Annotated in this window: 45 protein-coding genes and 1 pseudogene (1 of these 46 running past the window's edge); 31 read left to right on the top strand and 15 right to left on the bottom strand. The window is 61.5% G+C overall.

All coding sequences use genetic code 11. The features are described 5' to 3' along the window. Positions 1-1,065 carry the 5' portion of a (2,3-dihydroxybenzoyl)adenylate synthase gene (locus tag ACQZ40_RS12980; RefSeq protein WP_078053265.1) on the bottom strand. 561 nt of this gene lie to the left of the window's left edge, so 1,065 of the gene's 1,626 nt are visible here — the first part of the coding sequence; the start codon lies at positions 1,063-1,065; the stop codon falls past the left edge of the window. 18 nt (positions 1,066-1,083) lie between these two features. Then, positions 1,084-2,259: an isochorismate synthase gene (locus ACQZ40_RS12975; RefSeq protein ID WP_448748095.1), complete on the bottom strand. Its 1,176-nt coding sequence runs from the start codon at positions 2,257-2,259 to the stop codon at positions 1,084-1,086. 81 nt (positions 2,260-2,340) lie between these two features. Between ACQZ40_RS12975 and ACQZ40_RS12970 the strand changes: the two genes are divergently transcribed. After that, positions 2,341-6,789, top strand: coding sequence for an amino acid adenylation domain-containing protein (locus tag ACQZ40_RS12970; protein WP_448748094.1), 4,449 nt, complete (start codon positions 2,341-2,343; stop codon positions 6,787-6,789). 60 nt (positions 6,790-6,849) lie between these two features. Next, positions 6,850-8,196, top strand: coding sequence for a condensation domain-containing protein (locus tag ACQZ40_RS12965; RefSeq protein WP_448748093.1), 1,347 nt, complete (start codon positions 6,850-6,852; stop codon positions 8,194-8,196). Between the two features lie 297 nt (positions 8,197-8,493). Here ACQZ40_RS12965 and ACQZ40_RS12960 read toward each other — a convergent pair whose 3' ends face one another. The 7 genes from ACQZ40_RS12960 to ACQZ40_RS12930 form a co-directional block, all read right to left on the bottom strand. Further along, positions 8,494-11,331, bottom strand: coding sequence for a condensation domain-containing protein (locus tag ACQZ40_RS12960; protein ID WP_448748092.1), 2,838 nt, complete (start codon positions 11,329-11,331; stop codon positions 8,494-8,496). A 62-nt stretch (positions 11,332-11,393) separates the two neighbouring features. Further along, complete coding sequence (locus tag ACQZ40_RS12955) at positions 11,394-11,672, bottom strand: phosphopantetheine-binding protein (protein WP_448748091.1); 279 nt, start codon at positions 11,670-11,672, stop codon at positions 11,394-11,396. After that, entirely contained in the window at positions 11,665-12,504 is an 840-nt protein-coding gene (locus tag ACQZ40_RS12950; RefSeq protein ID WP_448748090.1) for a siderophore-interacting protein, read from the bottom strand. Before ACQZ40_RS12950 ends, ACQZ40_RS12955 begins: the two co-directional genes overlap by 8 nt. 235 nt (positions 12,505-12,739) lie before the next feature. Beyond that, the gene (locus ACQZ40_RS12945) at positions 12,740-13,693 is read right to left on the bottom strand and encodes an ABC transporter substrate-binding protein (RefSeq protein ID WP_065655268.1); all 954 of its coding nucleotides are present in this window, start codon (positions 13,691-13,693) and stop codon (positions 12,740-12,742) included. 23 nt (positions 13,694-13,716) lie between these two features. Continuing rightward, positions 13,717-14,781 (bottom strand): FecCD family ABC transporter permease, encoded by a 1,065-nt coding sequence (locus ACQZ40_RS12940; RefSeq protein WP_448748089.1) that lies wholly within the window; start codon positions 14,779-14,781, stop codon positions 13,717-13,719. An 11-nt stretch (positions 14,782-14,792) separates the two neighbouring features. Then, positions 14,793-15,806, bottom strand: coding sequence for a FecCD family ABC transporter permease (locus ACQZ40_RS12935; RefSeq protein ID WP_448748088.1), 1,014 nt, complete (start codon positions 15,804-15,806; stop codon positions 14,793-14,795). Next, positions 15,803-16,603: an ABC transporter ATP-binding protein gene (locus ACQZ40_RS12930; protein ID WP_448748087.1), complete on the bottom strand. Its 801-nt coding sequence runs from the start codon at positions 16,601-16,603 to the stop codon at positions 15,803-15,805. The genes ACQZ40_RS12935 and ACQZ40_RS12930 overlap by 4 nt, the downstream gene beginning before the upstream one ends. A 214-nt stretch (positions 16,604-16,817) precedes the next feature. Between ACQZ40_RS12930 and ACQZ40_RS12925 the strand changes: the two genes are divergently transcribed. After that, on the top strand, positions 16,818-18,119 hold the full coding sequence (locus tag ACQZ40_RS12925; protein ID WP_448748086.1) for an NtaA/DmoA family FMN-dependent monooxygenase: 1,302 nt from the start codon (positions 16,818-16,820) through the stop codon (positions 18,117-18,119). Positions 18,120-18,121: 2 nt separating this feature from the next. On the opposite strand, the gene ACQZ40_RS12920 is transcribed toward ACQZ40_RS12925, so the two are convergent. Then, positions 18,122-18,898, bottom strand: a complete 777-nt coding sequence (locus ACQZ40_RS12920; RefSeq protein ID WP_448748132.1) for an IclR family transcriptional regulator — start codon at positions 18,896-18,898, stop codon at positions 18,122-18,124. A gap of 298 nt (positions 18,899-19,196) precedes the next feature. Between ACQZ40_RS12920 and ACQZ40_RS12915 the strand changes: the two genes are divergently transcribed. Then, entirely contained in the window at positions 19,197-21,263 is a 2,067-nt protein-coding gene (locus tag ACQZ40_RS12915; protein WP_448748085.1) for a TonB-dependent receptor, read from the top strand. A 79-nt stretch (positions 21,264-21,342) separates the two neighbouring features. Here the strand turns inward: ACQZ40_RS12915 and ACQZ40_RS12910 are convergent, their stop codons facing one another. Then, complete coding sequence (locus ACQZ40_RS12910) at positions 21,343-22,530, bottom strand: acyl-CoA dehydrogenase (RefSeq protein ID WP_125146471.1); 1,188 nt, start codon at positions 22,528-22,530, stop codon at positions 21,343-21,345. Between the two features lie 96 nt (positions 22,531-22,626). On the opposite strand from ACQZ40_RS12910, the gene ACQZ40_RS12905 reads away from it, so the two are divergent. From ACQZ40_RS12905 to ACQZ40_RS12870, 8 genes are all read left to right on the top strand, one after another. After that, entirely contained in the window at positions 22,627-23,547 is a 921-nt protein-coding gene (locus ACQZ40_RS12905; RefSeq protein ID WP_125146472.1) for a LysR family transcriptional regulator, read from the top strand. Positions 23,548-23,680: 133 nt separating this feature from the next. Beyond that, positions 23,681-24,742: a LacI family DNA-binding transcriptional regulator gene (locus ACQZ40_RS12900; RefSeq protein ID WP_448748084.1), complete on the top strand. Its 1,062-nt coding sequence runs from the start codon at positions 23,681-23,683 to the stop codon at positions 24,740-24,742. Beyond that, entirely contained in the window at positions 24,739-25,761 is a 1,023-nt protein-coding gene (locus tag ACQZ40_RS12895) for an ABC transporter substrate-binding protein (RefSeq protein WP_078053249.1), read from the top strand. Before ACQZ40_RS12900 ends, ACQZ40_RS12895 begins: the two co-directional genes overlap by 4 nt. 167 nt (positions 25,762-25,928) lie before the next feature. Then, positions 25,929-26,756, top strand: a complete 828-nt coding sequence (locus ACQZ40_RS12890) for an ABC transporter permease (protein ID WP_448748083.1) — start codon at positions 25,929-25,931, stop codon at positions 26,754-26,756. Further along, positions 26,753-27,532, top strand: a complete 780-nt coding sequence (locus ACQZ40_RS12885) for an ABC transporter permease (RefSeq protein WP_065655279.1) — start codon at positions 26,753-26,755, stop codon at positions 27,530-27,532. Before ACQZ40_RS12890 ends, ACQZ40_RS12885 begins: the two co-directional genes overlap by 4 nt. Then, the gene (locus ACQZ40_RS12880; protein WP_448748082.1) at positions 27,525-28,550 is read left to right on the top strand and encodes an ABC transporter ATP-binding protein; all 1,026 of its coding nucleotides are present in this window, start codon (positions 27,525-27,527) and stop codon (positions 28,548-28,550) included. Before ACQZ40_RS12885 ends, ACQZ40_RS12880 begins: the two co-directional genes overlap by 8 nt. A gap of 2 nt (positions 28,551-28,552) precedes the next feature. Next, a complete protein-coding gene (locus tag ACQZ40_RS12875) occupies positions 28,553-29,473 on the top strand; it encodes a nucleoside hydrolase (RefSeq protein ID WP_142845241.1) in 921 nt (306 codons plus the stop codon). Further along, positions 29,470-31,263: an adenine deaminase gene (locus ACQZ40_RS12870; protein WP_448748081.1), complete on the top strand. Its 1,794-nt coding sequence runs from the start codon at positions 29,470-29,472 to the stop codon at positions 31,261-31,263. Before ACQZ40_RS12875 ends, ACQZ40_RS12870 begins: the two co-directional genes overlap by 4 nt. 55 nt (positions 31,264-31,318) lie before the next feature. Here ACQZ40_RS12870 and ACQZ40_RS12865 read toward each other — a convergent pair whose 3' ends face one another. Further along, positions 31,319-32,494: a M20 aminoacylase family protein gene (locus ACQZ40_RS12865; protein WP_448748080.1), complete on the bottom strand. Its 1,176-nt coding sequence runs from the start codon at positions 32,492-32,494 to the stop codon at positions 31,319-31,321. A gap of 312 nt (positions 32,495-32,806) precedes the next feature. On the opposite strand from ACQZ40_RS12865, the gene ACQZ40_RS12860 reads away from it, so the two are divergent. From ACQZ40_RS12860 to ACQZ40_RS12795, 14 genes are all read left to right on the top strand, one after another. Next, on the top strand, positions 32,807-33,514 hold the full coding sequence (locus ACQZ40_RS12860; RefSeq protein WP_448748079.1) for a phosphoribosyltransferase: 708 nt from the start codon (positions 32,807-32,809) through the stop codon (positions 33,512-33,514). A gap of 207 nt (positions 33,515-33,721) precedes the next feature. Continuing rightward, positions 33,722-34,777 carry a dipeptidase gene (locus tag ACQZ40_RS12855; RefSeq protein ID WP_448748078.1) on the top strand — a complete coding sequence of 352 codons (1,056 nt, stop codon included), beginning with the start codon at positions 33,722-33,724 and terminating at the stop codon, positions 34,775-34,777. A gap of 49 nt (positions 34,778-34,826) precedes the next feature. Next, entirely contained in the window at positions 34,827-36,467 is a 1,641-nt protein-coding gene (locus ACQZ40_RS12850) for an ABC transporter substrate-binding protein (RefSeq protein WP_142845236.1), read from the top strand. An 18-nt stretch (positions 36,468-36,485) separates the two neighbouring features. Further along, positions 36,486-37,553 carry an ABC transporter permease gene (locus ACQZ40_RS12845; protein WP_080820577.1) on the top strand — a complete coding sequence of 356 codons (1,068 nt, stop codon included), beginning with the start codon at positions 36,486-36,488 and terminating at the stop codon, positions 37,551-37,553. Next, a complete protein-coding gene (locus ACQZ40_RS12840) occupies positions 37,550-38,482 on the top strand; it encodes an ABC transporter permease (protein WP_080857872.1) in 933 nt (310 codons plus the stop codon). Before ACQZ40_RS12845 ends, ACQZ40_RS12840 begins: the two co-directional genes overlap by 4 nt. After that, complete coding sequence (locus tag ACQZ40_RS12835) at positions 38,479-39,315, top strand: ABC transporter ATP-binding protein (protein WP_080857873.1); 837 nt, start codon at positions 38,479-38,481, stop codon at positions 39,313-39,315. Before ACQZ40_RS12840 ends, ACQZ40_RS12835 begins: the two co-directional genes overlap by 4 nt. Beyond that, entirely contained in the window at positions 39,312-40,061 is a 750-nt protein-coding gene (locus ACQZ40_RS12830) for an ABC transporter ATP-binding protein (protein ID WP_065655289.1), read from the top strand. Before ACQZ40_RS12835 ends, ACQZ40_RS12830 begins: the two co-directional genes overlap by 4 nt. A gap of 177 nt (positions 40,062-40,238) precedes the next feature. Continuing rightward, positions 40,239-41,141 carry a LysR family transcriptional regulator gene (locus ACQZ40_RS12825; RefSeq protein WP_080857874.1) on the top strand — a complete coding sequence of 301 codons (903 nt, stop codon included), beginning with the start codon at positions 40,239-40,241 and terminating at the stop codon, positions 41,139-41,141. 183 nt (positions 41,142-41,324) lie between these two features. Continuing rightward, positions 41,325-42,860 (top strand): ABC transporter substrate-binding protein, encoded by a 1,536-nt coding sequence (locus tag ACQZ40_RS12820; RefSeq protein WP_448748077.1) that lies wholly within the window; start codon positions 41,325-41,327, stop codon positions 42,858-42,860. Between the two features lie 212 nt (positions 42,861-43,072). After that, positions 43,073-44,023, top strand: a complete 951-nt coding sequence (locus ACQZ40_RS12815) for an ABC transporter permease (protein WP_448748076.1) — start codon at positions 43,073-43,075, stop codon at positions 44,021-44,023. Continuing rightward, a complete protein-coding gene (locus tag ACQZ40_RS12810; protein WP_448748075.1) occupies positions 44,020-44,841 on the top strand; it encodes an ABC transporter permease in 822 nt (273 codons plus the stop codon). The genes ACQZ40_RS12815 and ACQZ40_RS12810 overlap by 4 nt, the downstream gene beginning before the upstream one ends. A 53-nt stretch (positions 44,842-44,894) precedes the next feature. Then, on the top strand, positions 44,895-46,292 hold the full coding sequence (locus ACQZ40_RS12805; protein WP_448748074.1) for an amidase: 1,398 nt from the start codon (positions 44,895-44,897) through the stop codon (positions 46,290-46,292). Between the two features lie 96 nt (positions 46,293-46,388). After that, the gene (locus ACQZ40_RS12800) at positions 46,389-46,955 is read left to right on the top strand and encodes a DJ-1/PfpI family protein (RefSeq protein WP_448748073.1); all 567 of its coding nucleotides are present in this window, start codon (positions 46,389-46,391) and stop codon (positions 46,953-46,955) included. A 70-nt stretch (positions 46,956-47,025) separates the two neighbouring features. Further along, positions 47,026-47,376, top strand: coding sequence for a ribbon-helix-helix domain-containing protein (locus ACQZ40_RS12795; RefSeq protein ID WP_448748072.1), 351 nt, complete (start codon positions 47,026-47,028; stop codon positions 47,374-47,376). A 167-nt stretch (positions 47,377-47,543) separates the two neighbouring features. Here ACQZ40_RS12795 and ACQZ40_RS12790 read toward each other — a convergent pair whose 3' ends face one another. The 3 genes from ACQZ40_RS12790 to ACQZ40_RS12780 form a co-directional block, all read right to left on the bottom strand. Further along, positions 47,544-48,464, bottom strand: coding sequence for an ABC transporter permease (locus ACQZ40_RS12790; RefSeq protein WP_078053234.1), 921 nt, complete (start codon positions 48,462-48,464; stop codon positions 47,544-47,546). Next, a complete protein-coding gene (locus tag ACQZ40_RS12785) occupies positions 48,457-49,467 on the bottom strand; it encodes an ABC transporter permease (RefSeq protein WP_142845231.1) in 1,011 nt (336 codons plus the stop codon). The genes ACQZ40_RS12790 and ACQZ40_RS12785 overlap by 8 nt, the downstream gene beginning before the upstream one ends. Positions 49,468-49,610: 143 nt before the next feature. Then, positions 49,611-51,320, bottom strand: a complete 1,710-nt coding sequence (locus ACQZ40_RS12780; protein ID WP_142845230.1) for a peptide ABC transporter substrate-binding protein — start codon at positions 51,318-51,320, stop codon at positions 49,611-49,613. A gap of 305 nt (positions 51,321-51,625) precedes the next feature. Between ACQZ40_RS12780 and ACQZ40_RS12775 the strand changes: the two genes are divergently transcribed. The 5 genes and pseudogenes from ACQZ40_RS12775 to ACQZ40_RS12755 form a co-directional block, all read left to right on the top strand. Beyond that, positions 51,626-52,789, top strand: coding sequence for a M20 aminoacylase family protein (locus ACQZ40_RS12775; RefSeq protein WP_125146488.1), 1,164 nt, complete (start codon positions 51,626-51,628; stop codon positions 52,787-52,789). 48 nt (positions 52,790-52,837) lie between these two features. Beyond that, positions 52,838-54,688, top strand: coding sequence for an ABC transporter ATP-binding protein (locus ACQZ40_RS12770; protein ID WP_065655299.1), 1,851 nt, complete (start codon positions 52,838-52,840; stop codon positions 54,686-54,688). A 298-nt stretch (positions 54,689-54,986) separates the two neighbouring features. Then, positions 54,987-55,940: a sugar-binding transcriptional regulator gene (locus tag ACQZ40_RS12765; protein ID WP_003524928.1), complete on the top strand. Its 954-nt coding sequence runs from the start codon at positions 54,987-54,989 to the stop codon at positions 55,938-55,940. A gap of 144 nt (positions 55,941-56,084) precedes the next feature. Beyond that, positions 56,085-57,398 (top strand): ABC transporter substrate-binding protein, encoded by a 1,314-nt coding sequence (locus tag ACQZ40_RS12760; protein WP_448748071.1) that lies wholly within the window; start codon positions 56,085-56,087, stop codon positions 57,396-57,398. A gap of 174 nt (positions 57,399-57,572) precedes the next feature. Continuing rightward, a pseudogene (locus ACQZ40_RS12755) lies at positions 57,573-57,671 on the top strand (sugar ABC transporter permease); the annotation flags it as partial.

Raw genomic sequence — 57,671 nt, 5'->3', positions numbered from 1 at the left:
GGTGAAGACGATATGGTCGGGGTCACCGAAGCGGGTGTAGTTCACCAGACCTTCCGCCATGCCGAACACCTGCTGCAGATCGCAGCCCAGCACCTCCGGCACCTGGCGGGCGAGCGCTTCGGCGAAGCTTGCGCCCCCAACTTGCAGGAGCTTGAGGGATTTCAGCCGTTCGCGATGGGCGGGAGCCGCCTGCAGCCACAGCGCCACCGCCGGCGGCACCAGCGGCACAATGTCAACGCGATGTTTTTCGATCAGATCGAAGCAGGCAAGCGGCTCCGGATTGGCGGCCATGACCACGGCACCGCCGGCGTGGAACACCCCAAGCGCGCCGGGTGAGCTCATCGGGTAATTATGCGCCACCGGAATGGCGCAGAGGAAGCGGGTCTGCGGCGACAGTTCGCAAATCTCCGCGCTGGCCCGGGCGCTGTAGTCGTAGTCGTTATGCGTCCGGGGGATCAGTTTCGGCGTTCCGGTGCTGCCGCCGGAAAGCTGGAACAATGCCACCTCATCGGCGGCGGAAGGGGCGTAAGCCGGTGGATTTTCGGCCGGGGCGGCCAGCTTCTGCTCCAGGCTGCGCTGCGGATCGGTTTCGCCGAGCAGCAGGGTCACGGCAAGCTTTGGAGAGACCGCCTTCAGCGCCTCCACAAATGTGTCATCGGCGAAAAGCTCGTGGCTGCGTGAGGCGATCACCAGCTTCGGCGCGATCTGCTCCGCATAGGAGGTCATTTCCAGTCGGCGATGGCTGAAAAGCGCATTGACGGGGGCGGCGCCGATTTTGATGAGCGCGAAAAAGACGAGATAGAACTCGGCTATGTTCGGCAATTGCACCAGCGCCGTATCACCCCTGCCGATGCCTGCGGCGGAGAGATGTCCGGCCAGATTGGAGGATTGCCGGTCGAGGTCGGCGTAGCTGAAACGACGGTCGCCGCAGATCAGCGCTGTGGCGTCCGGCCGGCGCTCCACCTGTTCGGCGAGAATGCCGCTCAGCGGCCGGTCGATCCAGTAGCCGCGTTCGCGGTATCGGCGAACGAAATCCTCGGGCCAGCGTTGGAATTCGATTGTCATGGTTTGTCCCTGGAAAAATTAGGCCGCAAGACCGCAGGCGTTCAGCATGGTCTTGAGCTTGGTCTGCACCTCGGCCCATTCGGATTCGGGCTCCGAGGCCTCCACGATGCCCGCGCCGGCGAAGAGCCGCACGGTTTCCCGCTGCACGGTGCCGCAACGGATCGTCACCACCCATTCGCCATTCCCTTGCGAATCCGTCCAGCCGACCATGCCGGTGAAGAGGCCGCGCTCGAAAGGCTCGACGAAGCGGATGAGGCGATGGGCGCGCTCGGTGGGGAAGCCGCAGACGGCTGGCGTCGGGTGCAGCAGGCAGGCAAGCTGCAGCGCATTGGTTTCCGGATCGGCGAGACGGCCTTCGATGCGGGTCGAAAGATGCCAGAGCGCCGCCGTATTGATGAGGGAGGGTTTTTCGGGAACATCGAGTTCCGCGCAGACCGGCGAAAGCAGCGAGCGGATATCCTCGATGACGAGGCTATGCTCGTAATGATCCTTTTCCGAGGCCGAGAGCCGATGCGCATTGGCCTTGTCCGCCGCCGGATCGACCATGCGTTTTGCCGATCCCGCCAGCGGGTTCGAGGTGATTTTCTCGCCCTGCTTGCGAATAAGAAGTTCCGGGCTGACGCCGATCAGGTCGCCGCCATCGGGCAGCGGAATGCGGAACTGGTAACCTTCGCGGTTCTGTTTGGCCAGACTCGCCAGCAATCTTTCGACATTGACCTCGGAGGCGAAAGTCAGTTCACGCATGACGGAAAGCACCGCCTTGCGGACTTCGGAATGGCGGAAATTGACGATGGCATGTTCGACGGCATGCTTGAAACCGCTCTCGTCCGGCAGGCTGTTCTGGCCGACAAGGGCGGGCATGGCCGAATCGGCGGCGATCGGCTCCGCATCCTTGGAATTCCATTCATAGTTGTATGGGATATATAGGCATGAGGGTTCGCTGACATCGAAGGGGATCGCGCCGATGGCGATTGGGTTCTCCTGTCCCTCCCGCTGCGCACGCTCGAACGCGCCGGCCAGTGCCTGCTGCAGCGGGCTGGCAATGACTTCGCCGCCCCGGGCAGGAATCGCTATCTTTTCGCGAATGCCCTTGGCGCGCAATTGCCCGCTGCCGGACGTAAACAGAAATTCTCTATTAAATTCAGTAATTTCGTCGGATTCGACGTCATTCGTCCTGAGTGCTCCCGTTTTCATGGGATGCCTCCTGTGCGAGTGGTTGACGATGGCTTATACTTGAGTATGCTAATCATGTTTTGTCAACCGGTACAAACTCACATGCTAAATTTAACCCCGATGCAGGTGGCCTATTGGGTCGGCCGCGAGGCGGATGGAATACTCGGGAAAGTTACGCCGCATCTTTACCTCGAATTCGACGGGCAGGCGGTGGATGCGAAAAAACTGGCCGTTGCCGTGGAAAGGCTCTGCCGGCGTCACCCCATGCTGAGCCTCAGGATCGATGCGGAAGGCCATCAGTCCGTCGATCCTGCCGGCCGGCCGCTCCGCCTCGATGTGGAGGACATGGCCGCGCTTGATTCGGAGGCGCTTGCACGCCGTCTTGAGGCGAAGCGCGAGGAATGGAGCCATCGCCGGGCCGATCTTCGCTTTGCCGCACCGGCGGCGATTTCGCTGAGCCTCTTGCCGGAGGGACGTTGCCGTCTGCATGTGGACACAGACATGCTGGCCGTCGATCCCGCCAGCGTGCGGATGGTGATGGAAGACCTTGCCCGTTTTTACGAGACGGCGTCAGGCGCAGCCGAAACCCGGACTTTCGAAGCAGTGACCCCGTCGTTTTTCGACTGGGCGGAACGTCTCATGTCCGATCCGGACTTGCGGGGCCTGCGCGAAAGGGACCGCCTGTGGTGGCGGCAACGGCTTGCCGATGTTCCGGACGCGCCGCCGTTGCCGTTTTTGTCCGATGAACCCTCGCGCGCCGTTCACACGGACCGGCTCGCCACGCTGCTTTCAGCGGCGGAGCGTAGCAGTCTGGAGCGGACAGCGCGGCGTTTTTCCGTGACGACATCGACCCTTCTGCTCGGTGTTTTCGCACTGGCGCTGTCTCAGGCGTCGGGGGCGGAAAAATTCCGGCTTTCAGTGCCGGGTTTCTGGCGCGCGCCGCTGGTGCAAGGGGTCGATGAGATCGTCGGCGAATTTTCCAACGCGCTCGTGCTCGGCGTCGATATCAGGCCTGAAGAAACGCTCGAGGCGCTGCTTGGTCGGCTGTTCGATGAGATGAACGGGCTTCTCGCACACCAGTCCTATCCGGGTGTCAGCGTGATGCGCGATCTCTCCCGCCAGCGCGGTGGTTTGCAGACCTCGCCGGTGGTTTTCACCGCAGGCGTCGATCTTCCGGGCGGGGAGCTGTTTTCGGAACGGGTCGGGCGGGTGTTCGGTCCGATGGTCCACACCGTCTCGCAGGGGTCGGGGGTGGCGCTGGATGCGCAGGTGGCGGCGCTGGATGGCGGTCTGCTGATCAACTGGGATGTGCGGCTCGATGCGCTGCCGGAACGCTGGCTGCGCGCCCTGTTCGAAACCTACGTCGCTCTTCTCCGCCGGATCGCGGAAAGCCCCGATCTCGCTTGCGAAAGCGTGGAGAGATTGGTCGCGCAGCGGTCGGAAACGGCAGCCGAGGCAAAAGGAAAATCCATGGAACGTCCCCTCTCACCCCTGCAACAGGCCTATCTGCTCGGGCGCGGCACCCATCTGCCGCTGAGCGGCGTGGCCATGCAGGAGTTCCGCGAATATCGGGGCGATATCGACCCGGAACTGCTGCGGTCGCGGCTTGCCGCGATGGTTGCGAGACATGAAAGCCTGCGCACCCGCATCGACGAGCGACGGCTGGTGCAGATGGTCTCCGATGAGCCGAAGATCAATCTCGATCTCGTCGATCTTTCGGCCCTGTCTCTTTCGCAAGCCGAGGCAAGGATCGACACGGTGCGACGGGATTTTTCCCATGCACATTTCGATCTCGCAGCCTCGCCATGGCAGGTCACGGTGTTTCTTATGCCGGATGCAGGGCCGACGGGGCCTAAGATCGTGGTCTTCCTGCGTTTCGATGCGCTTATCCTTGATGGGCGGGCCATTGCCAGCCTCGCGGCGGAACTCTTCGATGGCGTCGTGCCGCCGGAAGCCGCCGCAACGGTCGAAACGCCGAAGGAGGATATCTCAGCTGCCCGTGCCGGGGATGCCGCCTATTGGGCTGAAAAGTTGAAAGATGCCGAGGTGCCCTCGCAACTGCCGTGGAAAGCACCGCTCGAAACCATTCCAACCTCGCGTTACAGCCGCCGGAGCCTGACTGTCGAAAAGCCGCGTTTCACCGCCTTTTCACGCATCGGTGCGAAAGAGCGGCTGTTCAAGAATTCGGCGCTGACGGCCGTTATTCTCGATGTGCTCTCGCTCTGGCTCAACGAAGGCGCGCTCGTCGTCGGCATTCCCGTCGCGCCGCAGGTGGAAGGCGCCTTCGCAAACCGCTCCAGCTTCGTCGCCGTCCAATGGGATGCGGCCAAGAGTAGTTTTGCGGAGCGGGCGGCAGGTCTCCAGACGGATGTGCTGGAAGGGCTGAACCATCTCGCCTTTTCGGGTATCGATCTCAATCGTGTACTTCTCAATGCCAATCCGGGCGGGCTCGCCTTGCCGGTGGTGATCACCAACGGTCTGACCTGGCCGACGCTTTCATCCGAATCGACGATGCAATGGACCGGCGGGCTTACCCAGACGCCACAGGTGGCGCTGGATTTCCGCTTTTCGCAGAATCCGCAGGGCGATCTCGTGCTCGATATCGACTATGCCGAGCAGGCGATCGATGCGGCGATGGTGGCGGATATTCTCGCCGCCATCGAGCGTGCGATTGCCTGGATCGCCAATAACGGCGCTTTCTCCTTCAACGCACGCGATATTGTCGACCTGTCCCACTACCGGCTGAACGGCGACGAGAGAAACTTCGCCTGCCCGCCATTTCTGGAACGGATCGCCGGCCATCTTTTCGAGGGCGACCCGTCGCGCACGGCGCTCGTCAGCGGCAAGCGACGTATCTCCTATGGCGAACTCGGTCAGATGGTGGCAGGGGCGATGGCGGGCCTTAAGGCGCGCGGCATCGGCCGCGGTGATGTCGTGGCCGTGTGCCTGCCGCGCAGCCCGGAACATACGGCCATCACGCTCGCCGTAGCGCTGATGGGTGCGGTCTGGGTGCCGGTCGATGCCGGCTCGCCGGAAGATCGCCTGCGCTATCTGCTAACCAATTGCCGCCCGGCGATCATCGTCGCCCGCAGCGTTCCGCAGGGTTTCGACGCTGTCGATCCGGCGGCGCTTCTGTCCGCGCCCGCACCGGCTGGCGCACCCGTTACCATGGAGGAGGTGGCGGCGCTCTCCCAAAGCGAGGAGCCTGCCTATTATCTCTATACCTCCGGCACGACGGGCAAACCGAAATGCGTCGTGCTTTCCAACCGCGCCACGGCCAATGTCATCGGCAGCACGCTTGCGGAATGGGCGGTGACGGATAGCGATGTGTTCATCTCCGTCACGCCGCTGCATCACGACATGTCTGTCTTCGATGTTTTCGGCGCGCTCGTCGCAGGAGCGACCCTGGTGTTGCCGGAACCGGGCGAGGAAAAGGATGCGGTGCGCTGGAACGAGCTGGTGGCCGAACATGGCGTCACCCTCTGGTGCTCGGTGCCGGCCATTCTCGAAATGCTTCTCTCCTGCCGCCGTGGCGACCAGCTTGCTTCGCTGCGGCTCGTGGCGCAGGGCGGCGATTACATCAAGCCGATGATTATCGAAGAACTTCGCCGGCTGAAGCCCGGCCTGCGGCTGATATCGCTCGGCGGCCCGACGGAAACCACGATCTGGAGCATCTGGCACGAGATCGTTGCGGAAGATGTGGCGGCCGTGCCCTATGGCCACCCGCTGCCCGCCAATCGTTACTTCGTCCTCAACGATCAGGGTGGCCATTGCCCGGCCGGTGTCGTTGGCCGCATCCATACGGCCGGCGTGAATGTGGCAATCGGCTATCTCGAAGATGGCGCGATTACCCAGACGGATTTCGTGACGGTTGCCGATCCCGAAGGAAACCCCGTGCGGGCGTTCCGCACCGGAGACCGGGGCCGTTACCGGCCGGATGGCAAAATCATGTTTGCCAGCCGCGTCAATGGTTACGTCAAGGTGCGCGGCGTGCGCGTTTCGCTGCCGGATGTGGAAAACGAGCTTATCCGCCATCCTTCCATCCAGCGCGTTCTGGTGGTGGACTACGGCGTCGAACAAAAGGGCGAGGCGGCCATCGGCGTGCTTTACGTCGTTGCGCCGGGCCTTGAACTCCCCACCGCCGATCTGCGCAATTTTGCCCGCCAGCATCTGCCGGAATCGCATGTTCCCGGTCGGTTTCTCAAGGTCGACGATCTGCCGCTTTCGGCCAACGGCAAGCCGGATCGCCGTCGCGCCCGCGAATTGCTGACCGGTGCTGCGGAACCGGCAAAAATCTCCGCCCGTGCGGCTCCCGCCGTCGATCAGGGCGACCGCCGGGTGCTGGATATCTATCTCGGCGTGCTGGGTAAAAAACCGGCGAATGTGGATGCGAACAGCGACCTGCTGGCGCTCGGTCTTCTGCCTTCGCATCTGAAAACCGTCTCGGCTGAAATCCGCACTGCCTTCGGCGTGGAGCTCACACCGCAGCAGCTTTTGCGGTGCCGCAACGCCAGACAGGTGACTTCGCTCCTGGCCGCCCGGGCGGCGTGAACCCAATCATTTCGGGTGGCACTTCGCGCCCGATAACGGAAATTGTGCAAGGAAAAACAGATGGCGCATATCGATCCTGCCGGCGGCTGGCTTCCACTGACGCAGCCGCAACTCGATTTCTGGGAGGAGTTTTCCTTCCATCCCGACGAACCGGTTTCCACCGTCGCCCATTACATCGATCTTTCCGGTGCGGTGAATGAAAGCGCGCTCATCGAGGCGATCAAACGCACCGTGCGCGAATCCGAAGTCCTGTCGATCCGTTTCCGCATCGGCGACGATGGCGAGACACCGCAGCAATGCTGCGATCCAAGCCGTGCCCCTGTGGTGGAGCTTGTCGATCTTCGCGGCGATGCCGCTCCCCTGGAGGAGGCGCTGCGGCGCATGAACGCGGATGTGGAAGCAAGGCTCGATCTCAGAACCGACAGGCTTTCGGCGCAGCTGCTCTACCGTATCGCCGACGATCGTTATCTCTGGTACATCCGCGCCCATCATATCGTCGTTGATGGTTATGGCCTGACGCTGGTGGAGCAGCGTTGCGGCCAGCTTTACGGGCACTATTGCGGCAAAGGCGAAGCGGGTCCGGATTTCCACCCCTTCGGCGATTTCCTTGCCGAAGAGGATGCCTACAGGCAAAGCCGGCGTTTTGAAAAGGACCGCGATTTCTGGGCGGCCTATCTTGCCGCACCCGCCGATCTGCCGGTGCTGGACAAGGATTGCGAGGACTATGGCGGCGGTGGCCTGCATACGGACGCGGCCTTGCCGCAGGGTTTCAGCACGCGGTTGCAACAGGTGGCCGGCGCAACGGAGATAGGCTGGCCGGACCTTCTGGTGCTGCTATCCGGCCTTTATCTCCACCGTGTCCTGCCGCGGCCGGATCGCGATGTGCTGACCTTGTGGCTGCCCTTCATGAGCCGTTGGGGCAGCGTCGGCGCGCATATGCCGGCCATGCTCGTCAATATTTTGCCCTTCCATCTCACCATCGAGCCGGGAGAGAGCCTCGGCGCATTTCTCACGCGCAACGCCGCCAATCTGCGAAAGCAGCGCCTGCATGGCCGCTACCGCATCGAGCAGATCGCCGCCGACCGGGAAATCCCGAAGGGCCGGCGCTTCTTCTTCTCGCCGCTCATCAATGTCCTGCCTTTCAGCGCGCCGGTCTTTGCCGGGCTTACCGTTGTCAGGCACATCCTCGCCAACGGTCCCGGCGACGGTTTCAACCTGACCTTCCGTGGCGAAGATGACGGCAGCGAGCTGAACCTGCATATCGATGCGGATTCAGCACTGACGCAAGCGGAGGATTTCGCCCGTTACCGCGAGGAGTTGCCATTGTTCCTCGATGCCATGCTGCGCGAGGAGGCGCTGACGCTTGCGGCGGCGGAGGCGTCCACGGCGTTCCGTCTGGCGGTTTGAAGGGGGGGACGACTGTGGGTGAATGCCAGACCGGCTTCAGAGTGTGAGGATGGGCATATGTTGCCGATAAAGACGGATAGTCCCTTTTCCGTCATGCCGGACTAGATCCGGCATACAGCCACGGCGCGTCTGCGCCGTGAAAGGACTCTCTCGCGATCAAGGACTTGATCGCACTGGACCCCGGACCAAGCCCGGGGTGACGGCGCGGCCGCACCAATACATTCTCATCAGCGTTCACAGGCAAAAATAACCCGGCTCCGCTAAGGCGAAGCCGGGTTTTTCTTGCCCAATTCCAGCTCAGGCGAGTGTCGTCAGCGCGCGGCTCGAAGCGCCGGCTTCGGCAAAGCGGCTGAAGACGCCGCTGGTGGTGTTGCGCAGCCGTTCGACATCCTGCGGGCCGTAGCGGTCCGAACGGTAGCTCATCAGCACGCGAATGGAGCGCTCGCCGCCGATCATCTCTTCCATCACCTCGAATTGCAGTCCCAGCATGGATTCATGCTTGTCGGGGTCGATCTGGCGGAACTCCACCGGTTTGCCATCCGGCCCGGCAAGAGTGCCGTTCAGCTTGTTCTTGGCGTGGATCTGGATAAAGACCTCGAACAGATGGTCGCGGCCGGGCGTCATGCCCAGCGCTTCCTCGACGAGATCGATCGGGATTTCGCTATGTTCCAGCGATCCGTTGATGGTGTTCTTCACCGAAGAAATCAGGTCGCCGACGGTCATTGTCTCGCCGAAACGCACGCGATGGGCGACAACCGTGGTGAAATAGCCGATCGTATCGAAATAACCGCTATCGGTGCGGCCTGAAGCCGAGGTGCCGACCACGAGATCGCTTAACCCGCCGAGATGGCGCAGCGATGCGGCAATGGCGGCGTAAACCACGTTGAACAGCGAGGCGCTGTTCTGCTTGGCAATGGCGTAAAGCCCGTCGCTGACATGTTTTTCCAGCTTGAATTCGATCCAGCCGCCCGCCGGTGCTTCGTCCTGCGATGCCTCGTGCGGCGTGCTGTCCTGTCCGTTGAGGGTAAGGCCTTTCGGCGCATCCCGCAGCATATCGGTCCAGTAGGCGAGGTGGCCGGCATTGACGCCTGACGCGACCTGTTTTCTCGCAAATTCATGGAAGGGCGCCGGCTTGGTGGCAAAGACCGGGGCCTTGCCCGCCGCCCTTGCCCGGTAGGCCTCGGTCAGCTCGTCCATCATCAGGTTCACCGACCATTCGTCGAGTACGATGTGATGGAAAAGGAAGGAAAGCACCTGACGGCCGGTCTGCGCATCCTTAAGGAAGCGCAGCCGCATCGGCAGTTCACGCGCAAGATCGAACCTCCAGCTGGCCTCCGCGTGCCGGTCCACACCTTCGCTTTCTTCGCTGGTCCAGAACCATTTGTAACCGGGCAGATCGTGCATCGGCACGATCTTCTGCAGAACCGTATCGTCTTCGACGTAGAAATGGGTCCGCAGGCCGGGATGGCGCTCGATGATGTCGAGGAAGGCGCATTCGAAGGCATTCTCATCCACGGGATCAAGGAAATCGAGCGCGAAGGGAATGTTGAAGATTTCGCCGAAGCCGAAGGCGGCATAGGCCTTCCAGAGCGACATCTGCGCCAGCGAAAGCGGCGCTGTGAGCGAGCCGCTCGCGGTCGCCTCGGCCTGTGCGGGTGCTGCGGTTTCGAGCCGGGTCGCCTGTTTTGCGAGCGAGGCGGCGGTCGGGTAGCTGAACAGGTCGTTGAAGCGCAGCTCGATGCCGTGGTTGCTGAGAAGACGTCCGATGATGCGCGTCGCAATCAGCGAATGGCCGCCGAAATCGAAAAAATCGTCATCCGGCCCCATGTAGGGCGCAACGAGCGCTTCACGGAATTCCGCAAGGATCGTTGCGACGGTGTTGTCGTCGTTCTCACCGGAAGCAGCGGGCGAAAGGGCTGCCTGCTGCGGTGTCGCCACGGCGTTTTGGGGGACGATGTCGGAAAAATCAGCGCCGCCTTCGAGATGGCTGACGAAGCGCTCCAGCAGGAAGGCCGTCGCATGCGGCGATGTCTCCCTGCCGCCCGTCAGTTCGAGGCGGATATCGCCGGCGGCTGTCGGGCCGGCGGCAAGCGTCAGGCCGAGACCGGATTGCAGGGAGGGCAGGGGCAGGTGCTCAAACTGGAGCCCATGCTCCGATATGGCCTGAACGGGTGTCGCAAGCGCCTGCAGCGTGAAGGTGGCGGTTCCGCCCTCATTGTCGTTTCGCCGCTCCAGACCGGACAGCACGGCTTTTTCAGCCTGTTCGGGTGATTGGTCGCGGGAGATCGATACCTGTGCCGCAGCCTCGGCTGACATCGGCATTGAAGCGCCGACGCCGGGCTGCAGGCGCAGGGTTACTGTCTCGGGACCGCCGGTTTTCGCGAGGAAAAGGGCAAAACGCGATCCGGCGCGCGCCAGAAGCGCATTCGTCGCCGCGGAACTGTTGAGGCCGAGTAAGGTGGCGGGAAGATCGACGCCATGGCTGTGGCTCGCCGGCTTGTCGATCCCGTTTTGCCGCAGCGCCACGACGGTCGAGCCGGAGGCCGGACGTTGCAGCCAGCCGAGCGGAAGCGGATCGACACTGTTACTTTCGACCGCGCGCGGCGAAAGCGGTCTCGGTGTCTCACCGGCATAGGCCGCCGTAATGCCTTCCAGCAGGATTTGCGGCGAGAGGACTTCGCCGAGCAGGCCGTGGACCAGAAATGCCAGCAGGATTTCTCCCTCGCTCAAAAGCACGACGGCCTGAAACGGCGGGTCGGTCTCGGCATCGAAGGGCCTTGCCTGCAGGTCGTGCAGCAAAGTCAGGGCCTCGCCTGCCGATGGAACATGCATTAGCTGCACGATGGATGCGGACGGGGCCTCGATGCTCTTGGCAAGCGTGCCGTCCTCGCCGAAGGCAAAGCGTGCACGAAGTTCGGGCCAGACTTCGCAAAGCGTCTTCAGCGCCGAGGTCAGGCGCAGCAGATCGCACTCTTCACCGATGCGATAGGCGAGAAGGGCGCGGAAGACCTGATCGGGATCCTGAAACTGCTCGAACCAGACCCGTTCTTCGTATTGGCTCGGCGGGGCTGCATCCCCCCTGTCGAAAGTTTCTTCGATGCGACGTGCGAGCATACGCGTATTGTCTGCTGCCATGGTCCTCTCCTTGGAAATATTCGGGAATCGCGCTCCGGCGCGAAAAGTGCTGTGTCGTGGGATCAATGTCCCGCGCGCGACCGTTCGATGAGCGCCTGCCAGGCGGCAAGCGTGGGCTGCCGGGCCAGATCCTCATAATCGAGCCGCGTCCCGGCAAGCTGGGAAAGCGGTGGCATCAGCCGCATGAGGGCAAGCGAATGAAGCCCGCGACCGAACAGGTTGTCCCCCGGTTCGATGTCGCGCACTTCATCGTCGAGAACCCTGGCGATAAGGGCCTTGAGTTCCGTCATCGTCGTTTCCGCCTCCGGCATGGTGTCCGCCGCGATTGCCGGTTCACTCATCGAAATGATCGTGAACGCCGCTGGCGCCGCGCCGCCAGTAACCGGAAGCGCGAGTCCATTTGGGGTTGGCGCCGAATTCTTCGACCAGAAGGGCGCGAACCTCCTTCGCAGCCTTCGATTCGCAGGCGACCCAGCTGAAGAAATCGCCCTTCGGCAGGTCAAGCTTGCGCAGCGCACCCGCCAGCGCGTCGTGGTCGGTTCCGTTCTCCGTCTTCTGCGTCACCCAGACGATAGACGCATCCGCCTTCGTCGTGAGCTCCAGCCGGTCGGCATCCGTCTCGACCTCGATCAGCGCGACGACGCGGGTGCCCTCAGGCATTTCCTCCAGCCGCCGCGCCAGCGCGGGAAGGCCGGTATCGTCGGCAATCAGCAGATGCCAGTCGTAGGTGAAGGGAACGGTGAAGGAGCCGCGCGGACCGGCGATCCACGCTTTGTCACCCGCTTTGGCGGCCTTCGCCCAGTTGCTGGCGGGGCCGTCGTGATGGGTGGCGAAATCGATGGCGAGTTCGCCCTTTTCGGCGTTGAAGCTGCGCGGCGTGTAGTCGCGCGCTAGCGGGCGCGGCGCACCTTCCGGGAATTCAATGCCGTTCGGGCCGATCACCGGCAGGCTCGGTTCGGTTTCGCCGGGCTGGGCAAAGAACATCTTGACGTGGTCGTCGAAACCGAGGCTCGCAAAGCCCTCCAGTTCCGGCCCGGTCAGGACGATGCGGACCATGGACCGGCTGAGCTTTTCGACACGCGCGACGTTGAGCGCGCGCAGCGCGACGGGGTGGCGATGGCGTTTGGGAGTGCGGTCCGGAATGGGGGAATCTACGGTTTCTGGCATGCTCATGCTGTTGTCTTTCCTGGGATATCGCCGACGGGTTCGGCGGTTTCGCTGTCCCGGGTCGGCGTGCCGGACGATCGCGCATTGGGGGGGCTCGTCCGGCGCGATGTTCCGGCGTCGTTGCGTCAAGATGCGCGAACCATAACAGGCGGTTTCGGCCCCGGCAATATAACTTTCTCCAAAAACTCAAGTTTATACCCGGCACGTAAATCGTGCCGGGATTGGCTTTGGATAAAGCCGTTCAGCGGCGGCCTGCCCAGCTTTCCACCTCATCCAGTGTGTGCAGGGCGCTCGGGATTGAAGGCGTCGTGACCCTGGTGGAATCGAGGAAAACGATCCTTTTCTCGCGCGCCGGTTTTACGAAACGCTCCCAGCCGGGAATGATCTTTTCAAGGGCGGCGCGCGTTCCGGCCTCGCCGCGGGCGGGGCTGGTATAGCTGTTCATCACCACCAGCAGATCGGGATTGAGCTTGCCGAAGGCATCGGCGCTCAGCGGCATCATCAGGGTCGAGCCCATGCCGCCCGAAGAGGCAGCGTTGTCGATCTTCAGGCGGGTATAACCCAGATCCTCCAATGCCTGCACCGCGCCGGACATATCACCCACCGCATTGATCTGGTCGGTCAGCAGGATCGCGAGATAGGTCTTGCCCTTGATATCGTCGCCCAGCGTCTTTTTGACGGCGGCGAGCTTCGTGTCATAGGTCTTCCGGCGCTCGGCAAAGACATCGCTTCGCCCGACCAGGGCGGCAAGGTTTTCTTCGACGCTGAAACCGTAGGCATGGCCGGTGCTGACTTTTTGCAGATAGACGGGGGCGACGGTGGAGAGCTGTTCGGCCTTGCCGCCATCCATTTCCGTGGCGACGATCAGGTCCGGTTGCAGCGCCCGCAGTTTTTCAAGGTCGATCTGGCCGACCGCGCCGAAACCCTTCGGTTTCGTGCGGCCTTCACCGAGAACGGTGTCGACGAAATCGACCGCGGTGGCGAATTTGCCGTCGCTGTTGCGGCCATAGGCGCCGACCACATTGGCGTCGAGATCCATCAGCGGCACGCCGAGCAGCGGCTCGTGCATGACGACGATGCGCTGTGGTTTTTCCGGAACGGAGACGCTGCGGCCGGCGGCATCGGTCACGCTGCGCTCGGCGGCGAGGCTCGTTCCGGCGGCCAGAAGTGCGGCGATGAGCATGGCAATTCGCATGGCATTTCCTTTATTCGATGTCTTCAGTGGCTGTTGGTTCTGCGCAGCGCCTGAAGGCGCAGCGTGAGGATGAAAAGCGGCACGCCGATCAGCGTCAGCGCAAGGCCGATCGGCATCGGCGTATCGGCCACCAGTCCGCGGGACAGGGCATCGGCCGTGACGACCAGAATGCCGCCGGTAAGCCCCGACAGGAAAAGCCTGGCGCGCCCGACGGCGGGCGAAACGAAGGTGGCGAGATGCGGGGCGATAACGCCGAGAAAGGTCAGCGGGCCGACGGCCGTAACCGAGGAAGCGCTGAGGATGACCGCAAAAACAATGACGAGCGGCCGCGAATGTCTGACAGTTTCGCCGAGCGCCATGGCCATTTCATTGCCGAGATCGAAGACCGCGAGCGCCCGGCCGATGAGAAAAATGCCCACAAGGCTTGCGGCGAAAAGGGGCGCAAAAACGAAGATGGTCGACCAGCTTGCCTGAAACAGCGAACCCGCCATCCAGTCGGCCAGCGACAGCGAGGTTGCGGCCGGTGTGTAGAGTAGAAGCACGGAGGAGACGGAGGAAAGCGCCGATTCAATTGCGATGCCCATCAGCAATATGGCAAGGCCGCTCGAGCGTTCCCTTCCGACGAGGGCGATGAGAAGGAAGGCGACGGCCAGACCGCCGCCGACGGCAGCGAGCGCCACCAGCGTCTTGGGTGCGGCCGGCACCAGCACCAGAAGCAGCATGATGGTGGTCATCGCCCCCTGGCTCAGACCGAACAGGCCGGGATCGGCGAGCGGGTTGCGGGCGACGGATTGCAGTATGGCGCCTGCCAGCGCCACGCTCCAGCCGGCCATGAAACCGATGAGGATGCGCGGCAGCCGCACCGTCCACAGCGCATAGGCCTGATCGCCGCCGAGGTGCCCGCCCACCAAGCCGCGCAGGAGATCGGCGAGGCCCGTTTCGGTATTGCCGAGGCTGACGGACAGGGCGGCGAGCGCCAGCGCCAGCACAAGCAGCGCAAGGCCGGCCTTCAGATTTCCGATGCCGATCTGCAGGCCGCTCGGAAGCCGGAGGACGGCTTTGCCGTCGGTGGCGAAATGCCGTTTCATGAAAGCCCCCTTCATGACAGTCCCCTTGCCGAAGGCGACAGATAGAAGCGCTTGACGATGACGATGAAGACGAGGCCGCCGAGCAGGTCCATGAACAGCCCGGTATTGACCACATAGGGCGCAAACAGGGTTTGCGCGCCAAGATCGGCCAGCACGCAGAGGCCCGCGCCGACAAGCGCGGAGGCCGGCAGGGCAAGCGTGAAATTCACGCCAACCAGCGGCCGGGTCATATGCGGTACGATGAGGCCGACGAAACCGATGGGGCCGCAGATCGCTACCGCCGAACCCGAGGCCAGCATGGTGGCGAAGAGTGCGACCCGGGAAATACGCGTAACATTCACACCGGCGGAGGCGGCCTTTTCCGCGCCCAGCAGAACCAGCGTCAGCGGCCGGGCGACCGCCCACAACATGACGAGCGCAATTGCGCCGATCCACCAGAAATCGGTGAGGCGCTCGGCATAGACGTGGTTGATATTGCCGCCCACCCAGCTGAGGAACTCGGCGCGGCGTGTGGGGTTGGAGAGAAGCAGGGCGTTGGTCACGCCGATCAGCAGCATGGAAACCAGCGCGCCGGAAAGGATGAGCGACAGGCCGCGCGGATCGTTCGCCCGCCCGGCGAGACGCGCGACGACGAAGCAGGCGGCAAAACCGAAGCCGGCGCCCGCGAGTGCTGCAAGGCCCTGCATTTCCGGAGAGAAATCGAACACCAGCGCACCGGCAATCACAAAAAGCGTCGCGCCGGCATTCAGCCCCAGGGTGGAGGGCGAGGCGAGGGGATTGCGCGCAAGCCCCTGCAGCACACAACCGCTGACGGCCGTCGTCGCCCCCACATAGATGGCAATCAGCGAGCGTGGGATCTGCTGATAGAGAAGCACCGACTGCTCATAGCTGTCGGCCTCGCCGCGCCAGAGCGTCGCCAGCATTTCGGCAGGCGGCATGTCGCCGGACATTACCAGCAGATTGATGGCGAGGATGGCAGCCAGCAGCAGCGCGGCGGCGAAAATCAGCGTTATTTTCGGGGTCATGCCGGAATGGCCTGTTCCTGCCGCTCCAGCCGGGGCACGCAGATGAGCCGCCCCTGCCGGGAGAAGATATCGGCTTCGAGATCGAAGACCTCGGCGACATTTTCGGACGTTACCGTTGTTTTCACCGGCCCGGATGCCAGAACCCGCCCGGCTTTCAGCATGATGACATCATCGGCGAAGGTGGAGGCGAGGTTGAGATCGTGCAGCACGACGATGACACTCTTGCCATGCCTGTCCGTCAGTTCGCGCACGAGGCTGAGAACGGCATATTGATATTTCATGTCGAGATGATTGACCGGCTCGTCCATCAGGATCACGTCCGTATCCTGCGCCAGCACCATGGCGATGAAGGCGCGCTGGCGCTGGCCGCCGGAAAGCGTGTTGACCTGCGCTTTCGCCTTGTCTTCCAGCCCGACGGTCTTCAGCGCCTCGGCAAAAAGCGCCCGGTCGCGTTCAGTCGGGCCGCCCGCAAGACCGTAGCGGGCATAACCGGCAAGCTCGATCAGCTCACCGAGCGTCATATAGTCAGGGCAATGGCACTCCTGCGGCAGATAGGCGATGCGCCGCGCCAGTTCGCGGCGTCCGATCTCGCCGATCGAACGCTCGCCGAGCCTTATCGCGCCCGATGACAAGGGCACGAAACCCATGATGGTCTTCAACAGCGTCGACTTGCCGCAGCCATTGGGGCCGACCAGCGCGGTGACGCGGCCTGATCTGAAACGGGCGGAAAGCCCCCGCAGGACGGGAACATGTCCATAGCTGGCGTGAAGGTCCGTGGCGTCAAGCACCGGATACAACTCCTGTTATTCATGCGCCCATGCGTCGAGAAGCCGCACGGTCTTTATAAGTATTTGAATTTAAACGTCTAACCCGTCAAAAAAGCATTACTTTCCGGCAGGCGCGACGGTGTGGTCTTGAAGCGACACTAAACTATAGTAAAACTCTCCACAAATCGAAATTTGCCGATTCAACGTGCAGACTTCCTGCCGGTTATTTCAGTCGAGGTGCATCATGTCAGTCGCAGCCAAGCTTCATGTCGGCATGTCGCTGGCCCCAACCTGGCTCAGCGGCGAGGCATGGCGGCGCGCGGACAGCGATATAAACGGGGTGTTTTCCAGCGATTATTTCGTCGATCTGGCGCAGCGCGCGGAGGCGGCGCATGTGGATTTCGTGTTTCGGCCGGATACGCTTTTTCTGCGCACCGAGGGGCTGGAGACCGGCGGCGGATTTGCCAGCATGGATCCGACCATGCTTCTTGCGGCCATTGCGCGGGAAACCAGCCATGTCGGGCTGTTGTCCACCGTTTCGACCACATTTCTGCCGCCCTATGTGGTGGCCCGCCAGATCCAGTCGCTGAACTGGCTGAGCAACGGCAGGGCGGGGTGGAATATCGTCACGGCGCTTGAGGGGCACGAAAATTTCGGCCTGAAAGAGATGCCTTCGCCGCAGGAGCGTTACGAGCGCGCAGCGGAATTTACGCAGGTGGTGAAAGCGCTTTGGGCAAGCTTTCCGAACGAAGCTCTCAAACTCGACCGGGAAAGCGGGCGGTTTGCCGATTCCTCGTTGGTGCGGCCGGTGGCGCATGAGGGTAGGCATTTCAGCGTCAAAGGCCCGCTCAACCTGCCGTCCCATGCCAGCCGCATTCCGCTGGTGCAGGCGGGCGCTTCTCCCGAGGGCCGTGATTTCGCCTCGTCGGTGGCCGATGCTGTCTTTGCCTCGACGCCGGACATGCAGGCGGCCATCGAACTCAGGGCGGATTTGCGGCGGCGTGCCGAGGGCCACGGTCGCAACCCCGACGGCGTGAAGCTGATGCCGGGCCTCAGCCTCTATCTCGCGGAGACCGGCAGGGAGGCGCTGGAACTCTTCGCGGAGACCCATGCCCGCGCCAACCGCGCCCGCGCCTTTGCCTCCATCCGCGATATGACGGGCCTTGATCTCACGGACTGGCCGCTCACGCGGATCGTTACCGCCTCCGACCTGCCGCCGCCGCCGGAGACACCGAGAAGCCGCACCCATGCCGGCCTGCTGCGCCGGCTGATCGAACGGGAGACGCTGAGTGTTGCGGAATTATTGCGACGTCCGGAAGTGATGGGATCGGGCCATTGGCAGATCATCGGCACCGTTGAAGATGCCCTTGAGGCCATCCGCGAATGGGCGGCCGCCGGTGCTATCGACGGTTTCGTCGCAGTGCCCGGCGGTTCGGTGGCGTCCATGCGGCTGGTGCTGGAGCGGCTGTTGCCGAAGCTCGCCGATGCCGGGCTGTTCCGCACGGCCTATTCCGGCCGCACCTTTGCGGAGCATCTGGCCGAATAGGGTTACGCGCCGCCGGATTCGGCCGTCGCCTGTCTAGCTGCTTCGATAAGTCGGGAAAAATGCCGTTCGGTCTCGGCAGTGGCCACGAAGGATACGGTGGTGACGACACAACAGAGTTCGCCCTGGGCGTCGAAAACCGGCGCCGCCTTGCCCGTTAGGGCGGAGAACAGATGTTCATTGAGTTCCGCGCCACCCGCTTCGCGGATGGTTTCCAGAATGCCGGCATCGGGACGGGAGCCGCGAAAGGCGGCCGGTTGCAGCCTGCGCACGGCGGCTATCCTGTCCGGCGGCAGGTAGGCCTGAAAAACCAGCCCGCAGGCGCTGTTGTCCAGCGGCAGAACATCGCCGAGCGCCACGGTGCTGATGGAAAAGCTGGCGCTTCTCGCCCACCGCACCACGGTCGGGCCGCGTTCGGTCCAGATCGCCACGCCGCAGCTGGCGCCGATCTCGGAGGCAAGCGCATTCATCTGGCGGCCGGCGGTTTCGACCGGATTGATTCGTCTGAGCGCGCTGATGCCTATCCCAAGCGCGGCAGGTCCGAGATCGTAACTGCCGCTTGCGGGGTCCTGTATCACCAGCCCCTCCCGCACGAGGCTTTGCATGTAGCGATGCGCGGTGGAGCGGCCGGTGCCGGCGCGTTTGGCCAGTTCGCCAAGTGCCAGCGCCTTGTCCGATCTGGCGAGAAGATTGAGGAAACGCGCCGCTATCGACACCGACTGAATGAGGGCCGAGCGCTTTTCGCCCTCGTTTTCCGGCAGATTGTCCGAATCGTCATCCATGGCGTTCAAGCGCGTTCCCCCCGTTTTGTTGAGCATGCCTAACGCATCGGACCGGAAATCGGAATCGATTTCTGCGGACGGAACCATGCTGTTCCCTTTCGAAACGCTGCGGGTGCGCAAGCGGCGGTGGGTAAACTTTGTTGTAAATATGGCACATCCCGTTACGGAAGCCTTTTTGTCCGCAATACAGAACGCATTCTCTATTGCGAAACGGATAACGCTTCCGTTACTTGAATATGACTTTAATACTCATGTTTATTAGGGGTGCGTGATGGGGTTTAGCTCTAACGGTCGTTTGATGAGCGGGGTCAGCGCTCTGACGCTGGCGACATTGTTTGTGACGCCGGTTCTCGGTCAGGATCAGCAGGCTGATGCGGCGGGCACCACCGTCCTGAAGCCGATCGTCGTGACCGGTGAAAAAGTGGCGCGCGACATGAAGAACACGGCGTCGTCCGTTTCGGTCATATCCGGAGATAAAATCAAGAAGGAAAAAACCGGCGACCCGACCGTATCGGAAGCGATCAAGGATATTCCGAACGTCGTTTACACCGACAATGTCAGCGCCCCGATCATTCGCGGACAGGACACACAGGGACCGAATACCGGCTCCATCGCCTTCTTCACCGGCACGGTGCCGCGCGCGACGATCAATGTCGACGGCCATTATCTCGGTTATAACGAGTTCATCTATGGCGCGAGCTCCATCTGGGATGTCGAAAGCATCGAGGTGTTCCGTGGCCCACAGACCACCTCGCAGGGCGCCAACGCCATTGCCGGTGCGATCCTCGTCAACACCAAGGACCCGACCTTTACGCCGGAAGCCAGCTATCAGGCGGAAATCGGCAATTATCATCAGAAGCGCGGTTCCTTCGCCTTTTCCGGTCCGCTGATCGAGGATGAGCTGGCGGCACGCATGGCGATCGATTATTCCGGCCGCGACACCTTCATCGACTACATCAATTCCGCATTCGCCCATGAGGGGACGGACCAGAACTTCAAGGAATTCAACGGTCGCTTCAAGCTTCTGTGGGAGCCTTCGGAAATACCTGGTCTTTCGACAAAGCTAACCTATTCCTACAATGCCTCTAACCGGCCGAGCCAGGAAGCGGCTTCGCGCCCATTCGAGGACCTGAACCACGTCACCACAACCATGCCAAGTTTCGGCCAATACACCAATACTGGCATCCTCGACATCAATTACGATTTCGAAAACGGCGTGAAACTGTTCAACCAGACGCAGTTCTCCTCGTCCATTGCCAAGCGCCGGGTCGGCATTGCGAATACGGGTGATGCCGATATCGACCTGAAGAACACGTCCCACGAAACACGCGTGACCTTCGGTGATCAGGAAGACGTGCTGAGCGGTGTCGCGGGTATTTATTACGCACATACGAAAGCCGACGAGGTGCTTTATCTGCGTGGAACGTCGCGTTTCAACGATACCAAGGACAATCTCGGCCTCTTCAGTGAGTTGAGCTATCGCCTGACCGATCAATGGACCCTGACCGGCGGCCTGCGCTACCAGCAGGACCAGATTCAGCGCAACGGTTATCGCACATTGAGCGCGACCTCCAGAAGCTCGGTCAATTATGACGAAACCTTCTCGGAAATCCTGCCCAAGGCGTCGCTGGCCTACGCCATCAATGACGACTGGACGGTGGGCGGCCTGATCAGCCGCGGCTACAATCCCGGCGGCGTCGCATTCGACCTGACGACCAGCAAATGGCGCACCTTCGACAAGGAAACCATCTGGAACTACGAGCTGTTCACCCGCGCCAGCCTGCTGGACGATACGCTGACGGTAAACGGCAACCTGTTCTACATGGACATGAAGAATGCCCAGTTTAACGTGCCGGTGGTTGTCTCTACGGGCATCAGCGAGTCCTACACCGTCAATGCCGAGGAGGCCCATGCCTATGGTCTGGAAATCGGCGTGGATTATCAGGTCCTCGACAATCTGACACTGAAGGCCAGCGCCGGTCTGCTGAAGACGAAAATCGACGAGATTTCCAGCAATGCCGCCTATGTCGGCAAGGAATTCGCCAAGTCGCCGGGTTACAGCTTCACCGTCGGCGCTAGCTGGGACGTGACGGATAAATTCACCGTTTCGGGGCAGGTGCGCCATCTCGACGGTTATTATTCGGATACGGATAACAAGGCCGTTTACGCGATCGATCCCTATACGATTGCGGATGTGCGGGCGAGCTACAAGTTCCAGGAGGAGCTTGAAGTCTACGCCTACGTCAAGAACGTCTTCGATGAGCGCGCACCGACGCTGATGAAGGAAAACCGCGGCATTGGCGGCATCGAGGCGAGCATGACCGAACCGCGTATGTTTGGCGTCGGTATTCGCGGCACGTTCTGAGCGATTGTCGGATTTGAAAAGCAAAAGGCCTTCGAAGTGATCTTCGAAGGCTTTTTTTTGAAACGACGTGGATAAAGCCTCAGAAAAACGCCTGAATGCCCGTCTGCGCCCGGCCGAGGATCAGCGCATGGACGTCGTGCGTGCCCTCATAAGTGTTGACCGTCTCAAGGTTCTGGGCGTGGCGCATGACGTGATATTCGATCTGGATGCCGTTGCCGCCATGCATGTCGCGGGCCTGGCGGGCGATATCCAGCGCCTTGCCGCAATTGTTGCGCTTGATGATGGAGATCATTTCCGGCGCCATCTTCTGGTCGTCCATCAGTTGGCCGACGCGGAGCGATGCCTGTAGGCCGAGCGCGATTTCGGTCTGCATGTCGGCGAGCTTCTTCTGGTAAAGCTGCATGCCGGCCAGCGGCTTGCCGAACTGCTTGCGGTCGAGACCATATTGCCGGGCGCGGAACCAGCAATCTTCCGCAGCGCCCATCACACCCCAGGAAATGCCGTAACGGGCGCGGTTGAGGCAGCCGAACGGGCCTTTCAGGCCGGAAACATTGGGCAGCAGCGCGTCTTCGCCCACTTCCACACCGTCCAGAACGATCTCGCCGGTGATGGAGGCGCGCAGCGACAGCTTGCCGCCGATTTTGGGAGCGGAGAGGCCCTTCATGCCCTTTTCCAGCACGAAGCCGCGGATCTGGTTGTCATGGGCTTCCGATTTCGCCCAGACGACGAAGACATCGGCGATTGGCGCATTGGAAATCCACATTTTCGAACCGCGCAGGCGATAGCCGCCGGCGATCTTTTCGGCGCGGGTCTTCATGCCGCCGGGATCGGAGCCGGCATCCGGCTCGGTCAGGCCGAAACAGCCGATCAGCTCGCCGGAGACGAGGCCGGGCAGGTATTTCTTCTTCTGCTCGTCAGAGCCATAGGCGAAGATCGGATGGATGACGAGCGAGGACTGCACGCTCATCATCGAGCGGTAACCGCTGTCGATCCGCTCCACCTCGCGGGCGACGAGGCCGTAAGCCACATAGCTGGCATTGGCCGCGCCATATTCTTCCGGCAGGGTGACGCCGAGCAGGCCGGTGCGGCCCATCAGGCGGAACAGTTCCGGCTCGGTGGTCTCGGAAAGATAGGCTTCGGAGACACGCGGCAAGAGTTCGGATTTGCCAAAGGCGGCGGCGGCGTCGCGGATCATCCGCTCGTCGTCGGTCAGTTGGTCTTCGAGCAGAAAAGGGTCCTGCCAATTGAATGCTGCGTGTTCGCTCACGTGATGCCTCCGGATTTGGTGGCCGGATTATTGGTATTCGAGCCAGTCGGCACAAGCCATGTTTACTCATTTTTGCATTACATATAGTAATGGCTGATGACGTCTCTCAGCCGCAAACTCCTGCCTTCCACCAGTGCGCTCGCCGCCTTCGATTCCGTGGCCCGGCTCGGCAGCTTTTCCGCGGCCGCCGATGAGCTGGCACTGACCCAGGGCGCGATCAGCCGGCAGGTTATGTCACTGGAAGAACAGCTTGGGGTGCGCCTTTTCGAGCGCGGTGCGCGCGGCGTGGCGCTGACGGTGGAAGGCCGCACCTATGCAAAATCCATCGCATCGGCGCTTGGCGAAATACGCTCCGCCTCGCTCCAGATCATGACCAAAACGCATGGCAATACGCTGAACCTCGCCATGCTGCCCACCTTCGGCACCCGCTGGCTTCTGCCGCGTATCCCGGATTTCGTGGCGAACCACCCCGAAATCACCATCAATTTCGCCACCCGTATCGGGCAATTCGATTTTGAGCGCGAGCAGCTGGATATGGCGATCCATATCGGCCAGGCCGATTGGCCGGGGGCGGAGAGCACCTTTCTCATGCATGAAATGGTCGCGCCGGTGTGCAGCCCGCAATTTCTCAGCGCTCACCCGGTGGAAAGGGGCGAGGATATCGCCGCCCTGCCGTTGCTGCACATGGCCTCGCGGCCCGGAGCATGGGGCCACTGGTTCGAAAGCCTGGGACTGTCGCTCGCCCTGCCGCAGGGCATGCGCTTCGAGCAGTTCTCCAGCGTGGCGCAGGCCTGCATCGCCGGGCTCGGTGTGGCGCTGATGCCGCTGTTTCTGATCGATAACGAGCTGAAATCCAAGCAGCTGGTCAAAGCCTTCGATCATCAGGCGAGAAGCCCCAGTTCCTATTATGCGGTGGCGCCGCTTTCGCGTGCCAATCACGTGCCGGTCGTGCTGTTTCGCGATTGGCTGGTGCGCCAGGTTGAGGCTTATCGCGCCGCCAGCACTCAGGCCCTGTAAAAAATAATCGCTCTTTTCGGGCATTTAACCTTTGTGCCCAGCTTTTCGCCGTATTTCGCCGGCGCAGGACTCGACAGCGGCCCGCGCCTCGCTTATCCTGATTAAACGTTTAATCAGCCTTCCCGGACCATCCATGGCGTCGTCACGGCCTGCCACCAATCTGAGCGCGATAGCAGCGGCACTCGGCGTGTCGGTTGCAACCGTGTCCAATGCGCTGTCGGGTAAAGGCCGTGTTTCACCTGATCTGGTAGAGCGTATCCGCAAGACGGCAAGTGAACTGGGTTATGTGCCGAGTTCGGCGGGCAGGGCGTTGCGCACCGGCAGAAGCGGTGTTCTGGGGCTGGTTCTGCCTGACATTGCTAACCCGCTCTTCCCGCAGATCGCGCAGGCCATTGAAAAGGCTGCCGTTACTGCCGGTTACGGCGTGCTGATCGCCGACTCCCGTGGCGATATCGCCATGCAGACGGATGCGATCAACCGGCTGATTGAGCGCGGGGTCGATGGTATGGTGGTCGTTCCCCGCCGTGGCACGCGCATTTCCGATGTCGATTGCCCGGTCGCCGTCATCGACAGCCCGTCGACACCGAGCAATACCGTTGCCGCCGACCATTGGGATGGTGGCCGGCAGGTGGGTGACTATCTGGCAGGCCTTGGCCACCGCAAGGTGGTGCTGGTGGGCAAGAACCGCGATTCCAATGTGCAGAACGACCGTCTCGGCGGCATTCGGGATGGTCTTGGCAAGGCCTGCGTGACCCGGACGCTCTGGATCGACAGCATCGAAGAGTCTGACGGTGCGGGTTGCCGGCTGGGGCTTGCCGATCTGGTGGCGGATGGTTTTACCGGCTTTGCCGCCATTTCCGACCTGCATGCGCTGCGGGCGCTGACCGAGTTGCAGCGCGAGGGCATCGAGGTGCCGGAAGAAGCAAGCGTCACCGGTTTCGACGATCTCATCTTTTCCGCCGTGGTCACCCCGCCGCTTACGACCATGCGCATGGATATGGGCCGCATCGCTGATCTGGCCGTCAGCGCGCTGCTGCGCGCGATCGATGGCGCCGGCGAAAACGGCATCGCGGGCGAAGTGACCGCGGAAATCTCGAAAGTACCGATGGCGCTGATCATGCGCGGCTCCACCGGCAAGGCAAAGCATGATGCGATTGAAGCCAAAAAAACCACAGCAGGAGAACTCACACCATGAAAAAGATCATTCTCGCATCGGGCTCCGCCCTGATGCTGACGATGGGTGCCGCTGAGGCGCAGGACAAGACGCTGACGATCTCGGTCTACGCCTTCGCGCAGGACGAATTCAAAGAACTGGTCTATACGCCGTTTGAGCAGAAATGCGGTTGCAAGCTGGTCGTTGAGACCGGCAACAGCGTTGAGCGTCTGGCCAAGATGGAGGCCAACAAGGCCAATCCGGTAGTCGATCTCGCCATCGTCTCCATGGCCGATGCGCTTTCGGCCACCCGCAAGGATCTGATCCAGAAGATCGATGCTTCCAAGGTTCCCAATATCGAAAAGCTCTATGATATCGCCAAGGATCCGAATGGCGACGGCATGAGCGTCGGCGTCAATTTCTACGCCACCTCAATTGTTTACCGCACCGACAAGATGAAGATCGACAGCTGGGCCGATCTTTTGAAGGACGATATCGTCGACCACGTCGCCTTCCCGAATGTTACCACCAATCAGGGCCCGCCGGCGCTTTATATGCTCGGCAAAGCTATCGGCAAGGACACGCCCGATCTTTCCGGCGCCATCGAGGCCGTGGGCGAAAAGAAGGACGACATCGTCACTTTCTACGTCAAATCCTCGCAGTTGGTGCAGTTGATGCAGCAGGAAGAAATCTGGGCAGCCCCCATCGGCCGCTTCTCCTGGGCGCCTTTCACCAAGCTCGACCTGCCGCTTGCCTGGGCGACGCCCAAGGAAGGCCAGACCGGCGGCATGAACGTGCTCGTGGTGCCGAAGGGCACGAAAAACGAAGATCTGGCGTTGCAGTTCATGGATTTCTGGCTATCGACCGACGTTCAGAAGGCGCTGGCCGAAAAGCTGGTGGACAGCCCGACCAACAGGGAAGTCAAGGTTTCCGATGAGGTGGCCAATAACATCACCTATGGCGACGAAACCGCAAAAAGCCTGCAGCTCATTCCGTCCGACGTGACGCTGGATAACCGCGACAAGTGGCTGTCGGAGTGGAACGCGAAGGTGGGCCAGTAAGCCCATTCACCGTTTGGAATGGGGCATTTAAACGTCCGCAAGGACGGCTCCATTCCCGGAAAAGCGGTTCGGTCGTCCCCTGACCGCTTTTCCACCCTTTTTGATCGTAGGCCGGCGCGTCTGGCTGCCGTAACAACCGGCCCTCAGGCCGTTCAGGGAATAAACCCATGTTTCAGAACCGGGCCGAAGCGCTGGCGCTTGCCTTGCCTGCCGCAGTTTTCGCGGCGGCGGTCTTTCTTGTGCCGGTCTTCATCCTGCTGTCGGAGGGCTTCCGCACCGCCGACGGCTGGACGTTGTCGGCTTATGCCGATTTCTTCACCGATCCGCTGAACCAGACGGTTTTCCTGCGCACCCTGAAGCTCGGCGCGCTTGTCACCATCGTCTCGGCGGTGGTGGGTTATGCGGCGGCCTTCGCCATCGTCAACCTGTCGCAGGGCGCGAAGGGGCACGTCGTCAATCTGGTCGTGCTGCCGCTGATGATTTCGCCTGTCGCCCGCACCTATGCCTGGATCGTCATTCTGGGTCGAACCGGCATCGTCAATCAGGCGCTGCAGGCTGTCGGCCTGAGTGACGGGCCGATCCGTATCCTGTTTTCCGAAACAGCCGTCTTCATCGGCCTTCTGCAATTGTTCCTGCCATTGATGATCATCTCGCTCATCAGTGCGCTTGAGAATATGCCGAAGGATACGATTGCGGCTGCCCGAGTGCTCGGCGCAAGCTGGCTGCAGGTGTTCTGGAAGGTCATCCTGCCGCTCACCAAGGAAGGGTTGGTCGTCGGTGGCACGCTGGTCTTCACCGGTTCGCTGACGGCCTATATCACGCCCGCCATTCTCGGCGGCTCCAAGGTGCTGATGCTGGAAACCCTGCTTTACCAGCAGGTAACGGTTTCCAACAATTTCGTCTCCGCGAGCGTCATCGCCTTCATCCTGATCGTCATGAGCTTTGCCGCCAATATCCTGCTGAAGCGCATCGCCACCGCAAGGAACAAGAAATGACCCGGCAGCTCTTCATTCCGCTCACGCTTCTGCTTGTCGTCGGTTTCCTGATCGGGCCGTTCCTCATCATCGTCGCGGCCTCGTTTTCGGCCGGCGATACGCTCGCCTTTCCGCCGCAGGGCTTTTCGCTGAAGTGGATCGCCAAGGTCTTTACCGTTGAGAGCTTCCGGGAAAGCTTTGCCATGTCGATGTTCCTCGCCATCGGCGGCACGTTTGCGGCGCTCATCCTCGGCATCCCCGCTTCTTACGCCATGTCGCGCTACAAGCTGCCTTTTGCCGAGACGGTGCGCACTATCGTTTCCGCGCCGATCATCGTGCCCGGCATCATCGTCGGCTTAGCGCTGCTGCGCTATTTCGTCGTGCCTTTCGGCATCGGCATCACGCTTGCATTGTTCCTCGCCCACACGGCACTCATCCTGCCCTATGCGGTGCGGGTGGTGTCGGCCAGCCTCAACAATCTGCGCTCGGACATCGAAGAGGCGGCGGTGCTGCTCGGCTCGTCGCGGGTCGGGGCGTTTTTCCGCGTCGTGTTGCCGAATATTCGCGGCGGCATTCTCTCCGCCTTCATTCTCGGTTTCGTAACGAGCTTCAACCAGGTGCCGGTGTCGCTGTTCCTGTCAGGCCCCGGCGTTCGCACGCTGCCCATTGATATGCTGGGCTACATGGAAATCGTCTTTGATCCTTCCGTGGCCGCACTCTCCTCGCTGCTCGCCTTCCTTTCCATCGGCATCGTCTTCATGGCCGAACGTTTCCTGGGGTTCTCCCGTTATGTCTGACGCAAATTACCTTTCGCTCAAAAAAGTCTCGCTCGCCTATGGCGGCAATGTCGCCGTCAAGGACCTCGATCTCGATATCCGCAAGGGCGAGCTGCTCGCGCTTCTTGGGCCTTCCGGCTGCGGCAAGACCACGACGATGCGCGCCATTGCCGGGCTGATGCCGGTGGCCGGCGGGCGCATCGATCTCGATGGGGCAGACATTACCCGGGTGGCCGCGAACAAGCGTGCCGTGGGTCTAGTGTTCCAGTCCTATGCGCTCTTCCCGCATCTGACGGTCTATGAAAACGTCGCCTTCGGCCTGAAGCTCAAGGGCATGAACGGCAAGGCGCTGGAAGACAAGGTCGCCTCCGGCCTGAAATCGGTGGGCTTGTCCAGCTTCGCCTCGCGAAAGCCGGCGGAGCTTTCCGGCGGCCAGCAGCAGCGCGTGGCGCTGGCGCGCTCCATGGTCATGGAGCCGAAGGTGCTCTTGCTCGATGAGCCGCTCTCCAACCTCGATGCCCGCCTGCGCCTTGAAATGCGCACCGAATTGCAGCGCGTGCAGAAGGAAACCGGCGTGACGATGATCTTCGTCACCCATGACCAGATCGAGGCTTTGGCGCTCGCCGACCGCATTGTCGTCATGAAGGGCGGCAAGATTGAGCAGATCGGTACGCCGGAAGAGATCTACAACGCGCCGGTTTCATCCTTCGTGGCGGATTTCGTCGGCTTCGAAAACATCTTCGCGCTGGAAGGCGGCGCGCTCAAAACCGCAAACGGCGCAACACCGCTTCCCGGACCAGTCCTTTCAGCATCCGGACTGGCCTGGCGGCCGCGCATGGTCACCCTCGGTTCAGGTCCTTTCCAGGGAACCGTGCGCGGCACCTCCTTTGCCGGCAACAGCCGCGAATATCTGCTCGATACGCCGCTTGGCCCCATCAAGGCGGAAACGGACGCCGCCCTGACCTCCCACGCAATCGGCGATACGCTCGCCTTCGACCTGCCGGTCGAAAAAGCGGCGAGCCTCAAGGTGTTCAACTGACCATGGGTGTATGGATCGATACCGATATGGGCTTCGACGATATCGCCGCCATCATGGTGGTGCAATCGTCGGGCCTTGCCATCGACGGCATTTCGCTGGTCTTCGGCAACGCGACACTTCAGGCCGTCTGCCGCAATGCCGCAGGCGCCGTCTCAGCCTTCGGCTGGTCGATGCCGATCCATCAGGGCCGCACCATGCCGGTGCTCGGTGCACTCGAAACCGCGCAATGCATTCTGGGCGATAACGGCATTCCGACCGTCGGCCAAAACTTGCCGGATGCGCCGGTCTTGCCGAAAAGCGATGCCTTTGCCGCCCTGTGCAACTGGCTTGAGGGTGATGGTGAGAAGCGCATTCTGGCACTCGGCCCACTCACCAATATCGCCGCGCTTTGCCTTGCCCGGCCTGATCTTGCCGCCAGAATTTCCGATCTCACCTGGATGGGTGGTGGCGTGACCAGCGGCAACCACACGGCCTCGGCCGAATTCAACGCCTTTGCCGATCCGGAAGCGCTGGCCATCGTGCTCTCCCACGGCCTGCCGTTGCGCATGGTCGATCTGGACGCCTGCCGCAAAGTTACCGCCTCGCCGGCCGATGTGCTGCCGATCCGCAATGCCGGCGGCAAGAATGCCGGGCTGATCGCCGATCTGCTGGAAGGTTTCATCGGCATCGCCACCAGCCGTGGCAGAGCTGCCATGGCGCTTTACGATCCCGTTGCCGCCGTCGCATTCGTCTCCGGTCTCATCGGTTGGCGTCATGCGCGGATCGATGTCGAGCTTCAGGCGACGCTGACGCGCGGGCGAACCGTGGTCGAGACGCGCGCTGAGAAAGCTCACGCCTTCAACGCGCATTTCGCCGAAACGGTGGATGCCGAAGGTGCGAAGACGGCGATTCTCGAGGCGTTGCGCCGGGAGGCCGCCCGATGAGCGCGAACTTTCCGACACGCGAGCCTGCCGATCTCACCGATGATGCGCTGCGCAGCCGCGCGGTCGCTGCCGCACGCGGCGATGCACCTTTCGATGTTCTCGTCAGCGGCGGAACATTGGTGGATGTGGTGACGGGAGAGCTTCGCGCCGCCGATATCGGCATTGTCGGCGCTTTGATCGCCAGCGTGCACGAGCGGGCAAGCCGAAGCGATGCTGCACGGATCATCGATGCGGCAGGCGCCTATGTCTCGCCCGGCCTCATCGACACACATATGCATATCGAAAGCTCGATGGTCACGCCAGCCGCCTATGCGGCGGCCGTGGTTGCCCGCGGGGTCACCACCATCGTCTGGGACCCGCATGAATTCGGCAATGTGCATGGTGTGGAAGGGGTGCGCTGGGCGGCGAAATCCATCCAGAACCTGCCCCTGCGCGCCATTCTGCTCGCGCCCTCCTGCGTGCCTTCCGCACCGGGGCTCGAGCGCGGCGGGGCGGATTTCGACGCTGCCATTCTCGCCGATATCCTGTCGTGGCCGCAGGTCTGCGGTGTCGCGGAAATCATGAATATGCGCGGCGTCATCGAGCGCGATCCGCGCATGAGCGGCATCGTGCAGGCCGGGCTTGCCTCGGAAAAGCTGGTCTGCGGCCATGCACGCGGCCTGAAGGGCGCCGATCTCAACGCCTTCATGGCGGCGGGCGTTTCTTCCGATCACGAGCTGGTCTCGGGCGAAGACCTGATGGCGAAACTGCGGGCAGGAATGACCATTGAGCTGCGCGGCTCGCACGATCACCTGCTGCCGGAATTCGTGGAAGCGCTGAACGCGCTCGGCCATCTGCCGCAGACGGTGACACTCTGTACCGACGACGTCTTCCCTGACGATCTGTTGCAGGGCGGTGGGCTTGACGATGTTGTGCGCCGCCTCGTCGGTTATGGCCTGAAGCCCGAATGGGCGCTGCGCGCCGCAACGCTCAATGCCGCGCAAAGGCTCGGGCGTGCCGATCTCGGCCTCATCGCCGCCGGCCGTCGCGCCGATATCGTCGTCTTCGAGGATTTGAGCGGTTTTGCCGCCCGCCACGTTCTGGCCGAGGGCAGGGCGGTTGCGGAAGGCGGGCATATGCTCGCCGACGTTCCGGCCTGCGATGCGACAGCGCTCGAAGGCTCGATGAAGCTGCCGCTGCGCGCAGCCGATGATTTCCGGGTTGCCTGCGAAGGCGCGAAGGTGCGCCTCGCCACCATCGACCGCCCGCGCTTCACGCAATGGGGCGAGGTGGAAGCCGAGGTGACGGATGGTTTCATCGTTCCGCCTGAGGGCGCGACGATGATTTCCGTCACCCATCGCCACGGCATGGCCGAGCCGATCACCAGAACCGGCTTTCTCACCGGCTGGGGAAACTGGAACGGCGCCTTTGCCACCACCGTCTCGCATGACAGCCACAACCTCACCGTTTTCGGCGGCAATGCCGAGGACATGGCGCTCGCCGCCAATGCGGTGATAAAGGCCGGCGGCGGCATGGCTGTCGCTTCCGAAGGCAGGGTGACCGCACTTCTCCCGTTGCCGCTTTCCGGCCTCGTTTCCGATGCCCCGCTTGACGACGTGGCAAAGGCTTTCGAAGAATTGCGCGAAGCCGTCGGCAGGCTGGTGGAATGGCAGCCGCCCTATCTCGTCTTCAAGGCCTGCTTCGGCGCCACACTCGCCTGCAATATCGGCCCGCACCAGACGGATATGGGCATTGCCGATGTGTTGACGGGCAGGGTGATGGAAAGCCCGGTGATTTCGGTTGTGAGCTAGAACATCCGCTCACATCTTTCGGTTGTCATCGCGCGGACGGAGCGTGCCGCGGGCTTCATTGATCCGCCGCCAGTTCCTGCTCCACCAGCGTTGCCCAGAACGCCACGCCCGGCACGATGGCCGCATCGTTAAAGTCGTAGGAGGTGTTGTGGTGCAGCGCGCCATCCACCGCCGGACCGTTGCCGAGCCAGACATAGCAGCCGGGCGCTTCGCCTGCGAAGAAGGCGAAATCGTCGCCGGCGGTCGAGGGCGGGAAGGCGTTGCGGGTCCTGTTGCCGAACACTGTTTTGGCGGCCCGGAGCGCCCGTTTCGTTGCATCGGCGTCGTTGATGACGGGCGGAATGCGGCGGATGAACTCATAACTTGCTTCGATGCCGAACATCGCCGCCGTGCCCTTTGCCAGCCTGCCGATTTCCGCTTCCAGCTGGTCGCGCACGTCAGCCGCATAAGCGCGCGCCGTGCCGCCGATTTCGACGAGATCGGGAATGACGTTGAGCGCCTTCGGGTCGCCCGCCTGCACCGAACAGGCGCTGACCACGGCGGGCTGCAGCGGATCGACGACGCGGCCGACGATGGTTTGCAGCGAGGCGAGGAAGGTGCCCGCCGCCGTCACCGGATCGCGGCCGAGATGCGGCTTGGCGCCGTGGGTGCCGATGCCTTTGAACGTGACGCGCCAGCTGTCGGAAGAGGCGAGCTGCGGGCCTTCCACCACCGCCATTTCGTCGACGCCGAGCCCCGGCATATTATGCAGGCCATAGACCGCATCGCAGGGAAACAGGGTGAAAAGCCCGTCCTCCACCATTTTTTTCGCGCCGCCACGGCCTTCTTCCGCCGGCTGGAAAATGAAATGCACGGTGCCGGAAAAATCGCGGGTCTTTGCGAGGTAACGCGCCGCACCCAGCAGCATGGCGGTGTGGCCGTCATGGCCGCAGGCATGCATCTTGCCCGGAAATTTCGATTTATAGGGCCGGTCGGGCACTTCCGGCATGGCAAGCGCATCCATGTCGGCGCGCAGGCCGATGCTGCGGGTGCCGTTGCCCACCTGCAGCGTGGCGACCACGCCGGTGCCGCCGAGACCGCGATGCACCTTCAGCCCGGCACGCTCGAGAAGATCGGCGACGATGGCGCTGGTTCTTTCCTCTTCGAAGCCCAGTTCGGGATGCGCGTGCAGGTCGTGGCGAAGCTCCGTCAGGAATGGCAGGTCCTCGCCGATGCGGTCCAGCAGTCTCATGGGCAGCTTGTCCTTGAATATGGGAAAAACCCGCGTCATAGGTGGGTTCATCCGAATGCCTGTTGCTTTTTTTATCCTCTAGAGCATTTCCAGCAAAAGTGTGTAGCGGTTTTGCGTTCGGAAATGCGTAAACCAAAGAGCCAGGGTATTTCCGTGTTTCGGATAAAAACGGAAATACCCTAGCGGAAAAAGCCAATGAAATGAACCCGCAGTGTCTCTGTGGTTGCTAAAATGACTAATCTGTCGAACGGGATTGGCGTGGCCGAAAACCGCCTGCGCCTTGCGCCATCCCGGTTCTGAAAGGAAAAACCGATGCCGCCATCCGCATCGCCTGCCGCCCATTCTCCCGCCGCGCCGCATGAGTTCTGGCAGGAGATCCATCCGCGCCGCAGCTTCGAAACGGCAGGCCCGCATTCCACCTTTTTTCCGGCGGCGCTGGATGACGGAAGGCAGATATGCCTGCCGATAAGGCCGCTGGCGGATGGCGAACATGCACTGGCCTCTCTGATCGTCAATCAGGCTTCCTTCGAGGTACTGGAGGCGCTGGCCGCGGACCTTGCCGCAAAGCTCGCGCCCTTTAGCCCAGATGTCGTGATCGGCCTGCCGACGCTGGGGCTTACGCTCGCTGCCGCCGTCGCCCGGCATCTCGGCCATTCCCGATATGTACCGCTCGGCACCTCGCGCAAATTCTGGTATCTGGAGGAACTGTCGGTGCCGATGTCCTCCATCACCACAAGGCAGGAAAAACGGCTTTATATCGATCCGCGCATGCTGCCGCTCATCGAGAACCGGCGGGTGGCGCTGGTGGATGACGTCATCTCCAGCGGCAGCTCCATCATAGCGGGTCTTTCTCTTCTCGCCGCCTCCGGCATTCGGCCCGCCGTCATCGGCGCGGCCATGCTGCAATCGGATCGCTGGCGGGAAAAAATCGCCGCTTTCGGGCCGGAATGGCCGGAGCGGGTGAGGGGTGTTTTTTCAACGCCGCTACTCACCAAAGCGGAAGGCGGCTGGCGCACCTGACGAAGCGCAAATTCCGGCAAAAGGCAAGTGGTGATAATTTCACCGCTGCCTAATTTGTGTCTTGCGAAGCTCGAAGAGATCGTCCTAAGATCGCCCCCGACAGACAATAGCGGTCGGCGAACAATGCGCCGGTTTGCTTTCGCGCGGTGTCATCCCGGCGTCTGCCCGCCCCCGTTTTGTTCTTTCCGATGACTGGAATTTCTTCCCATGCATGCAGTGTTTGACGGTCATAATGATGTGCTGCTTCGGTTGTGGCGCAACAGCAAGGCCGGTGCCGATCCGGTGGCCGAATTCAGGAACGGCACGCGCGAAGGCCATATAGACGGCCCGCGTGCAAGGGCAGGCGGCCTCGGCGGCGGCATCTGCGCGATCTATATTCCCTCCGGCGATCTCATCTTGCAGGAACCGGATGAAAGCGGCCATTACAACACGCCGCTCGCCTCCCCACTGGAGCGCCAGCCTTCGCTCGATATCGCCATGGAAAAGGCGGCGATTGCGCTGAGGCTCGACCGCGCCGGCGCGTGGCGGCTTTGCCGCTCCACGGCCGATATCCGCAAGGCCTTTGCCGAGGATATCTTCGCCGCCGTGCTGCATATGGAGGGCTGCGAGGCGATCGACGCCGATCTCGATGCGCTGGAGGTGTTTTACGCCGCCGGCCTGCGCTCGCTCGGCCCGGTCTGGAGCCGGCACAATATCTTCGGCCATGGCGTTCCTTTCTCTTATCCCATGTCTCCCGATACGGCGCCCGGCCTCACCGACGCCGGTTTTGCGCTGGTGAAGGAATGCAACAGGCTCGGCATTCTCATCGATCTCGCGCACATCACCGAAAAAGGCTTCTGGGATGTGGCGAAGACCACCAACCAGCCGCTGATCGCCAGCCATTCAAACGCACATGCGCTTACCCCCGTCGCCCGCAATCTCACCGACAGGCAGATGGATGCCATCAGGGAAAGCGGCGGGCTGGTGGGGCTTAATTATGCCGTGACCATGCTGCGCGCGGATGCGCGCGACATTGCCGATACGCCGCTTTCCGACATGGTGCGCCATATCGATTACATGGTGGAGCGCATGGGCATCGATTGCGTGGCGCTGGGATCGGACTTCGACGGCGCGACGATACCCGTCGGCGTTGCCGATGCGAGCGGCAATCACAATCTGGTTGCGGCGCTGAAATCGGCGGGCTACGGTGATGGAGAACTTGCTAAAATATGCCGGGAAAACTGGCTGCGTGTTTTGTCTGAGGCCTGGCACGAGGCGGCCTGAGAAGAGCTGAAGCGAACCAAATCAAGCTTATAACAAAAGGGGAGATCCTATGATCAAATCGCTCAACAAATCCATGCGCATTCTGAGCACCAGCGCCGCTTTGTCGCTGATGATGCTGGCGGCGCCCCATGCTTTTGCCGCAACGCCGGCCGATACGCTGGTCGAAGGTTTCGCCATCGACGACATCATCACGCTCGATCCGGGCGAGGCATTCGAGCTGTCCGCAGCTGAAGTTACCGGCAACACCTACAGCAAGCTGGTTTCCATCGATCTCAACGACACGTCCAAGGTTATCGGCGATCTGGCCGAAAGCTGGACGACCTCCGACGATGGTCTCACCTATACGTTCAAGCTGAAATCCGGCCTGAAATTCGCGTCGGGCAATCCGGTCACGGCCGATGATGTGGCCTTCTCCTTCGAACGTGCCGTGAAGCTCGACAAGTCGCCGGCATTCCTGCTGACGCAGTTCGGCCTCAGCGGTGACAACGTCACCGAAAAGGCGAAGGCCGCGGATGCGAACACCTTCGTTCTGACGGTCGACAAGCCCTATGCGCCGAGCTTTGTGCTGAACGTGCTGACCGCAACCGTCGCTTCGGTGGTCGACAAGAAATTCGTGACGGAAAAGGCCAAGTCGGTCACGCCGAGCGCCGACTACAAATACGACACGGATTTCGGCAACGAGTTCCTGAAGACCGGTTATGCCGGTTCCGGCCCTTACAAGATTCTCGGCTGGAAGGCCAACGAAGCCGTCATCCTCGAGGCCAACCCGAATTATTACGGCGAGAAGCCGAAGCTGAAGCGTGTGGTCTATCGCCACATGAAGGAAAGCTCGGGCCAGCGCCTGGCGCTTGAGAACGGCGATATCGATGTGGCCCGCAACCTTGAGCCGGGCGACATGGAAGCCGTTTCCAAGAAGGAAGGCCTTGCCGTCACCTCCGCGCCGAAGGGCACCGTCTATTATTTCAGCCTCAACCAGAAGAACGAGAACCTGAAGAAGCCCGAAGTCATCGAAGCCTTCAAATATCTGGTCGACTACGATGCCATCGGTGCGACGATCATCAAGGGCATCGGCGAAATTCACCAGACCTTCCTGCCGAAGGGCCAGCTCGGCGCGCTTGACGAGAACCCCTACAAGCTCGACGTCGCCAAGGCGAAGGAGCTTCTCGCCAAGGCCGGCCTGAAGGACGGCTTCACCGTGTCCATGGATGTGCGCAACACCCAGCCGGTAACCGGCATTGCCGAAAGCGTGCAGCAGACGCTGGCGCAGGCCGGCATCAAGCTGGAAATCATCCCCGGCGACGGCAAGCAGACGCTGACCAAATATCGCGCCCGCACGCATGATATCTACATTGGCCAGTGGGGTTCGGACTATTTCGACCCGAACTCGAATGCGGAAACCTTCACCATCAACTACGACAATTCCGACGAGGGCAAGAACAAGACGCTCGCCTGGCGCAATGCCTGGGACGTTCCTGACCTGACCAAGGAAACCCAGTCGGCGCTTCTGGAGAAGGACAGCGCCAAGCGCGCCGCCATCTATGAAAACCTGCAGAAGGAAGTTCTGGCGAAGGGTCCCTTCGTCATCATCTTCCAGCAGACGGAAGTGGCGGGATATTCCGCCAAGCTGAAGGGCCTGAAGCTCGGACCGAGCTTCGACACCAACTTCGTCTACACCATTTCCAAGGAATGATCCGGAAGGATCGGTCTCTTGAGCATGGTTGAAAGCAACAGCAGGGCGAGGCACGGCAAACGCCGTGCCAATGCCCGCGTGAAAGCCGTTCTCGGCTTCGCCGTCACCGTCATCACCACCTTTCTGGGGCTGATGGCGGTCACATTCTTCATTGGCCGCGTCGTGCCGATCGATCCTGCGCTGGCGATCGTCGGCGACCGTGCGCCTGCGCATGTGGTCGAGCGGGTGCGTGAGCAGCTCGGCCTCAACCTGCCGCTCTGGCAGCAGTTCTTCCTTTATCTGAAACAGGCGCTATCGGGCGATTTCGGCACCTCCGTCCTCACCACCAATCCGGTGATGGAGGATATCAAGCGGGTGTTTCCGGCGACGATAGAACTCGCCACGCTCGGCACTATCATCGGCGCCGTCTTCGGCATTCCGCTTGGCGTGCTTGCCGCCGTCAAGCGTGGCAGCTTTGCCGATCAGGTGGTGCGCGTCATCGGCCTCATCGGTTATTCCGTGCCGATCTTCTGGCTCGGCCTTCTGGCGCTGCTGGTGTTTTACGCCCGGCTGCAATGGGTGGCTTATCCCGGCCGCATGGATATCGTTTATGAATTCACCTTCACGCCGGTCACGGGCTTCTTCCTGATCGACGCGATCTGGCAGCGGCAATGGGACGTGTTGTGGGATCTCTTCCGCCACATCATCCTGCCGGCCTGTCTGCTCGGTTATTTTTCGCTGGCCTATATCAGCCGCATGACGCGCTCCTTCATGCTGAACGAGCTTAGCCAGGAATATATCGTCGCGGCCCGCGCCAAGGGGCTTTCGGAAACCCGCATCATCTGGTTCCACGCGCTGCGCAACGCCGCCGTGCCGCTGGTGACAGTGATTGCACTCTCCTATGCCGGTCTGCTGGAAGGTTCGGTGCTCACCGAAACCATCTTCGCCTGGCCGGGGCTTGGCCTCTACATCACCAATTCCCTGCAGAATGCGGATATGAATGCCGTTCTCGGCGGCACGATCGTGATCGGCGCCATCTTCGTTGGCATCAATCTCTTCTCCGATCTGCTTTACCGGACGCTCGATCCAAGGACGCGCAGCCGATGACCCTTTCGACCGATACGATCAAACCCTATAGCCGCGAATGGCTGCTCTCCGACCGGCCGGCCTCGCGCAGGCAGGCGCGGCTTGGCCGCGCCTATGTCATCTGGCGGCGCTTTTCGGAAAACCGTCTGGCGCTGCTTGGGCTCGGCATCATCATCGCGCTGCTGTTCGTGGCGCTGTTTGCCGATGTTCTGGCGCCGCATAACCCGGTGCAGGGCGATCTGCGCAATGCCCGGCTGTTGCCGCCCGGCACGGAAGGTTATCTGCTTGGCACCGACGATCAGGGCCGCGATATTCTCTCGCGCCTCATTCACGGTTCGCGGCTGACGCTGTTCGTGGTTCTGCTGGTCGCCATCATCGCAGCCCCCGTCGGCCTCATCGTCGGCACGGTTTCCGGTTATGCCGGCGGCTGGGTGGATGCGGTGCTGATGCGCATCACCGATATTTTCCTTGCCTTTCCGAAGCTCGTTCTGGCGCTGGCGCTGGTCGCGGCGCTTGGGCCGGGCATCGAAAACGCGGTGCTCGCCATCGCGCTCACCTCATGGCCGCCCTATGCGCGCATCGCGCGCGCCGAAACCATGACTTTCCGCAATTCCGATTTCATCGCCGCGGTCAAACTCATGGGCGCGTCGCCTTTCCGTATTGTGCTGAAGCACGTTATGCCGCTCTGCCTGTCGTCGCTCATCGTGCGTGTGACGCTGGATATGGCGGGCATCATCCTCACTGCCGCAGGCCTCGGCTTCCTCGGTCTCGGCGCACAGCCGCCGCTGCCGGAATGGGGCGCGATGATCGCTTCCGGCCGCCGCTTCATTCTCGATCAATGGTGGGTCGCGGCCATGCCCGGCGTGGCGATCCTTATCGTCAGCCTCGGTTTCAATCTCCTGGGCGACGGTCTGCGCGATGCGCTGGATCCCAAGGAGGCGGGCCAATGAGCGCGCCGCTTCTGACCGTTCAGAACCTGCGCGTGTCCTTCCCCACCCGCACCGGGCTGGTGGAGGCGGTGCGCGGCGTGTCCTTCACGCTCGGCCGCGAGCGTCTCGGCATCGTCGGCGAATCCGGTTCCGGCAAATCGCAGACCGGCCGCGCCATCATGGGGCTGACCCCGAAAAACGCGCGCATCGAGGCCGATGCGCTGCGCTTCGGCGATATTGATCTGCTCAAGGCGTCTGCAAAAGAGCGGCGGATCATGCGCGGCAAGCGCATGGCCATGATCCTGCAGGACCCGAAATATTCGCTGAACCCGGTCATGACCATCGGCCGCCAGATCATGGAAACCCTGCGCACCCATGAAAAGATCGGCGGCGGCGAGGCGCGTCAGCGCACGCTCGCCATGCTGGAAGCCGTGCAGATCCGCGATCCCGAGCGTGTCTTCGATCTTTACCCGCACGAGGTTTCGGGCGGCATGGGCCAGCGTGTCATGATTGCCATGATGCTGGTCTGCGGCCCGGAACTGCTGATCGCCGACGAACCGACATCGGCGCTCGATGTGACGGTGCAGCTCGAAGTGCTCGATATTCTCGACAAGCTGGTGCGCGACCGCGGCATGGGGCTGATCTTCGTCAGCCACGATCTCAGGCTGGTATCGTCTTTCTGCGACCGCGTTCTGGTCATGTATGCCGGCAAGGTGGTGGAGGAACTGTCCTCGGCCAATCTGAAAGAAGCGAAACATCCCTATACGCAGGGCCTGCTGAACTGCCTGCCGGAAATCGGCGGCCACCGGCATCCGCTGCCGGTTCTGGAACGCAAGCCGGAGTGGCGCGCATGAGTTCAGTTCTTTCCGTTCGCGACATGGTGGTCGATTTCGACGGTTATATCGCGCTCGACCGCGTCAGCATCGATGTGGCCGAGGGTGAATCTTTCGGCATCGTCGGTGAGTCCGGCTCCGGCAAATCGACGCTGCTGCGCGCCATTGCCGGCCTCAACCATTTCGATGAGGGCTCCTTGACGGTGGCGGGGCGCTCCTATGCCGGCAAGCACCGCGACAAGAGCTTCTATAGCGACGTGCAGATGGTGTTTCAGGACCCCTATGGCTCGCTTCACCCGCGCCAGACGGTGGATGCGTTGCTGCTTGAGCCGCTGGTCATCCACGGTCTCGACAATCGCGAGCAGCGCATTGCCCGGGCATTGGACGAGGTGGGCCTCGGTTCCGGCTTCCGCTTCCGTTATTCGCACCAGCTTTCCGGCGGCCAGCGCCAGCGCATCGCCATTGCGCGTGCGCTGATCGTCGAGCCGAAAATCCTGCTGCTGGATGAGCCGACTTCGGCGCTCGACGCCTCCATTCAGGCGGAAATCCTCAACCTGCTCGAACAGGCACGCAAGGATCGCAACCTCACCTTCGTCATGGTCAGCCACGATCTCGGCGTCATCAGCCACATGTGCGATCGCCTTGCGGTGATGAAAAGCGGCAGGGTGGTGGAAATGCTGGAAGCCGAGGCGCTGGAAAGCCGGGAATTCAGCGCGGATTATACAAGGCAGCTGCTGGTGGCGAGCGAGGGCTTCAAGCGCGTTTGAGGTGCCGCTATAGTCGGGTCAAATGACATCTTCCGTCACTGCGGCCTTGAGCCGGAATCCAGCGACCGCGCGTCTGCGCGGTCAGAGACTCTACTGCGATCAAGGACTTGATCGCGCTGGATGCCGGGTCAAGCCCGGCATGACGGACGGTGTCGGCCAAAACAAGGTATCCAGACCATGCAACTGCGCGCCCTGATGTATTTCGACGAACTCGTCCGCACCAATTCCATGCGCGCCGCAGCGGAAAACCTGAATGTCGCGCCGACAGCGGTGAGCCGGCAGATTGAGAACCTCGAATATTATTTCGGCTCGCCGCTGGTGGAGCGTTCCAGCCGCGGCGTGAAGCTGACGGCTGCGGGAGAGCTGCTAGCTGCCCGCGCCGGCAAGACGTTGCGGGAACTCGACCACGTCCACCAGCTCATCGATGATCTAAAGGGCCTGCAGCGCGGCCGCGTCACGGTCTATGCCAATGGTGCGACGGTGGCGAACCTTCTGGCGCCGGTGCTGGCGCAGTTCAGTCTGAAATATCCGAAGTTGCGTTTCGAGGTGCATATTACCAGCGCCCGGCAGGCAATGGAGGCGCTGGGTGCTGCGGAGGCCGATCTGGTCGTCAGCCTGTTTGCCCCTAAGCTTTCTGGCGTGAAAGTGCGCTCTCGCACCCGCATCAGCTACGACGCCATCTTCCCGGCCGGCCATGCGCTTGCCGGGCAGACGGAAGTCTCGCTCAAAGAGCTGGCCAGCCTGCCGCTTGCCCTGCCGGACAAGAGTTTCGCGGCGCGTCAGGCCTTCGACACGCTGTTTGCCGATGCGGGCATCGAGCTTGATCCCGTCTTCATTACCAGCTCTTTGGAAATGCTGAAGGAGCTGGTACTGGGCCACGCCGCCGCCACGCTTTTGCCGGCGCTTTCTGTGGCGCGGGAAATCCGCAGCGGGCAGATGGTCGCCGTTCCGCTCTCCGGCAAGAAGGGCATCCACACCCAGATCGATCTCTGCGTTGCGCCCGACCGGCAATTGTCCTTCGCCGCCTCCAAGCTCGCCGATTTCATCGAGCGCTTCATGCGCGAGGCGACGGCGGGATAAGCGGGACAGTTTGGTCTTTCCGCCCGGAAGGTTGATTTCCATCCGCATTTCCGTGTAGCCATTTCAGCTACACGGAGCACACAAAAATCGAGATTGTGTGTGCGCCTGCAACATGACACTCTTTTTGCAACGGGCGGTCTTCGGAAGGGCAAAAATGCCCCGGCCGCCAGACAGGGGACAATGATGCCACGCACTTATCTTTCGCAGGCGGCAACGCTTTCGCGCCGTACCGCGCTGACCCTTGCATTGGGCACGGCGCTCTGGCTGCCTCTTTCGGCAACGGTTGCCGAAGCCGCGGCGAAAACCGCGCTGACGCTTGGCATGGCGGTGGAGCCGGCCGGTCTTGATCCGACCATCGCCGCCCCCGTCGCCATCGGCCAGGTCACCTGGCAGAATGTCTTCGAAGGTCTGGTGAAGATCGACCGCGAGGGCAAGGTAAAGCCGCAGCTCGCCGAAAGCTGGGAAATTTCCCCTGATGGCAAGACCTATACGTTCAGGCTGCGCAAGGGCGTGACTTTCCATGATGGCGAGGCTTTCGATTCGTCTGTCGCCAAATTTTCGCTGGATCGGGCGCGTGGCGAAAGCTCGGTCAATCCGCAGAAACGCTTCTTCGCCGCCATCGACAGTATAGAGACGCCGGATGCCGCAACGCTGGTGCTGACGCTGAAGCAGCCGGCCGGCAGCCTCCTCTACTGGCTCGGCTGGCCGGCCTCCGTGATGGTGGCGCCGAAAAGCGCCGAGAATAACCGCACCACTCCTGTCGGTACCGGCCCGTTCAAATTCGTGGCCTGGGCCAAGGGCGACAAGGTCGAGTTGCAGAAGAACGACGCCTATTGGGACAAGGCCGTGGCGGTAAAGCTCGACAAGGCGACCTTCCGTTTCGTCTCCGATCCGCAGGCGCAGGCCGCCGCACTGAAATCCGGCGATATCGATGCCTTCCCGGAATTCGGCGCGCCGGAACTGATGACCTCCTTCGATGGCGACGCGCGCCTCGGCACCTTCGTCGGCAATACCGAGTTGAAGGTCGTGGCCGGCATGAACAATGCCCGCAAGCCCTTTGACGACAAGCGCGTGCGTCAGGCGCTGATGATGGCGGTGGATCGCGGCACTGTCATCGAAGGCGCCTGGTCCGGCTTCGGCACGGCCATCGGCAGCCATTACACGCCGAATGACCGCGGCTATATCGATACGACGGGCATTCACCCCTTTGATATCGACAAGGCCAAGGTGCTGCTTGCCGAAGCCGGTTATCCGGATGGTTTCAGCTTCACCATCAAAGCCCCGCAAATGGCCTATGCCCAGCGCACCTCGCAAATCCTGCAGGCGATGTTTGCCGAAATCGGCGTGACCATGACCATCGAGACCACCGAGTTTCCGGCGAAATGGGTGGCGGATGTTCTTAAAGGCGCGGATTACGACATGACCATCGTTGCCCATGCCGAGCCGATGGATATCGATATCTATGCGCGCGACCCCTATTATTTCAATTACAAGAACCCGACTTTCAACGAAGTCGTGGCGAATGTGGAAAAGACGGCGGATGCCGGCGAGCAGGAAAAGCTCTATGGCGAAGCTCAGAAAATCCTCGCGGAAGATGTACCCGCCCTTTATCTTTTCGTCATGCCGAAACTCGGCGTCTGGGACAGGAAGGTGAAGGGGCTTTGGGAAAACGAGCCCATTCCCTCGAATGTGCTGACGGATGTGCATTGGGAAGAGTGACGTTTGTCGATAGCCGTTTCTTCCTTCATGCCGGTCCCCGGGTCGAGCCCGAGGATGATCCGGCATCCAGCCAGCCCAAGTCCTTGGGCTGAAAGGGCTCTCTCCGCCGCGCAGACGCGCGTCGGCTGGATTCCGGCTCAGGGCCGGAATGACGGGAGAGAGATAACTGGACCTTCGACCGCAGGCGAAACAAAGCAAGGAGAAGATGCCAGATGTTAGCCGTCCTCATCCGGCGTCTTTTAAGCCTCGTTATCACCCTGTTTGCCGTTTCCCTCATCATCTATGTCGTCATGGGCCTGCTGCCGGGCGATCCTGCCGCCATCATGCTCGGAACCTCGGCGAGCCCCGATACGCTCGCGGCGCTGCAGAAGCAGATGGGCCTCGATCAGCCGCTGCCGCTGCGTTATCTCCACTGGCTGGCCGGTGTGTTTCATGGCGATCTCGGGCAATCCTATACCTATGGCGTGCCGGTTGCAGGGCTGATCCTGGAGCGGCTGGCCGTTACCCTGCCGCTTGCGCTGCTGGCCGTCTGCCTTTCGGTGGCCATCGCCATTCCGCTCGGCGTGGCGGCGGCGAGGAGCCGCAACGGGGCGCTGGATTTTGCGGCCGGGCTGTTTTCGCATGTGGGCATTGCCGTGCCCGGCTTCTGGGTCGGGCTGCTGCTCATCATCGTCTTTTCCACCACGCTCGGCTGGATGCCGGCCGGCGGTTTTCCCGGCTGGACGCCGAGCTTTTCAGCGGGTCTCACAGCATTGGTGCTTCCGGCGGTCGCCCTTGCGCTGTCGCAGGCCGGGGTTCTCACCCGCGTCTGCCGCTCCGCCGTGCTGGAAGTGATGAATGAGGATTTCGTGCGCACTGCCCGGGCCAAGGGCCTGAGCGAACGGGTGGCGCTGTGGCGGCATGCGGTGCCGAACGCGATGATCCCCGTCGTCACCATGATCGGCCTGCAATTCACCTTCCTCATTGCCGGCGCGGTGCTGGTGGAAAATGTCTTCAACCTGCCGGGTCTCGGGCGGCTTGCCTATCAGGCGCTGACCCAGCGCGATATCGTCGTCATGCAATCCGTCGTGCTGTTTTTCTCGGCGCTGGTGATCGTCATGAATTTCGTGGTCGATATTGCCTATCTCTTCATCGATCCGAGACTGCGGGCAGGTGCGCGATGATGCGATTGATCCGCCGCCGCCCCGCCTTTGCCGTCGGCATCGCCGTCACGGTCTTTCTGGTCGCAGTCGCCCTGCTGTCGCTGGTCTGGACGCCAGTGTCCCCCACCAAGATGCAGATCGTTCAGAAGCTGAAATCGCCCTTCGTTTATGGCGGCCTCGGCACAGATCATTTCGGCCGCGACGTGTTGTCGATGCTGATGGCCGGCGCGTGGAACTCGTTCTCCACCTCCATCGCCGCCGTCGCCATCGGCGCATTTATCGGCACGACCATTGGCGTTGCGGTTGCAGCGCTGCGCGGTTTCACCGAAACCATGGTCATGCGCATCTGCGACATCATCTTCGCCGTGCCGCCCATCCTGTCGGCGATGATGCTGGGCGCCTTCATCGGCACGGGCCGTTTTACCGCCATCATCGCCATCGCCACCTTCATGGTGCCCGTCTTTGCCCGGCTGACGCTGGGGGCGGCGTTGCAGATATGGTCGCGGGAATATGTCACCGCCGCCACCAGCATCGGCCAGAACCGCGCCAAGATCACGCTTTTCCACATCGTACCGAATATATCCAACCAGATCATCGTGCAGGTGACGATCCAGCTCGGTCTTGCGATATTGACGGAAGCAGGCCTTTCTTTCCTCGGTCTCGGCATGCCGCCACCCGCCGCCACCTGGGGGCGGATGCTGGCCGATGCCCAGACCTATCTCGGCACGGCGCCCTGGCTCGCCATCATGCCCGGCCTTGCGATTGCGCTCGCCGTCTTCGGCCTCAATCTTCTCGGCGATGGCCTGCGCGACCTGCTGGACCCGCGCGATACCAGCTGACCGCTCAAAAAAGCTGTCGCCCCCATTTCCTGTTTTTCTGACGAGACGATGCCATGACCGATCTCATAGACCTCAACACGCTCGAAATCCTGGCGCTTTACCGGGAGAGGAAGCTTTCGCCATCGGAATATTGGCAGGCGGTGGAGGCGCGTATCGATGCCTTCGAACCGGTGGTGAACGCGCTTTACGCCTACGATCCGGAAGATGCACGCAGGCAAGCGCTGGCCTCGACGCAACGTTGGCAAAAAGGCGAAACGCTCGGGGCCCTCGATGGCATTCCGGTTTCGCTGAAGGAATTGATCGCCACGAAAGGCCATCCGGTGCCGCTCGGCACCAAAGCGGTGGAACTGGTGCCCGCGGTAGAGGACGCGCCGGTGGCCGCCCGCTGCCGGGAGGATGGCGCGATTATTTACGCCAAGACGACGTGCCCGGATTACGGCATGCTTTCCTCCGGTCTTTCCAGTTTCCACAAGCTCAGCCGCAATCCGTGGGACCCCACCCAGAACCCCGGCGGCTCCAGCGCCGGTGCGGCCTCGGCCGGGGCTGCGGGTTACGGCACGCTGCATATCGGCACGGATATTGGCGGCTCGGTGCGGCTGCCGGCGGGGTGGACCGGGCTCTTCGGATTCAAGCCAAGCCAGGGCCGCATCCCGGTCGATCCCTATTATACCGGCCGCTGCGCCGGACCGATGACCCGCACCGTTGCCGACGCCGCCTATGCCATGGCGACGCTTTCCCGTCCCGACTGGCGCGACGGCACGGCGCTGCCGCCCAACGATATCGACTGGATGGACCTCGATATTAATGTGAAGGGCCTGAAAATCGGCCTGATGCTGGATGCCGGCTGCGGCCTGCCGCTGGACGAAGAGGTGCGCGACGCCGTGCTCTCCGCCGCGAAACTGTTCGAGGCTGCGGGCGCCATCGTCATCCCGGTCGAGCCGTTGCTGACTCGGGAAATGCTGGACGGGCTGGACGATTTCTGGCGGGCGAAGTTCTGGGGCGACATGGCGGCGCTGAGCGCGGACCGTCGCGCCGCGATCCTTCCCTATATTCATGAATGGGCGCAGAAGGGGGCGGATGTTTCCGGCGCGCGCGCCGTTTTCGGTTTCAACCAGACCATGGAAATGCGTAAGGCTTGCGGGCGGTTGATGCAGTCTGTTGATGCGGTGATTTCACCCGTCAATCCCATCGTGTCCTATCCGGCCGACTGGGCCTCGCCCACCAATGATCCCGAACTCCCCTTCGAGCATATCGCCTTCACGGTGCCGTGGAACATGTCGGAACAGCCGGCCTCCTCGATCAATTGCGGCTTCTCCAGATCGGGAATGCCCATCGGCTTGCAGATCGTCGGGCCGCGTTACGAGGATTTGTTCGTGCTGAAGCTTTCAAAAGCCTTCGAGAATTGGGGCGGCGGTGTGAGACGCTGGCCGCAGCCGCCGCAGGCCCGCTGATCCACCTTTATCGGCCCTGTAGTATTGCCATAATACCCGCATCTCGATCCTGCCTGTTAGGGTGCCCAAAGGCATTCGAAAACGGGAGGAGCAGACATGCCGAAGAAGATTTTGATGATCGCCGGCGATTTCGCCGAGGATTATGAGACCATGGTGCCGTTCCAGACGCTGCTCGCGGTTGGCCACACGGTGCATGCCGTCTGCCCCGGCAAGAAGGCGGGCCAGACCATTGCCACGGCCATCCATGATTTCGAGGGCGACCAGACCTATTCGGAAAAACGCGGCCATAATTTCGCGCTCAACGCCACCTTCGCCGATATCAAGGTGGCGGATTACGATGCGCTGGTCATTCCCGGCGGCCGCGCGCCGGAATATCTGCGGCTCAATGCGGATGTGCTTTCGGCGGTAAAACATTTCTTCGATGCCGACAAGCCGGTGGCCGCCGTCTGCCATGGCGCGCAATTGCTCGCCGCTGCGGGCGTCTTGAAGGGCCGTACCTGCTCGGCCTATCCCGCCTGCCGCCCCGAAGTGGAACTGGCGGGCGGCACCTATGCCGATATCGCCATCGATGCGGCCGTTACCGACGGCAAGCTGGTAACAGCGCCAGCATGGCCGGCGCACCCGGCGTGGCTTTCGCAATTCATGGCCATGCTCGGCAAATGAGACCGGCGAAACGGGGCTTTTTCCGGCCCCGTTCTCCGCCTATCTTTCAGGCGTGGTGAGGGAGGAAACCATGTGCAAGCTTTTCATCAAGGCAGACCCGGCGCTTTGGGAGAGCCATACGCGGTCGCTCAGGATCGATGGCATGGTCACCAGTGTCAGGCTTGAAAACTTCTTCTGGTCGACGCTGGACGAGATCGCGCGGCGTGACGGCATGAACAGCGTGCAGCTCATCGCCAAGCTTTATAATGAATCGATCAATGCCGGGCACGATCTGGGCAATTTCACCTCGTTCCTTCGGGTCTGCTGCGGGCGTTATCTGGCGCTTCAGCTTTCCGGCGATATTCCGGCGCGCAGCGATATTCCGATTGCGGCGCTGGATGCGGACAGCATTCTCGATGCGGAGAAGGTGAATTATCACTAGGGCACGTTCGTTTTTTATGTGCCGGGGCATCCCCTCAACCTCATTCCTGTGCTCGTCACAGGAATCCAGCCGACGCGCGTCTGCGCGGCGGGGAGAGTTCTTTCAGCCCAAGGACTTGGGTTGGCTGGATCCCTGTGACAAGCACAGGGATGAGGGAAGGGGAGCGCTCAACTCTTCAGCGCTCTTGGATCGAGCGCATCGCGCACCGCATCACCGATGTAGTTGACACTCAGAACCGTGAGCGAAATCGCCAGCCCCGGCCACAGCACGCGCGAGGGCGTCAGTTGCAGGAAGTTGGCGCCATCGAACAGCAGCCGTCCCCAGGTCGGGAAATCGGAGGGGAAGCCGAGGCCGAGGAAGGACAGCGCGGATTCCGTGATGATGGCGGCGGCAATGCCGAGCGTGGCCGAGACCATGATCGAGCTCAGCACATTCGGCAATATATGCCTGAGGATGATGCGGTATTCGCGCATGCCGCTCGATTTCGCCGCCATGATGAATTCCTGGCTTTTGATCGTCAGCACATCGCCGCGCACGATACGGGCCGTATGCATCCAGCTGGTTATCCCGATCACGAAGACGATGAGGATGAAGATGCCGGTTTCCGGCCCGAAGGCGGCGCGCAGCGTATCGCGAAACAGCATCAGGATGACGAGCAGCAGCGGCAAGAGCGGCAGCGCCAGGAACAGGTCGGTCAGCCGCATCAGCGGGCCGTCGAGCCTGCGGAAATAGCCGGACAGCACGCCCACCAGCGTTCCGAGAAACAGCGCCAGCAGCATGGCGGTGATGCCGACGGCAAGCGAAATGCGCCCGCCGGCCAGAACCTGCGCCAGCATGTCCTTGCCAAGATTATCGGTGCCGAAAGGATGCGCAAGCGACGGCCACTGGTTGCGCGCCTTCACATTGATGGCGTTGGGTGCAACGGTGTGGATATAGGGGCCGACATAGACCGCCAGCAGGATGAAGACGAAGACGATGAGGCCCGCCACGCCGCCCTTGTGAACGCGGAACTGTTTCCAGATATCGGCAAGGGCAGATTGCGTGGGGGTGGCCGCAACCGTCGGCGCTGCGATGGTGGCGTCAGTCATAGCGGATCCTCGGGTCGAGAATGCCGTACAGCACGTCGGCAATCAGGTTGAAGAGCACGATAAGCACCGCGAAAATGAAGGTCAGCGTCTGTACAAGCGGAATATCCGCGCCCTGAACGGCGGTGATCAGCAATTGGCCAAGCCCGTTCACGCGGAAGATTTGCTCGGTGATGATGGCGCCGGAAAAGATCGTCGGCACGCCGAGCGCAATCACGGTCACGACCGGGATTAGGCTGTTGCGCAGCACGTGGATGAGCAGGACGGATTTTTCCTTCACGCCCTTGGCGCGCGCGGTGCGCACATAATCCTGGTGCAGATTGTCGAGCATCGAGGCGCGCACGAAGCGGCTGATCTGCGAGACATTGTAGAGCGTCAGCACCAGTACCGGCAGGAACATCTGCTTCACCTGCGCCACGAAACTTCCCCAGTCGGTCACCTGAAGGTTGGTGTCGTAAACGGAAGGGAACCATTGCAGGTAAGAGCTGAAGATGACGACCAGCAGCACGCCGGTAAAGAAGGTCGGCACCGAATAACCGACCATCGAAACAAAGGTGCCGATCTGGTCGAAGATCGAATATTGCTTATAGGCGGAGATGACGCCGATCGGGATCGCCAGCAGCGCGCCGAAGAGATAGGCGAGGCCCACCACCCACAGCGTCTGCGGCATGCGCTGAATGACGAGATCGACCACCGGGCTGCGTGTCGCCCAGGAAAGCACCCGCATGCGGCTGCCATCGCCGATCTGCCAGCCGGTCAGCCTTTCAATGAGGTTCAGCGGTTCGTTGATGAAGAATTGCTGCAGCCACATCAGGTAGCGGATGAAGAAGGGCTGGTCGAGGCCAAGCGAGGCGCGGATTTGCTCGCGCACTTCCGGCGGGATGGTGAGCGGCAGGTCGCCGGTCGGGTCGTTCGGCGCAAGATCGAGCAGCGCGAAGATGACGAAGCTGATGACAAGCAGCGTCGGTACGGCAAAGGTAAGCCGCCGGAGCGTAAAGGTAAACATCTGAAACTCTCCAGACCCAGAGCGCGACAGGACGAAAATTGGGAGCGTTTTCGCCTTAACGCGGCAAATGTGTCTTCAGATCATGGTCCAGGGGCATGCAGAAGGCCGGCCTCTCCTGGGGGAGAAGCCGGCGCATCCGCGTGTTACTTCTTGCGGGACCAGTCCGCGACGTTCCAGAGTTCCGAATCCCAGGCATTCATGCGAACGCCTTCCAGCGTCAGCGAATGCGAGGAAACGCTGCCGCGGTGGATGAGCGGAATATGCGCGCCTTCCTCCGTCAGCATGTCGTTCAGCTGCTTGGAAATTTCCGCGCGCTTGGCAAGCTCGGCGGTCTTGGAGAGTTCACCCACCAGCTTGTCGAATTCCGGGTTGCAATAACGCGGAATATTCTGGCCCTGCCAGCCGTTTTCCGGGGCCGGAATCTTGTCGCACAGCCATTCCGCCAGATATTTTTCCGGGTCCGTGCCGTCGAAATTGTTGGTGTACATTTCGACGTCGGCATAAAATTTCTGGAAGGTATCCGGGCTTGCCGGGTCGCCGCCGAAGAAGACCGAGGCGCTGACATTGCGCAGTTCGGAGGCAACGCCAATTTGCGACCACATGTCCTTCACCAGTTCCTGCGTGGCCTGGCGAACCGAGTTGGTGGAGGTCTGGTAGAGGAAGGAGAGCTTCACGCCATCCTTGGCGCGGATGCCATCGGCGCCCTTCACCCAGCCGGCATCGTCGAGCAGCTTGTTTGCGCCTTCCACATCCTGCTTCAGGCACCAGCTGTCATTCTTGGTGGAAGCGACGGCTTCCGGCGCCGGCACGATGTTGCAGGTCGGCTTGCCCGCTTCGCCATAACCCGCTTCGTCGATGACATCGCGGTCGATGGCAAGCGACAATGCACGGCGCACGGCCGGATCGGAAAGGGCAGGGTGCGGGCCGGCCTGCTTGGTGGAGCGCTTGTCGCCCAGCGAAGGATCGGCATTGTACCAGTTGAGATTGATACGCTCGACCTGGGTGCCGAAGGCTGTCTCAAGCTTGCCTTTACCTGCGGCTACCATGGTGGCGAGGATTTCCGGCTCCACCTGCATGTTCCAGGCATAGTCGAATTCGCCGGTTTCCAGCACGGCGCGTGCGGCGGAGGCGGCATCACCGCCGCCCTTCAGGGTCGCCGTCGCGAAGGCGGGCTTGGCGGGGTCGCGGTAATTGGTGTTGGCGACGAAGCTGATCACGTCATTCGGCTTGAAATCCTTGACCACGAAGGGGCCGGTGCCGATGGGGCCGAAATTGGCGGATGTGCAGCCGGGCGCGGCAGCGCCGACGCATTTTTCAAACTGCTTCTTCTGGATGACCGGCGACTGTGCGCCGACGAATGCGGAATAGGGGTAAGGTTTCGGTTCGGTGAAGCTGACCTTGACGGTGTGGGCGTCGACGGCCTCGACATTCTTCACGCCCTCATATTGCGCCGCCTGCGCGCAGCCGCCATCCGGTGCGGTGCAATATTTCCAGGTGAAAATAACGTCCTCGGCGGTGAACGGCGTGCCATCCGACCACTTCACGTCGCTTTTCAGCTTCCAGGTCATGCTGAGCAAATCCTTCGCGACGCCGCCATTGTCGATCGTCGGAATTTCGGTGACCAGCATCGGCACCAGCTCGCCCTTTTCGTCGTAGCGCGCCAGCGGCTCAATCACCATGGACGAGCTGTAGACTTCCTTCGTGCCACCGGAAAGATAAGGATTAAGTGTCGATACTGCTTGCCAGAACAGGATTTTCAGTTCGCCGTCACTGCCACGCTCGGCATGGGCGGCAGAGCCTGCCAGGGCCATGGCCGCCACCGTGCTGGCAAAGAGAACGCTGCGCTTCTTCATTGTCGTTTTCCCCTTTTTGGATTTTATCTGTTTGAATGTTTGACGCTTTTCCCGTCGTCATGTGCAAGGTCTGTTATTCTAAGTATTTGACTTTGCTAAGGAATATTCCTCCATTCCCGATGATGCTATTGTCAGTTTTTTTGAAAAGCAAGTCCCAATGTTCCTTTGATGAACAAAAATTGAGCCATTCAGTTTTGGGCCTATTTTTCGCTCATGCAGCAAATTTCATGCTTGCAAAACGAGAAATTCCAAACGCAATATGGCGTCCGACAACCCGGCGGGGAACAAAAAAAGGGAAAAAGAGAATGCCGATATTGAACCGTGTGGCTGAAATGCAGGAAGAAGTTGCCGGCTGGAGGCGCCATCTGCATGAACACCCGGAACTGCTCTACGATGTCTTCGAAACATCGAAATTTGTGGCCGAAAAACTGAAATCCTTCGGCTGCGACGTCGTCGAGACCGGCATCGGCAAGACCGGCGTAGTCGGCATCATCAAGGGCCGTCACGGGGATGGCCCGACCATCGGTTTCCGCTCCGACATGGACGCGCTGCCGATCCTCGAGACAAGCGGCAAGCCCTGGGCTTCGAAGACGCCGGGCAAGGCCCATTCCTGCGGTCATGACGGGCACACCGCCATGCTTTTGGGTGCGGCGCAATATCTGGCCGAGACCCGCAATTTCAAGGGCTCCGTGGCGGTGATCTTCCAGCCGGCGGAAGAGGGCGGCGCTGGCGCGCTCGCCATGCTGAACGACGGCATGATGGAGAAATTCGGCATTTCGCAGGTCTATGGCATGCATAATGAGCCGGGCATTCCGGTCGGCAATTTCGCCATCCGCAAGGGATCGACTATGGCGGCTGCGGATAGTTTCGAAATCGTCATCACCGGCAAGGGCAGCCATGCGGCCGCCCCACATCTTTCCATCGATCCTGTGCTGACCTCGGCGCATATCATCATCGCCCTGCAATCCATCGTCTCGCGCGAAACGGATCCGCTGAAATCGCTGGTCGTCACCGTCGCCACCACCCATGGCGGCACGGCCGTCAATGTCATTCCCGGTGCGGTGACGCTGACGGGAACGGTGCGCACGCTGCTGCCGGAAACCCGCGATTTCGCCGAAAAGCGCCTGAAGGAAGTGGCGACCGCCACCGCCATGGCGCATGGCGCCACCGTGGAGGTGAATTATCATCGCGGTTATCCCGTCACCTTCAACCACAGTGACGAGACCGAATTCGCGACCGGCGTGGCGATGGGCGTGGCCGGTGCGAACGCCGTCAACACCAATCCGAACCCGCATATGGGGGCGGAGGATTTCTCCTACATGCTGGAAGCACGCCCCGGCGCCTTCATCTTCATCGGCAATGGCGATACCGCCGGGCTGCACAATGCGGCCTATGATTTCAACGACGATGCGCTGCCTTACGGCATCAGCTACTGGGTTTCGATGGCCGAAACCGCACTTGCTGCGTAAGACATCCGGCGGCCTTCGTGGCCGCCTTTTGCTTTTCAGGAGATCGGCATGCTTTTGGCGGCAACGTCCATGGAACAGACCGGCGGTTCGGTAAGCCCGGTTTTATCGGTTCAAAATCTCACCACATCCTTCCGCGTCGATGGCGGCTGGAAATCCGTGGTCCGCAATATGAGTTTCGAGATCGCGCCGCGCGAAACGGTGGCGATCGTCGGCGAAAGCGGCTCCGGCAAGAGCGTTACCTCGCTCTCCATCATGCGGCTGCTCGATAAAAAGACGAGCCGCATCGAAGGCAAGGTCATGCTCGGCGGGCGCGACCTGCTGGCGCTGCCGGAAGAGGAGATGCGCAAGGTTCGCGGCAAGGACATTTCGATGATCTTCCAGGAGCCGATGACCAGCCTTAACCCGATCTTCCCGATCGGCAAGCAGATCGCCGAGGCGCTGACCGTGCATCAGGATATTTCCTCATCCGCTGCGCGCGCCGAGGTCATCCGCCTGCTTGAGAAGGTCCGTATTCCCAATGCGAAGAACCGTTTCGATGATTACCCGCACCAGTTTTCCGGCGGCATGCGCCAGCGCGTGATGATCGCCATGGCGCTTGCCTCCAAACCGAAGCTGTTGATCGCCGACGAGCCGACAACGGCGCTCGATGTGACCATTCAGGGCCAGATTCTCGACCTCATCAAGACGTTGCAGGAAGAGGAGGGCATGTCGGTCCTGTTCATCACCCATGATATGGGCGTGGTGGCGGAAGTCTCGGACCGCACCATCGTCATGTTCCGCGGCGATGTGGTGGAAACCGGCACCACCGACGACATCTTCCATCGTGGCCGCCATCCTTATACGCGGGCGCTGCTTTCGGCGGTGCCGAAGCTCGGCTCAATGAAGGAGAGGGTGCTGCCGGCCCGTTTCCCGATCATCGATATCAAGACCGGCGAAAGCCAGCCCGTCGCGGAGGTGAAGGATACGGTCTCCGGCGGCCGCACGCCCATTCTTTCCGTCAAGGACCTCACCACCCGTTTCGATATCCGCACTGGCCTTTTCGGCCGCAAATCCGGCGCCGTGCATGCGGTGGAAAAGGTCTCCTTCGATCTCGCCGAGGGCGAAACCCTGTCTCTCGTGGGTGAATCGGGCTGCGGCAAGTCCACCACGGGCCGCTCCATCACCCGGCTGATCGAGCCGACATCCGGCAATGTCATGCTTGACGGTTACGAGGTGCTGAAGCTCGACAAGACGACGCTGCGCACCATGCGCCGCAGCGTGCAGATGATCTTCCAGGATCCCTTCGCCTCGCTCGATCCGCGCATGAGCATCGGCACGGCGATCATGGAGCCCTTTATCGAGCATCGCCTTGGAACCAAGCAGCAGGCTCGCGAAAAGGCGGCCGATCTTCTGGAAAAGGTGGGCCTCAGCCCGGATATGATGCGGCGTTTCCCGCACGAATTTTCCGGCGGACAGCGCCAGCGTATCGCCATTGCCCGCTCGCTGATGCTCGATCCGAAGGTTATCGTCGCCGATGAGGCGGTGTCTGCGCTAGATGTGTCCATCAAGGCGCAGGTCTGCAACCTGCTGCTCGACCTGCAACAGAGCCTCAACCTCGCTTTCCTGTTTATCAGCCATGACATGGCGGTGGTGGAGCGCGTCAGCCATCGTGTGGCGGTGATGTATCTCGGCGAGATCGTCGAAATCGGGCCGCGCGCGGCGGTTTTCGACAATCCGCAACATCCCTATACGAAAAAGCTGATGTCCGCCGTTCCGGTGCCGGACCCGGCGCGGCGGCAGATCCGGCGCAACATGGCGACCGACGAGATCAAAAGCCCGATTCGGCCGGTGGATTATGTGCCGCCGCAGCGCCATTACCGCGAGGTTTCCGCCGGGCATCTGGTGCAGGAAGCAGCGTGAATGAGGGTATGGGCGGAGAGCTGGTAAGGAACCGAGCGGTCGCCGCGCATTTCTTCTCCCCGTGGGGGAGAAGGTCGCGGCAGCGGGATGAGGGGGCAAGTTCTCCGTATATCGCTAACGTTGCCCCCTCATCCGACCCTTCGGGCCACCTTCTCCCCGGCGGGGAGAAGAAATTTGCCGCACCGCCACGCCAGATGATTTTAGGCCCGCCGCACGCCCTCTTCCGAATCCCCCGTTTGACAGCCGACGCAAAAAAATGCCAGCAAATGCGCAAGCATAATTCTTAAAGGGCGGCGGCATGGCCAGACGAAACGACGCACATGGACGGCTGGACGATGCGGCCCGTGCCGGCTGGCTTTATTATGTCGCTGGGCGCACGCAGGATGAGATCGCCGCCGCCATGGGCATTTCCCGGCAATCGGCGCAGCGGTTGGTATCGCTTGCCGTCGCCGAGCGGTTGATCAAGGTGCGGCTCGATCACCCTATCGCCGCCTGTCTCGAAAAAGCCGAACGGCTGAAAGAGAAATTCGACCTGAAATATATCGAGGTGGTGCCGAGCGATCCGGCCGGCGTCTCCTCCACGGTCGGCATCGCCGAGGCCGGGGCGGCGGAAATCGAGCGCTGGCTGAAAAATGCCGATCCCATCGTGCTCGCCATCGGCACCGGCCGTACCTTGAAGGCCGCCGTCGACCAGCTGCCCCCGATGGAATGCCCCCAGCATCGCATCGTGTCGCTGACGGGCAATATCGGGCCGGATGGCTCGGCCGCCTATTATAACGTCATCTTCAGCATGGCCGATGCTATCAAGGCACGGCATTTCCCAATGCCGCTGCCGGTTCTATGTTCTTCTGCGGAAGAGCGCGAATTGTTGCACGACCAGTCCATGGTGCGCTCCACGCTGGCGCTGGGTTCTGCGGCCAATGTCACCTTCGTCGGTGTCGGCGAACTTGGCGAAAACGCACCGCTCTGCGTCGATGGTTTCCTCGGCGTGGATGAGATGAAGGCGCTGATGGCAAGCGGTGCCGTCGGCGAGATTTGCGGCTGGATGTATGATGCCAATGGCCGCATTCTCGAGCATTCCGTCAACGAGCGCGTCGCCTCCGTTCCCATCCCTTCAAGAGAGACCTGCACCGTCATCGGCATGGCGCAGGGCGCACGCAAGAACGCCTCGATTCTGGCGGCGCTGAGGGGCGGTCTGCTGAACGGCCTCATCACCGATGAAGTCACAAGCGAATATTTGCTCACGCACTGAGCAAAAATTAAACACATAAAATCAATGGCTTGGTTTTTCCATGTGCGTCGCAGCACAGGATGTCGCTTGACTTTTTTGCTGATGAGGTGAGTAAATGCCCTAGAGCAAAGCGAATGCTCATCATTTTTCTTCTGGGAGGAAGATATGACATTGAAGACCATTTTGCTGGGCGCATGCTCGGCACTCGCCTTTTCGACCCTTGCTTCCGCCGAGACGCTGACCATCGCGACCGTGAACAACGGCGATATGATCCGCATGCAGGGTCTGACCTCAGACTTCACCACCAAGAACCCCGACATCAAGGTCGAGTGGGTGACACTTGAAGAAAACGTCCTGCGTGAGCGCGTGACGACCGATATCGCCACCAATGGCGGCCAATACGACATCATGACCATCGGCAATTACGAAGTGCCGATCTGGGCCAAGCAGGGCTGGCTGCTGCCGCTCGAGAAGCTCGGCGACAAATATGACGTCGACGATCTGCTGCCGGCGATCCGCGGCGGCCTCTCCAGCGAAGGCAAGCTTTACGCCGCGCCCTTCTATGGCGAATCCGCCATGATCATGTATCGCAAGGACCTGTTCGAAAAAGCCGGCCTGAAGATGCCCGATAACCCGACCTGGGAATTCATCGGCGACGCCGCCCGCAAGATTACCGACCGCAAGGCCGATATCAACGGCATCTGCCTGCGCGGCAAGGCCGGCTGGGGCGAAAACATGGCCTTCATCAGCGCGCTCACCAACTCCTTCGGCGGCCGCTGGTTCGATGAAAACTGGAAGCCGCAGTTCGATCAGCCGGAATGGAAGAGCTCCCTGCAGTTCTACGTCGATCTGATGAAAGATGCCGGCCCTTCCGGTGCATCCTCGAACGGCTTCAACGAAAACCTGACGCTGTTCCAGCAGGGCAAGTGCGGCATGTGGATCGACGCTACGGTCGCTGCTTCCTTCGTCTCCAACCCGAAGGATTCCACCGTTGCCGACAAGGTCGGTTATGCCATCTTCCCGACGCATGGCGAGCTGAAGAACCACGGCAACTGGCTGTGGTCCTGGAACCTCGCGATCCCGAAGAGCTCGCAGAAGGCGGAAGCGGCCGAGAAGTTCATCTCCTGGGCAACCAGCAAGGAATATACCGAGCTTGTCGCTTCCAAGGAAGGCTGGGCAAACGTGCCTCCGGGCACCCGCACCTCGCTTTACAAGAATGCCGAGTATGAAAAGGCCGCCGCCTTCGCCAAGCCGACGCTTGCCGCAATGGATGCCGCTGACATCACCAAGCCGACCGTAAAGCCCGTGCCTTACACCGGCGGTCAGTTCGTGGCGATCCCTGAATTCCAGGCGCTCGGCACCACGGTCGGTCAGCTGTTCTCGGGGGTCGTTGCCGGTCAGTCCAGCGTTGACGATGCGCTTGCGGGCGCCCAGTCGACCGCGACGCGTGAAATGACCCGCGCCGGCTACATCAAGTAATCCTCCCGAAGATCGCTGCCCGGCGCCAATGCCGGGCAGCGAACCTTGGGGACGGCAAGCCGCCGGTCTGTATGGTGGCGTTTAAGCCTTTCAAATCAAAACAAGAATGAGCCGGTTCTTCCGGATATGCCGGGCGCATGTCGTGACGCCCAGGCCCAAGGGGAGGTGAGTGCAATGGCAACCCGAAACACGAGCGGATTAGCGCGGGTCATGCTTGCGCCATCGGTGCTGTTGTTGCTGGTGTGGATGATCGTGCCTCTGGCGATGACGCTG

The sequence above is a fragment of the Agrobacterium sp. 16-172Ci genome (assembly GCF_053522725.1).
Note: the sequence above shows the minus strand (reverse complement) of the source record. Positions and strands in the feature narration are given on the sequence as shown.

What these genes read in the sequence shown, in the direction of transcription:
- ACQZ40_RS12965 (WP_448748093.1), top strand. Translation starts at nt 6,850, where the DNA reads ATGGCGCATATCGATCCTGCCGGCGGCTGGCTTCCACTGACGCAGCCG.
- ACQZ40_RS12895 (WP_078053249.1), top strand. Translation starts at nt 24,739, where the DNA reads ATGAAAAAGATCATTCTCGCATCGGGCTCCGCCCTGATGCTGACGATG.
- ACQZ40_RS12765 (WP_003524928.1), top strand. Translation starts at nt 54,987, where the DNA reads ATGGCCAGACGAAACGACGCACATGGACGGCTGGACGATGCGGCCCGT.
- ACQZ40_RS12815 (WP_448748076.1), top strand. Translation starts at nt 43,073, where the DNA reads ATGTTAGCCGTCCTCATCCGGCGTCTTTTAAGCCTCGTTATCACCCTG.
- ACQZ40_RS12870 (WP_448748081.1), top strand. Translation starts at nt 29,470, where the DNA reads ATGAGCGCGAACTTTCCGACACGCGAGCCTGCCGATCTCACCGATGAT.
- ACQZ40_RS12975 (WP_448748095.1), bottom strand. Translation starts at nt 2,259, where the DNA reads ATGAAAACGGGAGCACTCAGGACGAATGACGTCGAATCCGACGAAATT.
- ACQZ40_RS12900 (WP_448748084.1), top strand. Translation starts at nt 23,681, where the DNA reads ATGGCGTCGTCACGGCCTGCCACCAATCTGAGCGCGATAGCAGCGGCA.
- ACQZ40_RS12855 (WP_448748078.1), top strand. Translation starts at nt 33,722, where the DNA reads ATGCATGCAGTGTTTGACGGTCATAATGATGTGCTGCTTCGGTTGTGG.
- ACQZ40_RS12820 (WP_448748077.1), top strand. Translation starts at nt 41,325, where the DNA reads ATGCCACGCACTTATCTTTCGCAGGCGGCAACGCTTTCGCGCCGTACC.
- ACQZ40_RS12955 (WP_448748091.1), bottom strand. Translation starts at nt 11,672, where the DNA reads ATGAGTGAACCGGCAATCGCGGCGGACACCATGCCGGAGGCGGAAACG.
- ACQZ40_RS12795 (WP_448748072.1), top strand. Translation starts at nt 47,026, where the DNA reads ATGTGCAAGCTTTTCATCAAGGCAGACCCGGCGCTTTGGGAGAGCCAT.
- ACQZ40_RS12770 (WP_065655299.1), top strand. Translation starts at nt 52,838, where the DNA reads ATGCTTTTGGCGGCAACGTCCATGGAACAGACCGGCGGTTCGGTAAGC.
- ACQZ40_RS12970 (WP_448748094.1), top strand. Translation starts at nt 2,341, where the DNA reads ATGCTAAATTTAACCCCGATGCAGGTGGCCTATTGGGTCGGCCGCGAG.
- ACQZ40_RS12890 (WP_448748083.1), top strand. Translation starts at nt 25,929, where the DNA reads ATGTTTCAGAACCGGGCCGAAGCGCTGGCGCTTGCCTTGCCTGCCGCA.
- ACQZ40_RS12760 (WP_448748071.1), top strand. Translation starts at nt 56,085, where the DNA reads ATGACATTGAAGACCATTTTGCTGGGCGCATGCTCGGCACTCGCCTTT.
- ACQZ40_RS12915 (WP_448748085.1), top strand. Translation starts at nt 19,197, where the DNA reads ATGAGCGGGGTCAGCGCTCTGACGCTGGCGACATTGTTTGTGACGCCG.
- ACQZ40_RS12925 (WP_448748086.1), top strand. Translation starts at nt 16,818, where the DNA reads ATGTCAGTCGCAGCCAAGCTTCATGTCGGCATGTCGCTGGCCCCAACC.
- ACQZ40_RS12790 (WP_078053234.1), bottom strand. Translation starts at nt 48,464, where the DNA reads ATGACTGACGCCACCATCGCAGCGCCGACGGTTGCGGCCACCCCCACG.
- ACQZ40_RS12950 (WP_448748090.1), bottom strand. Translation starts at nt 12,504, where the DNA reads ATGAGCATGCCAGAAACCGTAGATTCCCCCATTCCGGACCGCACTCCC.
- ACQZ40_RS12825 (WP_080857874.1), top strand. Translation starts at nt 40,239, where the DNA reads ATGCAACTGCGCGCCCTGATGTATTTCGACGAACTCGTCCGCACCAAT.
- ACQZ40_RS12935 (WP_448748088.1), bottom strand. Translation starts at nt 15,806, where the DNA reads ATGACCCCGAAAATAACGCTGATTTTCGCCGCCGCGCTGCTGCTGGCT.
- ACQZ40_RS12945 (WP_065655268.1), bottom strand. Translation starts at nt 13,693, where the DNA reads ATGCGAATTGCCATGCTCATCGCCGCACTTCTGGCCGCCGGAACGAGC.
- ACQZ40_RS12850 (WP_142845236.1), top strand. Translation starts at nt 34,827, where the DNA reads ATGATCAAATCGCTCAACAAATCCATGCGCATTCTGAGCACCAGCGCC.
- ACQZ40_RS12960 (WP_448748092.1), bottom strand. Translation starts at nt 11,331, where the DNA reads ATGGCAGCAGACAATACGCGTATGCTCGCACGTCGCATCGAAGAAACT.
- ACQZ40_RS12860 (WP_448748079.1), top strand. Translation starts at nt 32,807, where the DNA reads ATGCCGCCATCCGCATCGCCTGCCGCCCATTCTCCCGCCGCGCCGCAT.
- ACQZ40_RS12835 (WP_080857873.1), top strand. Translation starts at nt 38,479, where the DNA reads ATGAGCGCGCCGCTTCTGACCGTTCAGAACCTGCGCGTGTCCTTCCCC.
- ACQZ40_RS12810 (WP_448748075.1), top strand. Translation starts at nt 44,020, where the DNA reads ATGATGCGATTGATCCGCCGCCGCCCCGCCTTTGCCGTCGGCATCGCC.
- ACQZ40_RS12840 (WP_080857872.1), top strand. Translation starts at nt 37,550, where the DNA reads ATGACCCTTTCGACCGATACGATCAAACCCTATAGCCGCGAATGGCTG.
- ACQZ40_RS12875 (WP_142845241.1), top strand. Translation starts at nt 28,553, where the DNA reads ATGGGTGTATGGATCGATACCGATATGGGCTTCGACGATATCGCCGCC.
- ACQZ40_RS12830 (WP_065655289.1), top strand. Translation starts at nt 39,312, where the DNA reads ATGAGTTCAGTTCTTTCCGTTCGCGACATGGTGGTCGATTTCGACGGT.
- ACQZ40_RS12865 (WP_448748080.1), bottom strand. Translation starts at nt 32,494, where the DNA reads ATGAGACTGCTGGACCGCATCGGCGAGGACCTGCCATTCCTGACGGAG.
- ACQZ40_RS12805 (WP_448748074.1), top strand. Translation starts at nt 44,895, where the DNA reads ATGACCGATCTCATAGACCTCAACACGCTCGAAATCCTGGCGCTTTAC.
- ACQZ40_RS12920 (WP_448748132.1), bottom strand. Translation starts at nt 18,898, where the DNA reads ATGGATGACGATTCGGACAATCTGCCGGAAAACGAGGGCGAAAAGCGC.
- ACQZ40_RS12940 (WP_448748089.1), bottom strand. Translation starts at nt 14,781, where the DNA reads ATGAAACGGCATTTCGCCACCGACGGCAAAGCCGTCCTCCGGCTTCCG.
- ACQZ40_RS12800 (WP_448748073.1), top strand. Translation starts at nt 46,389, where the DNA reads ATGCCGAAGAAGATTTTGATGATCGCCGGCGATTTCGCCGAGGATTAT.
- ACQZ40_RS12885 (WP_065655279.1), top strand. Translation starts at nt 26,753, where the DNA reads ATGACCCGGCAGCTCTTCATTCCGCTCACGCTTCTGCTTGTCGTCGGT.
- ACQZ40_RS12775 (WP_125146488.1), top strand. Translation starts at nt 51,626, where the DNA reads ATGCCGATATTGAACCGTGTGGCTGAAATGCAGGAAGAAGTTGCCGGC.
- ACQZ40_RS12780 (WP_142845230.1), bottom strand. Translation starts at nt 51,320, where the DNA reads ATGAAGAAGCGCAGCGTTCTCTTTGCCAGCACGGTGGCGGCCATGGCC.
- ACQZ40_RS12785 (WP_142845231.1), bottom strand. Translation starts at nt 49,467, where the DNA reads ATGTTTACCTTTACGCTCCGGCGGCTTACCTTTGCCGTACCGACGCTG.
- ACQZ40_RS12880 (WP_448748082.1), top strand. Translation starts at nt 27,525, where the DNA reads ATGTCTGACGCAAATTACCTTTCGCTCAAAAAAGTCTCGCTCGCCTAT.
- ACQZ40_RS12905 (WP_125146472.1), top strand. Translation starts at nt 22,627, where the DNA reads ATGACGTCTCTCAGCCGCAAACTCCTGCCTTCCACCAGTGCGCTCGCC.